Origin of the sequence: Pseudarthrobacter sp. SL88 (assembly GCF_026672455.1) — a bacterium.
Lineage (GTDB): Bacteria > Actinomycetota > Actinomycetes > Actinomycetales > Micrococcaceae > Arthrobacter.
Map to the genome: position 1 here is coordinate 1191860 of NZ_JAPPRD010000001.1, position 56273 is coordinate 1248132.

The following is a 56273-nucleotide window of genomic DNA, read 5'->3' on the forward strand; positions in this document are numbered from 1 at the left end:
ATGAGCCAGCAGCTGATGGGCGAGCCGGAGCTGTTCCGCAGTTACGTGCAGCCGGTGGTGGAAATCCTCGTCTGATCCGCAGCCGGTGCTCAGGCACCGGAGGAGGCCTGGGACACGGTTATGCGTACCTGGCCTTCGGCCGCGTCCGAGTCCTGCCACCCGGCGCGGTCGTCGCGGTCCCAGCTCCTGCCGGCGACGTCCACCCGGACAACGTCAAGGCCCTTGGCGTTGGCTACGGCCCATTGGGCGACGGACCACGCCGCGCTGCCGCTGGCCTCCACCACCAGTGCCTGCCCTTCGTCCGTGGCCGGCAGGGTTCCGTAAGCGCGGCCAAGTTCGGCCAGGACCGCGCCCGTGTCACCCGCAGTGCCAGCGGATCGGAGTGTGCACTGCACAGCCCCGGGGGTCTGGCCGGACAGTCCGGACGCGAAGGAGCGGCCCATGTCCTCGTGTTCGGCATAGGCGGTGGGGAAGGCAGAGCGCTGCACCCGCTGGGCCGCGTCCGTAATCTCGAGCGTTTCGTAGCCCGGCACCTTCACCAGGGCGTCGTAGAACGCGTTGACGGCGTAGTAGGGGTCCATGACCTGGGCTTCGGTTCCCCACCCCTGTGACGGCCTCTGTTGGAACAGGCCGCGCGAGTCGGGTCCGGCCTGGTCGCCGTGGCCGATGTTGCGCAGCTTCGATTCCTGCATGGCAGTGGCCAGCGCGATGCTGGCAGCCCGGGGAGGCAGTCCGCGCTGCACCGCGACGGCGGTGATCAACGATGCGTAGACGGCTTGGTCCGGAGCCAGTTCGGCCTTCCTGTCGCCCACCACAGCCGTGCAGCGCTCAGAAACGAGGGTCTCGGAGCGCTGCACGAAAAACACTGCGGAGTAGATGCCGCCGGCTACCAGGACCAGGACGAGCAACAGGACAGCGAGTCGGCGGAGGCCGCGTCTGCGTGCCACCGTGGAATCAGTTGGCGTGGAGCGCGTCGTTCAGTTCCACCGTCTGGCCCTGGCGGGGGAGGACCTCCACGGCGCCGGTGGTGGAATTGCGGCGGAAGAGCAGGTTGGGCACACCGGAAAGGTCGGCGGCCTTGACGATCTTTGTGGTGTCTTCGCCCACCTCGTCCTTGGGGCCGGGGACGCGAACGCGGGTACCAGCCGTCACGTACAGTCCGGCTTCAACGACGGAGTCGTCGCCGATGCTGATGCCGACGCCGGAGTTGGCTCCGAGCAGGACCCGCTCGCCGATGGTGATCTTTTCCTTGCCGCCGCCCGAGAGGGTGCCCATGATCGAAGCACCGCCGCCGACGTCGCTGCCGTCCCCGGTGACCACGCCGGCGGAGATGCGGCCCTCAACCATGGACGTGCCCAGGGTTCCGGCGTTGAAGTTCACGAAGCCTTCGTGCATGACGGTGGTGCCGGCGGCCAGGTGGGCACCGAGGCGGACGCGGTCGGCGTCGGCAATCCGGACCCCGGCGGGCACCACGTAGTCCACCATGCGCGGGAACTTGTCGACGCCATAGACGGTGACGGCGCCGCGGCGGCGGAGGCGGGCGCGCGTGAGTTCGAAGCCTTCGACGGCGGCGGGACCGAAGTTGGTCCACACCACGTTGGGGAGCTTGCCGAAGATTCCGTCCAGGTTGATGGTGTTGGGCCGGACCAGGCGGTGCGAGAGCAGGTGCAGGCGGAGGTAGGCGTCCGCCGTGTCCGCCGGTGCCTCGTCGAGGTGGATCTGGACGAAGACCACTTTTTGCTCGGTGCCACGGTCCTCGTCGGCACCGTTGGCCGCGATCTGGGCCAGCGTCGGATCGGCGTTTTCCACCGCGCGGAGGTTCTCCGCGGCAATACCCAGCGACGGTGCCGGGAACCACACGTCCAGGACAGTTGCTTCAGCCGAACCATCGCCGCTGGCGCTAGCAATGGTGGCAACGCCAAAGCCATAGGCGGAGCGGCTGTCAGTGGTGTCGTTCAGGGTTTCGGGCACGGCGGAGGAAGCGGTCTCAGTCATGTGGTCCAGTCTATCGAGGGGTGGCCCCAGGGTTCGAACTAGACTGGCTTCGTGACTGCCGAACCCACCCCCCACGCATCCGTACCCGCACTGGACCTCCGCCAGGACGTCGCGCTGCTGACCGCAGCCGTGATGGACATCAACAGTGTCTCGGGCAACGAGAAGGAACTTGCCGACGCCGTGGAAGCAGCATTGGCGGACATTTCCCAGCTGACGATTGTTCGGGACGGCGATTCCATCATCGCCCGCACAGAGTTGGGGAAGGCCGAACGCGTCATCCTCGCCGGGCACCTCGATACCGTTCCGTTGCCGCTGACGGAGGGGTCGAAGGGAACCGTGCCGTCCACCTGGGAATCCGGTGTACCGGGGGAAGGTGTGCTGTACGGACGCGGTGCCACGGACATGAAGGGCGGCGTCGCGGTCCAGCTGGCCCTCGCTGCCACCATGTTCGACGACGGCGCCCAGCCACAGCGCGATGTCACCTTCGTCTTTTACGACCATGAGGAAGTCGAGGCCGTCAAGAGCGGCTTGGGGCGCCTGGTCCGTAACCACGGCCACTTGTTGGACGGCGACTTCGCCATCCTGCTGGAACCGACGCATGGAACCGTGGAGGGCGGCTGCAACGGCACCAGCCGTTTCGAGGCCACCACCGTCGGGGAGGCTGCCCACTCGGCCCGGGCGTGGATGGGCAGCAATGCCATCCACGCGGCGGCCCCGATCCTGGCCCGGCTGGCTGCCTACGAGCCACTGACCGTTAACGTTGACGGCCTCGACTACCGCGAGAGCCTGAACGCGGTGAAGATCAACGGCGGAACGGCCGGCAACGTTATTCCGGACCGGTGCGTGGTGGAGATCAACTACCGCTTCGCGCCGGACAAGTCGCCGGATGAGGCCGAGGCCGTTGTCCGGAACCTTCTTGAAGGCTTCGAGGTGGTCCGTACCGATGCGGCCGCGGGTGCCCGGCCCGGCCTGAACCACCCGGCTGCGGCATCCTTCGTAGCCGCTGTGGGAGCCGAGCCGAAGCCGAAATACGGCTGGACCGACGTCGCGCGGTTCAGCGAACTGGGGATCCCCGCCGTGAACTTTGGCCCTGGTGATCCGCTGTTGGCCCACAAGGACAACGAACACGTGGATGCGGAAGCCATCCGTGAGTGCCTTCGGGCCTTGCGGGACTGGCTTCAGGACTGACCGCCAACTGCCGCCCCCGGCGGCCTGGCGCTTAAACAGTTGTGGCCCGGATCATCAGATCCGGGCCACAACTGTTTAGAGGCAACGCGCGGGGGCTAGGGAGCCCCGGCTTCCGCCACAGCCGGGTCGGCCTTGGCTGTGCCACCGGCCGCCTTCTTGGAACCGCGCCGTTCGATCCACACAGCGAGCCGCGAGATGGCGATGTTAATGGCGATGTACATTCCGGCGGCCACGAAGAACACCGGGAAGAGGAACGCGGGCCCCAGGACGTCAGCCATGAGCTGGACCGCCCGCAGCAGTTCTCCGTAGGCGACGATGTAGCCCAGCGAGGTGTCCTTCAGGAGCACCACGAGCTGTGCCACCAGGGACGGCATCATCCGGCGGACAGCCTGGGGAAGTTCGATCAGCATCCGCGACTTGAAGCTGGTTAGGCCAATGGCCAGGCCTGCCTCGCGTTGGCCCTTGGGGAGGGACTGGATGCCGGCGCGGATGATTTCCGCAAAGACTGCTGCGTTGTAGACCACCAGGCCCGCAACGACGGCAATAAACTGCGACGTGCCAAAGCCGAGGAGGATGAACAGCATCATCAGCACCACCGGCATGCCCCGGAGGAACTCCAGGACTACCCGGGTGGGGACCCGGATCAGCTTGACGTCCGAGATCCGGAGCAGGCACAGCAGCAGGCCCAAGGGGAAGGCGATGACGGCGGCCAGCGCCGCTGCAGACAGCGTGGCCCCCAGCCCGTTGCCGAGCAGCCGCCACACGTCCGCCCGGGTGAAGATTTGCCAACGGCGGCCTTCAAAGATTCCCTGCTGGCCCAGGGTGAAGATGATCCAGGCGAGCAGGCCGAGGATAGCCAGGCCGCCCACCACCGAACCGATCAGGGAAATCCGGCGGGCCTTGGGGCCGGGAACGTCGTAAAGTACCGAGCTCATCGGGCAATCGCCACCTTTCGCTCCACCGTGCTGGCAAGTATGCCCAGCGGAACGGTGAGAAGGAGATAGAAGAACGCGGTGCCCAGCAGGACCGTGATGACCTGGTCACCGTTGGCGTTGGCCAGCTGGCGGCCGTAGCCGAACAATTCAAGGACAAAGAAGGCGCCGGCCACCGACGAGTTCTTGACCAGGGCAATCAGGATGTTGATCAACGGCGGGATCACCGTCCGGAGGGCCTGCGGCAGGATGATGAGGTTCAGGACCTGGCCGAAGTTCATGCCGATGCTGCGGGCGGCTTCGGCCTGGCCCACGGGCACGCTGTTGACACCGGAGCGGACAGCTTCAGCGATGAACGCCGCGGTGTAGGTGCTGAGTGCAATGATGGCTGCCACTTCGAACTGGGCGAACTGGACGCCCAGGCGTGGCAGCACAATGGCTGCGAAGAAGAAGGCAATGGTCAGGGGGGTGTTGCGGAGGATTTCAACGTAGGCAGTGCTGAAACCGCGAAGCGCTGCCACCGGCGAGACCCTGGCGGCTGCCAGGAGGGTGCCCAGTACAAGCGCGATAACCCCGGAAACAACTGACAGGAAAAGGGTGCGGAGAAAACCTTCCCAGTACAGCGGGAGGTTTTCAATGATGACGTCCATGGGTTCCTTCGGCTCAAGAAGCGGAGGGTAGGGGAACAGTGCAGTGCCGGGGCTGCCTAAGCGCGCCCCGGCACTGCCGTTGAGCCTTAGTAGCGGTTGATCTCAGGCAGTTCGGGCGCGGTCTTGATGACCGAACCGGCGGTGGCCTCCCAGGCCTTCTTGTAGTCGCCGTCCTTGTCGAAGGACTCAAGCTGGTCGTTGATCCAGTTGCGGAACTCGGTGTCGTCCTTCTTCAGGCCGATGCCGTAGGGCTCCTTGGTGAAGGTCTCGTCAGAGGCGAGCTTGAAGGCATCGGGTTCCTTGTCCACAAAGCCGGCCAGGATCACGTTGTCCGTGGTGACTGCTTCAACCTGCTTGTTGCGCAGCGGCTCCAGGCAGGCGGAGTAGGTGGCAGCGGGAACCAGTTCCGCGCCGTACTTGTCCACGATGGTGGCGGCCGGGGTGGAGCCGGTCACGGAGCAGACCTTCTTGCCCTTGACGTCTTCGGGCTTCTTGATGGAGTCGTTGTCCTTGTTCACCATCAGGGCCTGGCCGGCTTCGTAGTACGGTCCGGCGAAGCTGACAACCTGCTTGCGCTTGTCGTTGATGGTGTAGGTGGCGATTACCAGGTCAACCTTGCCCTGCTCGATGAAGGGTTCGCGGTTGGCGGAGACGGTCTCGGACCATTCGATCTTGTCCGCAGCGATGCCCAGCTTGGCGGCGATCAGCTTGCCGATTTCAACGTCGAAACCGACGGGCTTGCCGTCCAGGCCCACCTGGCCGAAGAGCGGCTGGTCGAACTTGGTGCCGATCTTGATGGTGCCTGCCGAGGCGATCTTTTCCATGGTGGTGCCGGCAGCAAACGTCGGCTTTTCCACGGGAGCGGGGTTGCTTCCGCCGCCGGCGTCGCCTCCGCCGCAGGCGCTCAGGGACAGGGCAAGGGCAGCGGTCGCCGCCACAACAAATGATTTCCGCCGGGTCAAAAATGCCTTCATGACATTCCTTTCATTGATGGCCGCGGATCACGGCCTGGGTGCGAACTTGGAGTGTTTGTTCGAAGGGGAATCAGTGGGTGAGGAGTTTGGAGAGGAAGTCCTTGGCGCGGTCGCTCTTGGGGTTCGTGAAGAACTCCTCGGGGGTGGCGTCCTCGACGATCTGGCCATCGGCCATGAAGACGACCCGGTCCGCGGCTTTGCGGGCGAACCCCATCTCATGGGTGACCACGATCATGGTCATGCCTTCCTTGGCCAGCTGGACCATGACGTCCAGGACCTCGTTGATCATTTCGGGGTCAAGCGCTGAGGTGGGCTCATCGAAGAGCATGACCTTCGGTTTCATGGCGAGGGCGCGGGCGATGGCCACACGCTGCTGCTGGCCGCCGGAGAGCTGGGCGGGAAGCTTCGGAGCCTGGTGTCCGACGCCCACCCGCTCGAGCAGGGCCATGGCGTCCTTGTCAGCAGCAGCCTTGGCGACGCCCTTGACCTTGATGGGGCCAAGGGTCACGTTCTCGAGAATGGTCTTGTGCGCGAAGAGGTTGAAGGACTGGAACACCATTCCGACGTCGGCGCGCAGCTGTGCCAGCGCCTTGCCTTCTTCGGGAAGGACCTTCCCGTCAATGCTGATGGTGCCGTCCTCGATGGTCTCGAGGCGGTTGATGGCGCGGCAGAGGGTGGACTTACCGGAGCCCGACGGCCCGATGACCACGACAACCTCGCCCTTGCGGACCTGCAGGTTGATGTCCTTCAAAACGTGCAGCTGGCCGTAATGCTTATTAACGGCGTTCAGGGAGACGAGGGCATCGCCGGGCACATGAGTAGTCATAGGAAGAATCTAGCGAAGAACGGCGGGTTATGACGCGAATCACGGCATGTTCCTGCACATCGTGATTCAAGAGATACCTGCCGTGGCTGCGGCGGGAGTCGCGTTAGCCTTGGGGAATGAGCATCAGTGCAGATCCGGCCAAGAACATCCAACCCCGCCGTAAGGGCCCCCTTGAACTCCGCCGCAAACAGGCGGCGGTGGAAATGTCGGACCAACATTTGCTTGATACCAAAGGCCCGGGCCAGTTCGTCCACACCGACCCCTGGCGCGTCCTGCGGATCCAAAGCGAATTTGTTGAAGGTTTCGGGGCCCTGGCGGACGTCGGCAAGGCAGTCAGCGTCTTTGGTTCAGCACGCACGAAACCCGGCAGCAAATACTACGAAATGGGTGTCGAAGTGGGGCGCAAGCTGGCCGAGGCCGGCGTTGCGGTGATCACAGGCGGCGGACCGGGCTCCATGGAAGCGGCCAACCGGGGCACCGTGGAAGGCAACGGAGTCTCAGTGGGCCTCGGCATCGAACTGCCGTTCGAGCAGGGCCTGAACCAGTGGGTGGACCTCGGCATCAACTTTCGCTACTTCTTTGCCCGCAAGACCATGTTCGTCAAGTACGCCCAGGGATTCATCGTCCTGCCCGGCGGCCTGGGCACCCTCGACGAACTGTTCGAAGCCATGGTGCTGGTGCAGACCCGCAAAGTGACGTCATTCCCCATCGTCCTTCTCGGTGTTGAGTTCTGGGGCCCCATGATCGACTGGATCAGGGGGACCCTGGTTGCTGAGGGCATGGTCTCGGAGAAGGACCTGGACCTGATCCAGGTGGTGGACGATCCTGCGGAGGCCGTCCAGCGCGTGCTCCACGGCGGCCCCATCCCGCCAATGAACGGGGAGCAGCGGCCGGAGTAGTGCGCTTCCCGCCCGGCAGGGTTCTGGCACGATGGGACGGTGAGCTTCTTTCTCGTTTTCCTGGCCATCGTGCTGGTTGGGGCAGTCCTGTGGACCGGCGTCGGGCTGCGCTCGCGGAAGACCGGCCGGCAGCCGTTGCCCGCGCTGCTGGACGGCGGGTTTGAGCAGCCGCCGGCCAACCTTCCGCCGGTCCTGCTCCCCGCCGACGCTGCGCCCCGCGATGTGGACGGGGTGCGTTTCGCGCTCGGCCTGCGGGGTTACCGCATGGACCAGGTGGACCAGGTCCTCGACGAGTTGCGGGACCAGCTCGCGGCGGCCCGGAAGGATTCCGACGAGCTGCGGTCACGCCTCCTGGCCCTGGAGGCCAAGGCCAGTCGCGGGGACAGCGAAGGCGCGGTGTCCGCCGTCGAGCCCGGAAAGACGTCCGACGGCGGTACCGCGCCATCCGCTGCGGACGTCCAGTGAGCACCGTGGACAGCCGCCGCGCGAACCTTGGTTCTGCGCAGGCTGCGGCCGCCAAGGCGGGTGACATGCTCCGCCGCTGGCCGTGGTGGGTGCAGGTCTCCGCCATCTACGTGGTTTCCCGGCTCGTCAGCGCCTGCATCTTCATGGCTGCCGCCCTGCACCAAGGCCCCAATCCGTGGTTCCCGGCCAAGCCCGATTACTGGAATTTCATCAATATCTGGGATGCCCGGTGGTACGGCGAAGTTATCGCCAACGGTTATCCGTCCCAGCTGCCCACTGACGCCCTGGGCAACGTTCAGGAAAATGCCTGGGCTTTCTACCCGCTCTTTCCGGCGCTGGCCCGCGGCCTGAGTGGCCTGACCGGGCTGAACCCCGCGGCCTCGCTGACCATCGTCGCGATGCTGTCCGGCTGGGCGGCCGCGCTGGTGGTCTACGTCCTCTTCCGGCACAAAGCAGCCCACGCAGAGGCGTTGTGGGGGGTGGCGTTCTTCGCCACGTTCCCGGTATCGGCCGTCCTGCAGGTGCCCTATGCCGAGCCACTCACGCTCCTGCTGCTGGCGGCCGCGCTGTTGCTGGTGGTCCGCAGGCAATACCTGTGGGCGATGCCCGTCGTGGTGCTGATGTGCCTGTCCCGCCCGGTGGGTGTCCCCTTCGCAGCGATGCTCGGGATACTCTTCCTCGCCCGGCTGGTATCCCGGTTCCGGCCCGGACAAGCGAGCACACCGCATTCCGCCGGGCACTCGGCCGGAGACCTGGTCCGCCTGGGGACACTGACCGGCGTCGCGGGCCTATCCGCCCTTGCCTGGCCGGCCGCGGCGTGGGCTGCCACGGGCGACATCGAGGCGTACACCAAGACCGAGACGGTGTGGCGCGGACACGACCTGGTGCCATTCAGGCCCTGGTTCGATACCGGCGTCGAACTTTTCGGCCCCGTGCTGGGCGTCCTGGCCCCGTTCGTTTTCGTGGCGCTGTTCGGCGCCATGCTGTTTCTTCCGCCGGTGGTGCGTCTCGGCGTCGAAATGCGCATATGGTGCGCCTGCTACATGGGTTACCTGGTGGTTTTCCTGCACCCGCAGACCAGCACCTTCCGGATGCTGTTGCCCCTTTTCCCGCTGGCACTGGGCGCCGTCCTGCTGTCCCGTTCGAGGGCTTACCGGGGGACTGCCGTAACAATGTTCCTGCTGCTGCAGATGGTGTGGATCGTGTGGCTGTGGGCCTGGGCGCAGTTGCCCGGCGGCGGCGATTACCCGCCCTGATTAATTGCGCTTCCGTGCAGGTCAACCCCGGAATTAAGGCGTGCCGAAAATGTCCATCGATTAGCTACGTACGGGTAATTCCGGGATAATAGTCAGTAAGCAAGGACAAAAAGCATTCAGAATACGCGCAGCCTTGGCGGTGGAGAGCCCCTCCGTCATAGCGGCCTGATTGACATGCGGACACAGCCCGACCGGGCTGAACAGTCCTGGGACTAAATGGAGGGGAATTCCTCATGGCTGCTATGAAACCACGCACCGGCGACGGCCCAATGGAAGTCACGAAGGAGGGCCGCAGCCTGATCATGCGCGTCCCGCTCGAAGGCGGCGGGCGTCTTGTGGTTGAGCTGAACGCCGCAGAGGCGGCAAACCTCAAGGAATGCCTGGTAGGCGTTACCGAATAATCGTGCCGGACAGGGTCCGCGGCCTTTCGCTGCGGGCCCTGTTCCGTCCCTGCTGCGTTTACGCGCAGCATTTCCCCAGCGGGCACGACGCCGTGGCGGAAAACCCGGCAGCTTTACCTCTTGACGGCTACCAGCAATCCGTCCCCGGTGGGGAGCATGGCGGTGGCCAGCCTCTCGTCCTCGCGGATTGCCTTGCCTACCTGCCGAAGGATGACCGTATTCGGTTCGCGTCCCGCCGGATTGGCGACCTTGTCCTTGTCCAGGGCGTCATTGATGATCAGCAGCCCGGAACGCTTCAGGAGGCGGATGGCCTGCTCCACGTAGCCGGGCAGGCCGGGCTTGTCTGCGTCAATGAATACGATGTCGTAGGCGTTGTCCGTGAGACGGGGCAGGACGTCGCCGGCGCGCCCTGAAATGGTGCGGGTCCGGTTTGCAGGGCTGCCGGCCTCCGCGTAGGCCTCGCGGGCGGCTTTCAGGTGCTCAACATCCACGTCGATGGTGGTCAATACGGCCTGGGGGCCGAGACCGCGGAGCAGGCAGACGCCGGACACGCCCGCACCCGTGCCAATTTCGACGGCGGTCTGGGCCTTGGAGGCGGCCGCCAGGACGGTAAGGACGGCCCCTACCCCCGGGCCGACGGGGGTTACGCCGAGTTCAAAGGAACGCTCCCGGGCCCGAAGCATGACGTCATCCTCAGCGGGCAGATCTTCTGCAAAGGACCAGCTGATGGACTTGTCGGCGCTCATTCATGTTCGCTTTCTGGGCGTTGAGGGGGTTGTCTTCTACAGCCTAATGGGTCGGGGCGAAACAGTATGGCAGGCGGGCGGTTGCGCCCACGGCATAACTCTCCGGCAGTCAGGAAATTCCCAGCCAAGTTTGAAATGATTATTATCCGCTCATCCAAGAGATGACCGGCGCCGAATCAGAGATGTCAACAGTATCCGGGCGTTAGCATTCCACGAGGGGAGTGGACGATGTCATCTTCAGTAGTGGCACCTGTCCCTGCAGTTCAACATCCCGAAGCCGATTGGGTCCGGCCCACCTGGGAAGAAGTGGTCACCAACCACTCGGCCAAAGTTTACCGGCTGGCCTACCGCCTGACCGGCAACAGGTTCGACGCTGAGGACCTCACCCAGGAGGTGTTTGTCCGCGTCTTCCGCTCGCTGGAGAACTTCAAGCCCGGAACGCTGGATGGCTGGCTGCACCGCATCACCACCAACCTCTTCCTGGACCAGGCGCGCCGCAAGACCCGCATCCGGTTTGACGCCCTGGCCGAGGACGCGGAGTCCCGCCTTCCCGGACGCGAGCCGGGTCCGGAGCAGAGCTTCGAACTGAACAACCTTGACCTGGACGTCCAGGCCGCCCTGGAAGAACTGCCGCCGGACTTCCGCGCCGCCGTCGTGCTGTGCGACCTTGAAGGCCTGTCCTATGACGAGGTGGCAGCGGCCCTGGGCGTCAAGCTGGGGACGGTCCGCTCGCGGATCCACCGCGGAAGGACCATGCTGCGGGAGAAGCTCGCGCACAGGGATCCCCGGCCGCAGCACGCCCGGCGCAAACTGTCCATGCCGCGCATTGCCGGCATCCTCTGATCGGCTCATGAGGCCCCCCTTCAATTCCGGCGGCAGGCATGCGCGCACCTCGGCCCACGTGGCGTCCTGTCCGGAATGCGCCTTGGCCATGCGCCGGGAACGCCAGTATTTGGAGCGGCTCCGTGAGGCTCCCATCCCGCCGGCAAGCAATGACCTGACGGCGCGGCTCCTGGAACGGACGTCGCTGCTGGCAGCCCAGCCGGTTCCATCCACGCCTTCCGTCACTGCCCCCCGCACGGCCGCACGTGTCCTGGCCATGGCCGCGGGCGGTACCGTGGCCGCCGCAGGTGTCCTCGGCGTCGGCGCCCTCGCTGCGGCCGGCGAACCCCTCCCCGGAAATGCCGCGGCGCCGGCGACGCTTGCCCAGGTCTCGGCACACACTCCCGCTGACGGCAGGGCCCTCACCGCGGACCAGCTCAGCAGCCTGCGCCAGGAGGGCTGGGCCTGCCCGGTGCTCGAAGCCATGGGATTCCGCCTGGAGTCCGCCAAAGCCGTTGTCAGGGGCGGACAGCCGGCGGTGGAGCTGCGGCTTAGCGACGGATCGCATTACGCCACGGTGACAGAGCTGCACGCAGGCAATATGGCGGCGTCGGTGGAGGCGGTGGGCCGCCAGGGCAGTCCAGTCCAGGTCCTGGGAACCTCGCCGTGGTCAGCCACCTACACGTCCGGGGGACGGACGTTCACTTTCGAATCGAACCTGCCCGCCGACCAGGCGGATGATGCAGGGCCCATTCTGGAGCGGGTCGGCGGCGTGGCCGCGGAGGGGCTCACGGCGGGGGTCGATGGCAATGCCCAAGACGCCGCCGGGGAGCCTCTGGAAAACCGGTTACAGCGCGGGATCAACAGGATCGTGGCCGTCTTTACCCAGTAATGCAGGCTGTTTCCGTCCCCGCCGGGCGCGAATCGTCTCTGGCAGCCCGGAGAGGGTAATCTTCCTAAAGTGTTTGGTATCAACGGCCCGGAGTTCTTCCTCCTGCTGATCATCGGTGTCCTGGTGATCGGCCCACAGAGGCTGCCCGAATATACCCAGAAGCTCGCCAACCTGGTGAAGGAAGTCCGGCGCATGGCGTCCGGTGCCCGCGAGCAGATCAAGGAAGAAGTGGGCATCGACATCGACGATGTCGACTGGAAGAAGTACGATCCCCGGCAGTACGACCCGCGGCGCATCATCAAGGAAGCGCTGCTGGATGACGACACCAAGCCCGTCAGCTCCGGCGCCCCGGCCGCAGTGGCAGCCGTTGCGGGCGCAGCAGCTGCAGGGGCGGCAGATGAGTCCGCCCCGTCACGGCCGGAACGCGTAGTGCAGAGCCTGCCACCCGGCGAGGCCGCACCGTTCGACACCGAAGCCACCTGAGGCGTTCCGCCATGCGGGGGTGGCTAGCGGGGCTGCAGGCCCAGATTCATCCCGGCCAGGCCCCGCGGCTTTGAAGCCAGGTTCGCGGCAATTCCCGTCAACGCCTTAGCCGCCGCCGTGTCCGGCTGGCCAATCACGATGGGCGCCCCAGTGTCGCCGCCTTCGCGCAGTTTGATGTCCAGCGGAATCTGGCCCAGCAGGGGGACATCGGCGCCCACGGCTGCAGTCAGCCTCTCGGCGAGTACGGCTCCGCCGCCGCTTCCGAACAATTCCATCCTCCCGCCGTCGGGCATCTCAAGGTAGGACATGTTCTCGATGACGCCCGCAACCTTTTGCCCCGTCTGGGTGGCGATGGCGCCGGCGCGTTCGGCGACGTCCGCGGCCGCAGCCTGCGGAGTGGTGACCACCAGGATCTCGGCCTTGGGCAGCAGTTGGGCCACCGAAATGGCTATGTCTCCGGTGCCCGGCGGAAGGTCGAGGAAGAGGGCGTCCAGGTCCCCGAAGTAGACGTCCGTGAGGAACTGTTCCAGTGCCCGGTGCAGCATTGGCCCGCGCCAGGCCACGGGCTGGTTGCCGGTGACGAACATCCCGATGGAGATGACCTTCACGCCGTAGGCCACCGGCGGCAGGATCATGTCGTCCACGCGTGTGGGGACCTGGGTGATGCCCAAGAGCGCTGGAACAGAGAAACCGTAGACATCCGCGTCCACGATCCCCACCCGGAGCCCCTGCGCGGCCAGTGCCGTGGCGAGGTTGACGGTGACGGAGGACTTGCCCACCCCGCCCTTGCCGCTGGCAACCGCATAGACCTTCGTCAGGGAACCGGGCTGGTTGAAGGGGATGCCGCGCTGGCCGCCGGGCCCGCGGAGTTTCTCCTTCAGGGCATCCCGCTGGGCCTGGTCCATGACCTTGAGTTCGACGTCGACGCCGGTCACCCCCGGGACTGCGGCCAGAGCCGACTCGGCGTCGGACGTGATGGTGCCCTTCAGCGGGCAGCCGGCGATGGTGAGCAGGACCGTGAGGCTGATCTTGCCGTCTCCGGACACGTGGACGGCGTCCACCATGCCGAGTTCGGTGATGGGACGCCGCAGTTCAGGGTCAATGACGGTGGCGAGGGCGTCGTTGGCGTCCTGGAGCAGCTGGGAATTGCTGGGTGTTGCTGTTTCCATGAAGGGTGTTTACCGGTCCTGGGTGGAATGGCCGGGCTTGACCCGGGGGATCTGCTGCGTGCGGGGATTGCGCTGCCGGTCGCGTTGTTCGCGGAGCTTTTCCTTGACTTTGTCCTTGGGTGACTCGTGGCTGCCTTGGCCGGTGGAGTCGTGCGTGCGCAGTTCTTCCTGGGCCTCCAGCATGTCCTCGAGGAGGGAGCGCAGTTCGGCCCGGACGTAGTCGCGCGTGGCTACCTCGCGCAGGGCGATCCGCAGCGAGGCAAGTTCCCGGGTGAGGTACTCGGTGTCGGACAGGTTCCGCTCGGCACGCTGGCGGTCCTGCTGAAGGGACACGCGGTCGCGGTCATCCTGCCGGTTTTGGGCCAGCAGCAGCAGCGGTGCCGCGTAGGACGCCTGGAGGGACAGCATCAGCGTCAGCAGGGTGAAGCCAAGGTCGCGGGAGTCGAACTGCCAGTCAACCGGCGCCCAGGTGTTCCAGCACAGCCAGAAGATACAGAAAATGGTCATGTAGACCAGGAACTGCGGTGTGCCCATGAAGCGGGCAAAGCCTTCCGTGGCGTGGCCGAAAGCGTCGGGGTCAGGGGAGAACTTGGGCAGGATCCGCTGCCTGCCACTCAGCGGCGTGTCCAGGCTGCCCTTGTTGTTCTTGGCGGCGGCGTTGCCGGCATTCCGCTGGTTGGGGTTCTTCGGAGCGCTGTTGTCAGCCAATACGGCCACCGAGCCTTCTTATCGGGGCCTCGCCATCATGGGCGCGCCAATCATCCGGCAACAGATGATCCAAAACGTCATCAACAGTCACCGCCCCCACAAGCCGGCCGGCGTCGTTGACCACCGGAAGGGAGTTCAGGTTATAGGTCGCCAGGGTCCGCGCCACTTCGCTGATGTGGGCCTGGTCGGACAACGGCTCAAGGTTCTTGTCCACCAGGTTGCCCAGCGGCTCGAACGGCGGGAACCGGAGCAGCTGCTGGATGTGCACCACGCCCAGGAACCGGCCGGTGGGAGTCTCCATGGGTGGCCTCGCAATGAAGATGGACGAGGCCAGGGCGGGGGAGAGTTCCTCGCGCCGGACGTGTGCAAGCGCCTCAGCCACGGTGGCTTCGGGGGGCAGGATGACGGGTACCGGGGTCATGAGGCCGCCCGCGGTGTCCTCGTCGTATTCCAGGAGCCGGCGGACGTCCTCGGCCCCCTCGGGCTCCATCAGTTGAAGGAGTTCCTCGGCCTGCGCCGAGGGGAGCTCACCAAGGAGGTCGGCGGCGTCGTCCGGGTCCATTTCCTCGAGCACGTCGGCGGCCCGCTGGATGTCCAGGGCGGAGAGGATCTCCACCTGGTCGTCCTCGGGCAGCTCCTGGAGGACATCTGCCAGGCGCTCATCCTGCAGTTCGCTGGCCACTTCGAAACGCCGCTTATCGCTCATCTCCTGGAGCGCCTCGGCGAAGTCTGCCGGTTTGAGGTCCTCGTGGTTGGCAACGAACTGGGTTGCTGCCTGCGGCTCGGTGCGCGCGCCCTGCTGGGCGTCGGCCCAGTCGATGATGAGCGTTTCATTGCGGCGCAGGCGGCTGAGCGGGGACAGGGAATGACCGCGCCGGACGAAGAGCTTGCTGACGAACCAGTCGCGGGACCTGTGCTGGTCCATGGCGATGTCCTCGATGGTGGCGTCGCCGCTGCCGTCCCGGAGGGTCACGCGGCGGTCGAACATCTCGGCCACCACCAGTGTTTCCGCGCCGCGCTGTTCGAACCTGCGCAGGTTGACCAGGCCGGTGCAGATGACCTGCGTCTGGTCGATGGAGGTGATGCGCGTCATGGGCACGAACACGCGCTTCTTCCCGGGCACTTCGACGACGATGCCCACCACGTGCGGGGCCCCCTGGGAGCCGCGGGAGAGCACCACAACATCGCGTAACCGGCCCAGCCGGTCACCCAGGGGGTCGAAGACGTCGAGTCCCAGGAGGCGTGCCACGAAGACACGGGTAGGTGTTGTGCTCACTTGTACAGGCTACCGAGTCTGCTCACTTTTAGCTGAATTTACAGGCAGCACACAACCTCATGGGCAAGAATGGGGGTATGGCAAACATTTTTGGTGCTCCCCGGACAGGTGGCCCCAACGGCCTTGACCAAGCCAGGGCCGTCCCGACCGGCGACACCGTGGGTTCCTACACCTCCTACCTGGATGCCCAGAAGGCGGTGGACTACCTCGCCGACCAGCAGTTCCCGGTGCAGATGGTGTCCATCGTGGGCAATGAACTGAAGATGGTGGAACGGGTCACCGGACGCCTCAGCTACCCCCGTGTTGCCCTGTCCGGAGCCCTCAGCGGCATGTGGTTCGGCCTGTTCGTGGGCGTGATGCTTTCCTTCTTCGCGCCCTCGCCCGGGTACTTCTCCATCCTCACGTCCGTGTTGATGGGTGCAGCGTTCTTCATGCTGTTCGGCATTGTTACCTACGCGATGCAGCGTGGGAAGCGGGACTTCACGTCCACCAGCCAGGTGGTGGCCACCAGCTATGACGTGATCGTGGCTCCGGAGGCGGCGCAGGAGGCCCGCCGCCTGCTGCAGCAGCTCCCCATGACCCGCTCGGACGCCGCCGGTGGCAACGCCCACCAGCCGCGGCACGGCTACCAGAACCAGCCGTACGACCAGCAGAACCAGCCTTACAACCCGCCGAATCAGCCGTACAACCAGCCAAACAACCAGCAGGGCCCGGCGCGTCCCAACAGCTGGAACGATCCCTACGGCCAGCAGGGACATTCGCAGGACTCCGGCCACCCCACGCAGGGTCAGCAGGGTCAGCCCGCGCCGCAGCCGGACGCGCAGCAGCACCCGGGGCAGCAGTACGACGGCGGCCAGCACCAGCAGCCCGCGGCCGCACCGGCCCGCGCGGTCCGGTACCCCGACCTTCCCGACGGGCGGCCGCAGTACGGCGTCAGGCTGCCGCAGGGCCAGGACGGCGGAACACCGCCTCCCGCGCAGCCGGAGGCCGGCCCGCAGCACCACGGCGATGCACCTGCCGGCGAAGGCCAGGACGCCGGCAACGCAGAGCGGCCCGCCGACCCGCGCCACTAGGAACAGCACAAAAGCGGTGCCGCCGGAGAAATCCGGCGGCACCGCTTTTTTGTGCCTGTTCCGTGGCTGGTCAGCCCGGTATCAGCCCTGGGGTGCCTGCCGGGATTCGCCTGCCTCACGGTAGATGCCGGCCATCCACGTCTCCACGTCCTCCGGCGTGCGGGGCAAGGCCGCGCTGAGGTTGACCGGCCCGTCGGCGGTCATCAGGATGTCGTCTTCGATGCGGACACCGATGCCACGGTATTCCTCGGGGATTGCCAGGTCCTCGTCCTTGAAGTAGAGGCCCGGCTCGATGGTGAATACCATGCCTTCGGCCAGGATGCCGTCGAGGTACAGCTCCCGCTTGGCCTGGGCGCAGTCGTGGACGTCGAGGCCGAGGTGGTGGCTGGTGCCATGCGGCATCCACCGCCGGTGCTGCTGGCCTTCAGGGCTGATGGCCTCGTCCACGCTGACGGGGAGGAGTCCCCATTCGGCGAGGCGTTCTGCCAGCACGGTGGTGGCGGCGGTGTGGATGTCGCGGAACTTCGTGCCGGGTTGAGCTGCCGCGAACCCGGCGTCGGCCGCGTCCAGGACTGCCTGGTAGACCTTGCGCTGGACATCGCTGAACCTGCCACTCGCAGGCAGGGTGCGGGTGATGTCTGCGGTGTAGAGGGAGTCCGCCTCGACCCCGGCGTCCAGGAGCAGGAGCTCACCGGCGTGGATCTTGCCGGTATTGCGCGTCCAGTGCAGCACTGTGGCGTTGTTGCCGGACGCGGCGATGGTGTCGTAGCCCAGCTCGTTGCCCACCTCGCGGGCGCGGGCGAAGAAGGCGCCTTCCACTACCCGCTCGCCGCGGGCATGGGTCAGTGCGCGCGGCAGGACCTTGACCACTTCTTCGAAGCCTTCCACCGTGGCGGCCACGGCGAGCTCCATCTGCCCGATTTCCCACTCGTCCTTGATCAGGCGAAGCTCTGAGAGGGCTTCGCTGAGCTTCTCGTCAAGGGCGTCGAGGACGCCCATGTCGAGGTTCTCGGGATCTTTGGCGGTGTTGTAGCGGGCAGTATCCACCAGGGCGTCAATGTTTTCGTCCACCTTGCGGACCAGGCGGATGGAGATGCCGCCGATCTCCGGTGCGCCAACGTTCTTGGTGATCGCCGTTTCAAGCTGGTCGATGTGGCCGGTGGCCAGGCCAAGGCGGGCTTCGAACTCGGCCAGGGTGGGCCGGGCGCCGATCCAGAATTCGCCGGAGCGGGAGTCGGCATAGAACTGTTCCGTGTCCCGGCCGGCCAACGGACGGAAGTAGAGCGTGGCGCGGTGGTTCCCGCCGTCGTCGCCCTTTCCTTCATCAACGGGCTCCAGCACCAGGACGGCGTCCGGCTCGTGGTCGAGGCCCAGGCCTGTCAGGTGGGCAAAGCCTGAATGCGGCCGGAACCGGTAGTCGCAGTCGTTGGAGCGGACCTTGGGCGGACCCGCCGGAAGGACCAGGCGTTCACCTTTGAACTGGGCGGAGATGGCCTTGCGCCGGGTCGCGGCGTGGCCTGCGACGTCGTCGCGGCCGGGAAGTTCCTGGCTGGACGGCGCCCAGTTGCTGGCCATGAAGGCCTTGAAGGCGTCGGAACTGGGCCGCTGCGAGCGGTTGTTGACGCGCTCCTCCAGCGGCTGGTTAGCAGAGGTGGGGGTGTTTTCGGCATCGTTCACGGGACCATCGTCTCACCAGCGTCCCGCCTGCGCGAACAGCCTCCGGTGCCGGAGGCGCAGGGTCAACTAGTCTGTACAGGTGAGGATCGACCTGCATGCCCACTCCAATGTCTCCGACGGCACGGAGAAACCTGCCGACGTCATGGCCTCTGCCGCCCGCGCGGGCCTGGACGTGGTGGCGTTGACCGACCATGACACCACAGACGGGTGGGCGGAAGCATCTGCTGCCGCGATTGACGTGGGGGTGGCGCTGGTCCCCGGCATGGAGGTTTCCTGCCGGACGGCCGAGGGCATCAGCGTCCACCTGCTTAGCTACCTTCACGACCCCCAGCACCCAGGGCTGCTCGAGGAAATCAGCAAGGCCAAGCAAGCCCGCCATACCCGCGCGGAGCGGATGGTCACGCTCCTGGCCGAGGACTATCCCCTCACGTGGGACGACGTGATCCACCATGTGGCGCCGGGGGCCACGTTGGGCCGCCCGCACATCGCCGATGCCTTGGTGGCGGCAGGCGTGGTGGAGGACCGCTCTGAAGCCTTCGCCTCGATCCTGACCTCGCGCTCGCGCTACTTCATCCCGCACTACGCACCCAACCCAGCGGTCGCCGTCGAGCTGGTCTGCGCTGCCGGCGGTGTTCCCGTGTTCGCCCATCCAGTGGCGTCCTCCCGCGGCAGGATCGTGGGGGAGCGGGTCTACCGGGACATGATCGATGCCGGCCTGGCGGGATTGGAGGTCGATCACCGTGACAACCCTGAGGAAGGCCGCAGCTTCCTGCGCCGCCTGGCCGCGGAGAATAGCCTGCTCATCACCGGGTCATCGGACTACCACGGCACGGGCAAGCCGAACCTGCTCGGTGAAAACCTGACCGCACCGGACGTGCTGGCGCGGATCGAGGAACTGGGTTCGGGAACCGCCGTCGTCCGGCCCTGATCCCTGCGCGCCTTCCCAACTGGGTAGCAGCAGATGTCGTTTTGAGCCGTCAAAACGACATCTGCTGCTACCTACTTGGGTGGGAAAGACGTAAAGGTTGCGTGCGCACCCAGCCGCTTGGCCATGATGTCCACGGCCGGGTGGTTCTGGTCCACGCACACGAACTTGCGGCCCAGCTTGGCCGCCACCGCACCAAGGGTTCCGGAACCGGCGAAGAAATCCAGGCACCAGTCGCCCGGCCGGCTGGACGCTGAGACGACACGGCGGATCAGACCTTCAGGCTTCTGCGTGGGGTATCCCGTCTTCTCCTTGCCGGTGGGCGAAACGATGGTGTGCCACCAGACGTCCGTGGGCAGTTTCCCCAGCTCCCGCTTGGCCGGCGTGACAAGGCCCGGCGCCATGTACGGCTCCCGGTCCACCTCGGCGTTGTCGAAGTGGTACTTGGACGGGTTCTTGACGTACACGAGGATGTTGTCGTGCTTCGTGGGCCAGCGGTTCCTGGCGCGGGCGCCGTAGTCGTAGGCCCAGATGATCTCGTTCAGGAAGCACTCGCGGCCGAAGATGGCGTCCAGCATCACCTTGGCATAGTGCACCTCGCGGTAGTCCAGGTGCAGGTACAGGGTGCCGTCGTCGGCCAGCAGCCGCCAGGCTTCCACCAGGCGCGGTTCCAGGAAGGACCAATAGTCGCTGAAGGCGTCGTCGTAGCGGTGCAACGCGCCCTTGATGGTGTCATAGGAGCGGCCCTTGAAGCCCACGCGGTCACCGCTGCCGCCGGCGTTGGCAACCATGCGGGTTTCCTGCCGGCTCTGCGCCCGGCCCGTGTTGAAGGGCGGGTCCACGTAGATCAGCGTGAAGGCGCCGTCCGGCAGCGTGGGGAGGTACTGCGCGTTATCCGCGTGCACCACCAGGCTGCCGCCGTCCGGCGCCCAAACAGTGTTCGTCATTCCCTCAGGTCAGCCCTCGGTGCTGCCGGGCTGGGTGCCCTTGTCTGCACCGGCAACTACCTCGCCGTTGCGGCGCCGGGTACGCGTGCGGGGGCGGCGCGTACGTGAAGACTTTTCAGCGTCGGAGGCCGCTGCCGCGTCCGGTCCGGCAGCGGGGGCAGCCGGGGTTTCGGCAGCGTCCGGGGAAGTACGACGACGGCGCTCACCTGAGCGGCCTGCTTCCGGGCTGCGTCCGTCTCGTCCGCCCGAACGCGACCGGCCGCGGCCTTCACGGTCCCGGCCATCGTTTCCGCGGCTTTCCCGGCTGTTCTTCTTGCCCGTTTCACCCAGGTCCTCGAGGACCTCGGCGTCGACGCCCGCGAGGGTGCGCTTGTTGCGGGGCAGGCGGCCCTTGGTTCCCTCGGGGATGTCCAGCTCTTCATAGAGGTGCGGTGAGGAGGAGTACGTCTCCACCGGTTCGGGCACGCTCAGGCCGAGGGCCTTGTTGATCAGGCCCCAGCGTGGCATGTCGTCCCAGTCCACGAAGGTCACGGCCGTGCCCTTGTTGCCGGCGCGGCCGGTACGGCCCACCCGGTGCAGGTAGATCTTCTCGTCCTCGACGCACTGGTAGTTGATCACGTGCGTGACGTCATCAACGTCGATGCCACGGGCGGCAACGTCCGTTGCCACCAGGACGTCCACCTTGTTGTTGCGGAACGCGCGCAGGGCCTGCTCGCGGGCACCCTGGCCCAGGTCGCCGTGGATTGCTGCGGCCGCAAAGCCGCGGTCCACCAGCTCCTCTGCCACCTTGGCCGCGGTGCGCTTCGTCTTGGTGAAGATGATGGTCCGGCCGCGGCCGCGGGCCTGCAGGATGCGGGCAACCACTTCGGTCTTGTCCATGGCGTGGGCGCGGTAGATCAACTGGCGGATGTCCCGCTTGGTCAGCCCCTCGTCATCGGGATCTGCGGCGCGGATGTGGGTTGGCTGGGTCATGTAGCGTCGCGCCATGGCGATGACCGGGCCGGGCATGGTGGCCGAGAACAGCAGCGTCTGGCGGACAGCGGGCGTGCCGGCGATGAGGGTTTCGACGTCCGGCAGGAAGCCAAGGTCCAGCATTTCGTCAGCTTCGTCCAGGATCACGATGCGGACGTTCTTCAGGCTCAGGTGCTTCTGCTTGTAAAGGTCGATCAGGCGGCCGGGGGTGCCCACCACAATCTCGACACCCTTCTGCAGGGCATCCACCTGGGGCTCGTAGGCACGGCCGCCGTAGATGGTGGCGATGCGCGCGTTGCGTTTGCGGGAAGCGGTCTCGAGGTCGCTGGCCACCTGCACGGCGAGCTCGCGCGTGGGCACGATCACCAGGGCCTGCGGGGCGCCGGGGACGGGCAGCTTGTCGAAGCCTGCGTCATCGCGGCCCACCACACGCTGGAGCGCGGGAATACCGAAGCCCAGGGTTTTGCCGGTGCCGGTCTTGGCCTGGCCGATGATGTCGTGGCCGGACAGTGCCACCGGCAGGGTCATGGCCTGGATGGGGAAGGGGTGGGTGATCCCGGCGTCGGCCAGGGACTCCACGATGTCGGCGCGGACGTTGTAGTCGGCGAACGACTTTTCTTCGATTTCGTGCGGCTTTTCGTCCGAAATAATGGTTTCTTCGGGCTCGATGGTCTCGGTGCCGGACTCATCGGTCAGAAGCTGGTGCGTGTGCAATTCACTCACAGGGAGTTTCCTTATTCATTTGGGCGAGGGCGCTGCCTGCTCAACGGGCCGGCCTGGGCCGTTCCGGAGCACGCTCGAAGCGCGCAAGCAATTCCAGTGGAAGCCGATCGCGGGCTATCTAAATGCTGGCACTGGTGACCAGCGGGTCAATCTCAAGATCGCGTAGGGGCGGGCTTGTTGGTTTCAAATCAAGGAAATCAACGACCGGGCATCCGTTTCTACCCCTTCAGTCTAGCTGCATCAGCCCGGAAACCCTGTTTCCGCGCCGTGGGGAACGCCGGGACCGGATGGTCCGGGCTCACTGAACCAGTTCGAAGTGCACTTCCCGGGTAGCGATATCCGACGACACCAGGCGGACCCGGACCTTGGTGCCGGACTCCAGCTCACCGGCGCAGCGGGCCGTCACGGCAGGGTCGGCGATCTGGATGATCCCTGAGGACCCGTTTCCGTTGCCGTTCCCGTTTTTGCCGTTCCCGTTTTTGCCGTTTCCGTTTTTACCGTTCCCGTTGTTGCCGTTGCCGTTCTCTTTCTGCGGCTTCGATCCTGAAATCACAATCGCATCGAACTCCTGGCCGATGTGGTTGACCAGCAGGGCAGCCTCCACCGTATCCAGGGCCATGCGCTCCATCCGGGATGCCAGCTGGTCCGAGCCCGCCATAATCTCTGGGAGGGACGGAAGCGCATCCCGCACCCAGCCGGGGACGGTACCTCCGTTGCTCAGCGCCTCGCAGGTCACCAGCACAAAGCGGTCCACCAGGCGTCGCAGCGGCGCAGTGGTGTGGGCATAGGCATCGCCGATGGCCGCCTGGATCGGGGCAGCCGGAACGTTGCCGTCAAAGGCGGTGTATCCGGCGCCGCGGAAGAGCATGCCGGCCGAGTGCATGATGGCCAGCTGTCGGGGGTCCGTCGGGTCAAGGGTCCGCAGGTATTCGCCGTATCCCACCTCGCCGTCCCAGGCTTTGCCCAGCGCCTCCGTCTGCAGCCGGAAGTGGCGCAGGGAGCGCTCGTCCGGTGGCGGCATGGTGCGCAGGATCCCCACCTTGGCGTCGAGCATGATCTTGGCGGCGGCCATCCCCGTCATCAGGGAAATCTGGGCGTTCCAGTCCTCCACGGGCAGCTGGGGTGCAGCAGCAATGCGGTAGCCGCCATCGGGCAGTTGGACGATCTCCTGGTCCGGCATGTTCAGGCTGGCACCGTTCCGGGCGCGTTCCAGGCGGACACGCTTGAGCCCCACTTCCTTCAGCAGGACAAGCAGGGGAGAGGCAGTACCGGCGTCCAGGTCAGCTTGTGCACCCTTGTAGCTGAGTTTCGCGCGGCTTCGAACACGGGCCCGGCGGACACCGACGGACGTGACCTCGGCATTGCCGTCGAGCCGGAAATCCCAGACGAAAGCCGAGCAGTCCTGTTCCGGCAGGAGGCTGCCGGCGCCCTCGCTGATGACTTCCGGGTGCAGCGGAATGCGCCCGTCCGGGGCGTAGAAGGTCTGGCCCCGGCGCCGGGTTTCGGCATCCAGGGGTCCGCCGGGCGCCACGAACGCGGGGACATCGGCGATGGCGTACAGGACGTGGTACCCGCCGTCGCCGTCCGTTTCGATGAAGAGGGCCTGGTCCAGGTCCGTGGACGACGCGGGATCGATGGTGACGAACTCCACCGCGGTCAGGTCGTACTCCGGCAGGCGCAGCGCGGCCACCGCGGCCTCGGCGTCCTTGACCGCGTCACCCGGGTATGGGCCCGGAAGTTCCAGCTCCGTCCGCAGCGCGGCCAAGGCCTCTTCCAGGGCATTGGTGCGCTCATGGACGTTGGGAGCCAGCCGATGATGTGACACGAAAATCAGCCTAACCCCAAGTCATCCGATTACGCAGGGAATCGGTCAGCTTCAGGACGCCGCGGCGTCCAGGGCGGAACGAAGCGAGGCAGCGGCGGCAGCAGGATCGGCAGCATCGGTGATGGCGCGGACCACCACGATCCTTGTGGCCCCGGCCGCGACCACCTGGTCCACGTTGGAGTGGTCGATGCCGCCGATGGCGAACCACGGCACATCACTGGGGGCCTTCGCGGCCGCATGCTTCACCAGGTCCAGGCCGACGGCGGCCCGGCCGGGTTTGGTGGGGGTGGCCCAGAGCGGGCCCACGCAGAAGTAGTCGAGGCCGGCAGGTCCTGCGGCGTCGGCCAGGGCGGCATCCACCTGTTCCGGCGTGTGGCTGGACAGGCCGATGGCGGCGTTGCCGTTGAGCAGCGTCCTCGCGGCTGCTACCGGAAGGTCCTTCTGGCCCACGTGGAAGACCGGGGCACCGGAAAGGACCGCAATGTCCGCCCGGTCGTTGACGGCCCACAGCCGCCCGTGCCGCTGGGCCGACTCCTTGAGGACCGCCAGCAGGTCCAGCTCCTCGGCCGCCTCGATGGACTTGTCCCGCAGCTGGATAATGTCCACGCCGCCTTCGAACGCCGCGTCCACGAACCCGGCGAAGTCGCCCCGGCCGCGGCGCGCATCCGTGCAGAGGTACAGGCGTGCGGCTTTCAGTGCGCCGTTACCGGCCGCAGTGGTGAAGGCATCGGTGCCGGGCGCCGCGGCGGGGGCAGGGGAGTGGGACACATTCATGGCTGCAAGCCTAGTTCCTCTACACTTGCCTCGTACTGCGGGAGCCCGTGGCAGCTGTCACAAAGCGCCGGGCTGAGAGGGCGTCAGAGCCGACCGCTTGACCTGATCCGGTTAATACCGGCGTAGGGAAGGAGACACCATGGGCATCCCCGAAAGCCCTCCGGACACCATCGCAAGCTCCTCCGTCGTTCCAACAATTTCTGCCGACGTAGCAGTGATCGGCGGAGGCGTCATTGGCCACGGCATAGCCTGGGAGGCCAGGCGCTCAGGCCGGTCAGTGGTGCTGATAGACGATGCACCGGGCTCCGGAGCCAGCTGGGCGGCGGCAGGCATGCTGGCCCCCGTCAGCGAGCTGCATTACCAGGAGGAAGAGCTCCTGGGCCTCATGCTGGATGCATCGGAGCGCTGGCCGCAGTTCGCCGCGGACCTTTCCCGCGTGTCAGGCCGCGGTTCCGGATACCTGGCGACGCCCACGCTCGCCGTTGGCGCCGACGCCGGCGACCGGCAGGCACTGATGGACCTGCGCGGCGTGCAGCAGGCCAACGGACTCGCCGTGGAACCCTTGACGGTCCGCGAGGCCCGGCGCCGGGAACCGCTGCTCAGCCCCGCCATCGCCTGCGCACTGGACACTCCTGCGGACCACCAGGTGGATCCCCGGCGACTCGTAGGGTGCTTCCGGGCCGCCCTGGCCAGCCACCTCCCGGCAAGCAGCGGCGTTGCCGGGACTGCGGTTGCCGGCGCGCTGGATGGATTCGCGGTGGCGGACAGGGCTGTGGCGCTTGAATGGGCAGATGGCGCCGTGGCCGGTGTCCGGCTTGCCGGAGGCGGACTGGTGCTCGCCGGCGAAACGGTGGTGGCCAACGGCATGGCGGCGGCATCCCTCGAGAACCTGCCGGCGGGACTCCGGTTACCGTTGCGTCCCGTGCACGGCGACATCCTGCGGCTGGCGGTCCCCCAGCACCTTCAGCCCTTGCTGACGTCCACAGTCCGCGGACTGGTGCGCGGTGTCCCCGTCTACCTGGTTCCACGCGAGGACGGAACCGTGGTCATAGGCGCCACCCAGCGGGAGGATGCTCCGGCGGGAGCCGGCACTGCGTCCGGAGCTGTGCCGCCGAGTACCGGGTCCAGCGCGGTGTCCGCTGGCGGCGTGTACCAGCTGCTTCGCGACGCCCAGGTGCTGGTGCCCGCGGTCGCAGAGTTGGAGTTGCTCGAATGCACCGCGCGGGCCCGCCCGGCCACCCCGGACAATGCCCCGCTACTGGGCAGGGTGCCCGCGGATGGGGGAGACGCCAGCGCAGCCCATATTCCCGGACTGATCGTGGCCACAGGATTCTTCCGCCACGGCGTTCTCCTCACGCCGGCCGCGGCCGCCATCTGCCGCGACCTGATGGAGGGAAAGGCAGACCCCCGGTGGCAGCCGTTCCGTCCGGACCGCTTTTCCGGCCGGATCCCGGCCCCCAGCTTCAACATCAAGGAGACAGCATGAACATCACCCTGAACGGGGCACCACGCACCGTGGCGGACGGGGCGTCCATCACGGCATTGGTGAGCGAAGTAACCGGACGCGCGCTTGCGGCCGACGGCCAGGCAACCGACGGGCAAAGGCTGGGCGTGGCCGTGGCGCACAATTCCGAAGTGGTGCCCCGCAGCCAATGGCACGGCACCGCGCTCGCGGACGGCGACGACGTCGAACTCGTCACCGCAGTACAGGGAGGCTGACACGATGACCGAATCGACCACCCTTACCCCAGCGGCACCCAGCAGGCCTGACTCCCTCGTTATTGACGGCGTCGCCCTGGAGTCGAGGCTCATCATGGGGACGGGGGGCGCGCCAAGCCTGGACGGCCTGGGCGCAGCTCTGGTGGCCTCCGGAACGTCCCTCACCACGGTGGCCATGCGGCGCTACTCACCCGCAGAATCGGGCTCCCTGTTCCAACTGCTGGTGGACCACGGGATCCGGGTCCTGCCCAACACAGCAGGCTGTTTTACTGCGCGGGACGCCGTCCTGACCGCCGAACTGGCCCGGGAAGCGCTGGAAACCGACTGGGTGAAGCTGGAGGTCATCGCCGACGAGCACACGCTCCTGCCGGACGCCGTTGAGTTGGTGGACGCCACCGAACAGCTGGTCAACCGCGGCTTTAAAGTCTTTGCCTACACCAATGACGACCCCGTCCTGGCCCTCCGGCTGGAAAACCTGGGCGCCACCGCAGTGATGCCGCTGGGATCTCCGATCGGGACCGGACTCGGGATCCTCAACCCGCACAACATCGAACTCATCGTGTCCCGTGCCAACGTGCCCGTGGTCCTGGACGCCGGGATCGGCACGGCATCTGACGCGGCGCTGGCCATGGAACTTGGGTGCGACGCCGTCCTGCTGGCCACTGCGGTGACCCGTGCCCAGAACCCGGCCCGGATGGGTGAGGCATTCAAGCACGCCGTTATCGCCGGCCGGCTGGCGAAGGAGGCCGGGCGGATTCCCCGCCGCGAGCACGCGCTGGCGTCGTCCGCCATGGAGGGCCGGGCCGAGTTCCTTTAGCCAGTGATGCTTCAGGGACTGTGACGCTTTAGGACTGAACCGCCTGGGGGATTGCCCCGATTAAACGGCTGTGGCCGCCACCGTTGAAGGTGGCGGCCACAGCCGGTTCCGGTGACTAACGCCTCAGGATGGCGGTCAGCCGATGGGTATCGTTCCTTGCGCGGGTGCGGCCCAGGACAAGCACCGTCCCGGCGGATGCCGCCGCGCCCAGCACAATGGGCAGCACCCAGGGAATCCACGTCCGTCCGGGAAGGTAACCGAATCCGGCCGCCATCAGGATGATCCAGCTCAGTGCAGCCACCCCGACGGCCACGCCGGCCGGAAGGCCGGCGCCATACTTGGCATGACGTTTGTCATTGGCCCAGACAATGAAGCCGGCCGCGACGGTGGCCAGCACAACAATGATCAGGGAAAGCATGGGTCTCCTCAGGGAAGCAGGGCAGTTCCGGCCGGTGCTAGAACTGGCCGAAACCTACGCGCCGGACTTCTTCCGCGCCGATTTCCACGTACCCCAGGGCGTTGCCGGGAACAATGATCAGGCGCCCCTTGTCATCGGTGAGGCGCAGTTCGCCGCCGCCCTTGATGGCTTCCCCCACAACCTGGGCCACGGTCTCCGCATCCTGGTTTGATTCCAGGACGATCTCGCGGCCAACGTTCTGCACGCCGATCTTAATTTCCACAGGGGCCTCCCAGCCGGTCAGGTTCTTTGGTGATGGTCTATTTGTAGTCTAGGACTCTTTGGGGAAGCGAGAGATTCCGCGCCAAGCTAAACGGTAGATGAGGTCGCTGGCCACATCGAGATCCAGGTTGCCGTCCGTTTCCAGCCAGTACCGGGCGCTGACCTGCGCCATCCCCGCAAGGCCGCGGCCCAGCAGTTCCGCTTCGAGGTGGGGCAGCTTGGTGTCCCCGGCGATCACCCGCGCAATGGCATCGGCAAAGGTCCGGTTGAAAGTCTCGAGGCGCGAACTGACGTCGGGGTCGTTGACGAGGTCGGACTCGAAGACGAGGCGGTGGGCCTGGTCATCGCTGGCGATGAACCGGAAGTAGGCCCGCATGACAGCCTGGACGCGTTCCTTATTGTCCGTGGTGGAGTTCAGCGCCCCCAGCATCAGGTCGGTCAGGGATGCCAGGTGGCTGTCCAGGAGGGCCAGGTACAGCTCGCGTTTGGACGGGAAGTGCTGGTACAGGACCGGCTTGCTGACATGGGCGGTCTCGGCGATCTCATCCATGGCGGCCCCGTGGTAGCCGTTGGCCACGAAGACTTCCTGCGCTGCGGAAAGAAGCTGTGCCCGCCGTTCATCGCGGGGGAGCCGGGCCGACCGTTGTCCTGCGGGTCGCGAGGAAGTTTGCGGTTCGGCTGCCGGCGGGCGGTCAGCCCGTGCTTCATGGACCACAGTTGTCCTTCTTTCCATTGCAGTTACCCCTACTTTACTGCGGGGTAATATGACCCGGCGGTACCCCGGGGCATACATTGAAGTATGGCTTCGTCGTTCGCTGCAAATGTTTCAGCAGTTTCCCTTGATCCTTTGGTGGAACCCGCCGCGGAACTCACGTCCGAAGAGGTGGAACGGTATTCCCGGCACCTCATCATTCCGGAAATCGGCTCGACAGGGCAGCGGCGGCTCAAGAACGCGAAAGTACTGGTTATCGGCGCCGGCGGGCTGGGCTCGCCCGCGTTGCTCTACCTCGCAGCCGCGGGGGTAGGAACACTGGGGATCATCGACGATGACGCCGTGGACCTGAGCAACCTCCAGCGCCAGGTCATCCACGGTGTGGCAGACGTCGGACGGCCGAAGATCGAATCGGCCCGCGACGCCATCGCCGCCCTGAATCCACTCGTGGACGTCCGGTTGCACCAGGTCCGGCTGGACGCATCCAACGCGCTCGAATTGTTTGCCGATTACGACCTCATCCTGGACGGCGCAGACAATTTCGCCACCCGCTACCTGGTCAACGATGCTGCCGCGATCCTGGGAAAGCCGTATGTATGGGGCTCAATCTTCCGGTTCGACGGCCAGGTGAGCGTCTTCTGGGAAAAGCACGGACCCACCTACCGCGACCTCTACCCGGAGGCGCCGCCAGCCGGGTCTGTTCCTTCCTGCGGCGAGGGCGGCGTCTTCGGCATGCTGTGCGCGGCGGTGGGATCACTGATGGTGACAGAGGCAGTGAAGCTTATTACCGGCGTCGGGCGCTCCCTGCTGGGACGGGTGGCGCTGTACGACGCCCTGGGCGGCAGCTGGCGTGAGATCCGGGTGTCCAAGGACCCTGCCGCTGCTCCCATCACCGAACTGACCGACTACGAGGCGTTCTGCGGCATCGAGCCCCAGGCGCCGGCGGACACCGAACACACCGTCACCGCCGCCCAGCTCGCCACCATGCTGGCCTCACGGAAGGCCGGGCTGAAGGACTTCGACCTGGTGGACGTCCGCGAGCCGGGTGAGTTTGAGATCGTCCGGATCGAGGGCGCCGTGCTCATTCCGCAGGGAAGGATCCTGGCGGGGGAAGCCTGGGCGGAGATTGCCCAGGACCGGGACATCGTGTTCCTGTGCAAGGCAGGCACCCGCTCGGCGAACGTCCTGGCCGCGGCGCAGAAGGCAGGGTACCGGCGCGTGAGCCATCTCGACGGCGGCATTCTCTCCTGGGTGCGTGAGGTGGAGCCGGAAAAGCCCGTTTACTGACCCGTTGCCCAATCTAATATGGCTCCTAAACCGGCGGTTTAGGAGCCATATTAGATACTGCAAAGTTGGGAGGGTCAGGCGCTTTCGAGGCCCTTGTGGTCCACCGGGCATTCAGCCTGGCCGGCTGCGGGAGCTGCTGTCCCCGGCTGTTCCACGGTTATGCCGTAGAGCGCTTCCAGGGCCGCCACATAATCGTCCTGCTGGCCGTTCGCGGCGAGCTCGCGGGCGCGCACCGTGGGTACGTGCAGCAGCTGCTTCACCATCCGGCGCAGGGCAAACTCCACTTCCTCGGCCGCTGCAGTGCAGCCGTGCCGGGCGCGGACCTTTTCCATTTCGGCGTCCAGGACGTCCATGGTGTGCCGGCGGAGCGCAACGATGGCCGAGTCCACGGACCGGGCTTCGCGTTCCTGCTCGAACGCCTTGGCAGCGCCCTTGACGATGCCGCTGGCCTGCGCCAGCGATTCGGCCTGCTCCTGCGGCGCCGCGAGGCGCACGGATTCGAGCGTCAGCAGTTCCACGCCATCGAGTTCGCCCACCGCGGGATCGAAGTCGTGGGTGAGGGCAAGGTCGATGGCGATCAGCGGCTGGGCGGAGCCGGCACGGACCTGCGCCAGTTCGTCGGCTTCAACGCGGGTATCGGAACCGCTGCAGCCGATCATGACATCCGCAGCGGCCACGGCCGGTCGGAGCGAGTCAGCGTCCAGGGCTGTGCCTCCCCGGGTTGCGACGAACCCTTCGGCACGGCCGGACGAGGAGAAGACCGACACGTCGGTGCAGCCGCGTTCACGCAGCAGTGCCATGGTGGCGCCGGCGTACGCACCGGTGCCAAAAACGACAACCTTCTTGGCGGACCAGTCAGGATTTTCGGAGAGATCGGTTGCGAGGTCCAGGGCTACGGACACGATGGACAGGCCCCGCGAGCCGAGTGCGGTCTGGGCGCCTACGTCCTTGGCGGTCTTGGAGGCGGCCTGGAAAAGCCGGACCAGCCCGGAGCTGGCGGTGCCTTCATGCTGGGCCGTGATCAGGGCGCGCCGCACCTGGCCGGCGATTTCGCGTTCGCCCACGACGGCGGAGTCGAGTCCCGCACTCACGGCGAAGAGGTGCCGGGTCACTTCGGGGCCGGTCCTGGTGCTGAAGGAGCGGGATACGAGTGGTTCGGCGAGCCCGCTCTTGGCGCTGATCTGGGCCACGAGGGCAGCACGGGCGGCCTCGACGTCGTCCGTATTCGGAGCCTCGCCGTAGATTTCGTACCTGTTGCAGGTAGCCAGGACCACGGCCCCGGACACTGCCGGCGAGCCGGAGAGCACGGTAGCGGCAATCCCAGAGGAACCGTTGCTCAACTGAGCAACGGTCTCAAGATCGATGTCGGCGTGTGTAGCCACCAATGAAAAAAGAACCACAGCAGACCTATCATAGCTTTTTCGCAGCTCCGTAGAACAACGGGTACGCCGAAGATGGCCCATGAGGGGCTGTGATTCCTGCCACCGGGCGGCGGCAGGGCCCATCCGTGACAGCCTGTCGTTATCTTTTGCGGCTGATTTTGGGCACAATCGAAGGCATGACTCCTAGCCCCGCCGTCTCCGCTGCCGGCACACTCGCCGCAGACCATCCGCTCATGGATGGCCGCACCGCAGACTCCCCGCTGATCACGGCCTACCGGGGCGGCAAGCCGTCCCGCCGTCCCGTCTGGTTCATGCGGCAGGCCGGGCGTTCGCTGCCGGAATACCTGAAGGTCCGCGAAGGCATCGCCATGCTGGATTCCTGCCTCCGGCCCGAACTGGCCTCGGAAATCACCCTCCAGCCCGTCCGCCGGCACGACGTGGACGCAGGCATCTTCTTCTCGGACATCGTGATCCCGCTCAAGCTGGCCGGCGTGGGCGTAGACATTGTCCCCGGGGTCGGCCCCGTGCTGGACAAGCCTGTCCGGACGGCAGCAGATGTGGCCGCCCTCCCGAAGCTGACCTGGGAAGCCCTGGAACCCATCCGCGAAGCCGTCCGGCTCACCGTCGCCGAACTGGGCAAGACGCCCCTGATCGGTTTTGCCGGCGCACCCTTCACGCTGGCCGCCTACATGGTGGAAGGCAAGCCCTCCCGCGACCACCTGGGCCCGCGCACCATGATGCACGCCGATCCGGAAACCTGGAACGCCCTGGCTAACTGGGCTGCCGACGCGTCCGGCCTCTTCCTGCGCGCCCAGCTCGAAGCCGGGGCATCCGCGGCCCAGCTCTTCGATTCATGGGCAGGCTCGCTGGGCCTTGCTGACTATCAGCGGTTCGTGGCGGCGGCATCCTCGCGTGCCCTTGACCACGTCCGCCACCTTGGCGCACCGCTGATCCACTTCGGAACCGGCACCTCAGAACTCCTCGTTGCCATGCGTGACGTCGGGGTGGATGTGGTGGGCGTGGACTACCGCCTGCCGCTCGACGAAGCCAACCGCCGGCTGGGCGGCTCCGTACCTCTCCAGGGCAACATTGATCCCGCCCTGCTGTCTGCTCCGTGGGACGTCCTCGAAGCTCACGTCCGCGAAGTCATTGCCGCCGGAGCCGGGGCACCCGGCCACGTCCTCAACCTCGGCCACGGCGTCCCGCCGGAAACCGACCCGGACGTCCTGACCCGCGTGGTCAAACTCATCCATTCCATCTCCCCGGAGTAGCCGCGTGCACAGCTCGCCGGCAGAAGCCAGCCAGGCGCTGGTGGTGGGCGGGGGAATATCCGGCCTGCTCGCCGCCAGGGAACTCGCCGCAGCGGGCTACCGGGTGACGGTGCTCGAGGAAAGCGGCGCCTGGGGCGGCTGCGTCGGCAGCCATACTGTGGCCGGAATCAACCTGGACAGCGGGGCAGAATCGTTCGCCACCAGGTCCGACGCCGTCGCCTCCCTCGCCGCCGAACTCGCGCTGGACATCAACATCGTGCAGCCCCGGCCGGGCGGCGCGTGGGTGCAGCTGCCCGAAGGCCCCCGCGAACTGCCGAAGACCGGTGTCCTGGGTATCCCGGCCAATCCGTGGGACCCGGAAGTCCGGCGGTCCCTGGGCCTGCTCGGTGCGCTCCGGGCCTCAGCGGACCGCTTCCTTCCGGCGTCGGTGGGTGCCGGAACTGACGTAACAAGCGTGGCTGCGCTGGTCCGCGCGCGGATGGGCAAGCGCGTCCTGGAACGGCTGGTGGCGCCGGTGGTGGGGGGCGTCCATTCAGCGGATCCGGGGATGCTCGACGTCGACATGGTGGCGCCCGGTCTCCGTGCCGGACTGCGCCGGGAGGGTTCCCTCGCTGCCGCGGTTTCCGCGCAGCGCAGGGGCAAGGCCGGCGGCCCCGCAAAAGCCGGCTCCGCCGTCGCCGGACTCAAGGGCGGCATGCACACGCTGACCGACGCGCTGGTGGCAGACCTCGCCGACAGGGGAGTGACCCTCCTGAGGGGTACCCGCGCCGAATCCGCGGACCGCACGTCCGGGGGATGGCGGGTAACCGCCGGGGAAACAACCTACGACGCCGCCGTCCTGGTGGTGGCCACCGACGGTCCCGCCGCCGTCGACCTCCTGGCGCCGTCCGTTCCGGGAATCGCAGGAAAGAAGCCGGGCGCCGGTCCTGACGTGAAGCTGGTGACCCTGGTCATTGGCAATGCAGCGCTGGACAACCGCCCGCGCGGCACCGGCGTCCTGGTGGCGCCCCAAACGCCCGGCATCGGCGCGAAGGCGTTGACGCACGCCACAGGAAAATGGGAATGGCTGCGCGAAGCCGCCGGGCCGGGCCGGCACGTGGTGCGGTTGTCCTACGGGAGGGCCGACGGCGACGGCGGGCCAGAGAAGCAGCGCGGTCCGGAGACCGATGAGGAACTGCTCGCAGCTGCCCTGCACGACGCCTCGGCACTGCTGGAAGTTCCCATCCGGCGCAGTGACGTTGTGGACTGGGACGTGGTCCGCTGGCGTGGCTCGCTGCCGTTTGCCGCGGTAGGGCACCGTGCCCGGGCAGCGTCCATCCGGGACGCCTGCTCGGCCACCGGCGCCCTGGCCGTCGTGGGCGGCTGGGTGGCCGGCAACGGCCTGGCAGCCGTGGTGTCCGACACCCGGACGCAGCTGCGAAACCTGCTGTCCTGACCATCGCCGCTGGTCAGGAGGGCGGCCACAGCTTTGGGTCCCACCCGCGCATGCAGCGGCGGCGGTTGCAAACTTTCCTTTGCCTGCAGGCTTTGGTTAGGGTCGATGACCATGGTTCAACACAGGTCCGAGCTTTCAACATCCCGGACCGGTATCCATGGGGGAATCCGACGCAGCGCAGCAGCAGCCGCAGTCGGAGCGGTACTGGTTCTCACCACAGGCGCGCAGGCGTCCCAAGCGTCCCACGCGACGCCTGACCCCGGCGACAGCACCGCGTCAGCCACGCTGGGCGCGGGTTCCCTGCCTGTGGATGTGTCCCTCACGATCGGCTCCGGGGATGCCAAGGAATCCGGCCAATCCCGTGAAACCGCGGCGGCCAAGGACACCCGCCGGCGGACGGCAGCCTCCGCCGTTACTCCGGTGCCGGCGTCGCTGGTCCCGGCGGTGCAGGCATCCCTGACGGCGACTGCGACTGCGACGGCCAGTGTTTCTCCCACGGCCAGTGCCACCGTTGCTCCCACGTCCACTGCCAGGGCACTGACGGCGCCGGCCGTGACCCTCCCGCCGGTTCCGCTTCCGGACTTGCCCCTGCCGCTGCCGTCCGGCACCCCGAACGGTCCATCGGAAACCGCCGTGGCACCTGCCGGTGACGCCACCACGCAGGCCGCACCGGAATCCCGCCAATCGCAGGCCGTCCCCGAGCTCCAGGCGGCCCGGCAGGCTCCGGCCGTTCCCCGGCCGCAGGCGCCGCAGGTTCCCGCAACGACGGTTGCCCCGGCGGCCGCCCGGCCCTCGTCCACGGACGGCGCCGCCCGGTCCGCCGAAGCCGTTCCCGGCAGCAGCGCTTCCGCTGACGGTGCTTCGGGCACTGCCGGGTCGCCGGGTGCGGACCGGCTGGCATCTGCGGCGAGGGGGCTTGGACAGGTTGCGGACACGCGCGTGCCCCGGGCCGCAACATTGCCCGGCAGTGCCGCTGCCAGCAGCACCGTGCGCAGTACCGGCACGCTGACGCCGGCGCAGTCGGGAATGCAGACGGCTGTGGTGTGGCTGGGCATAGGGCTGGTTGCCGTGGGCGGCGCCGCGGGCCTCGTTTACCTGCGTCTTCGCAAGCCCTGACGGGCGCTCCGCCGGCACCGGAGGCTGCGGCGTCTGTGACATTAAGCACTTCTACACGCCGTAGAAGTCTCCGGTTTCGACTTGGCGGTACCGAAGGGGCAAACTTGTAACCATGAGCCACACTTCTGCCGAATCTGTCACTAAAACCGAAGAATCAGCCGAGCAGTTCTTCACCCTCTGGACGGTCTTTAAGCGGTCAGGGCAGGTTGCCCGCAGCGCCGATGCTGCAGTTGAGTTCGAAACGCTGCTGGAACGGCTCGCCGCCGCCGGTGTCACGCACCGCGGAAGCTACGACGTCTCAGCCATGCGCGCCGACGCCGACGTGATGGTGTGGCTCCACGGCTCCAAGCCGGAGGCCCTGCAGCAGGCCATCCGCGACATCCGCCGCAGCAACCTTTTCGCGGGCACGGAGATTGTCTGGTCCGCCATGGGCGTCCACCGCGAAGCAGAGTTCGCCAAGAACCACACCCCGGCCTACTCACGCGGCGTCGCCCCGGCCGAATGGCTGTGTGTCTACCCGTTTGTCCGCTCCTACGAGTGGTACATCCTGCCCGAGGAGGAACGCGGCGGAATGCTGCGCGAACACGGACTCCTTGGCCGCGAGTTCCCGCAGGTCATTTCCAACACGGTTTCCTCCTTCGCCCTGGGCGACTGGGAATGGATCCTTGGCCTTGAGGCCCCCGAACTGGTTGACCTCGTGGACCTTATGCGCCACCTCCGTGCCACCGAAGCGCGGAACCATGTCCGTGAAGAGGTCCCGTTCTACACCGGACGCCGGGTCTCCGCCGAGGAAGTAGCCGAGGTACTCGCATGAGCCCGCTCGACCCCCAGACCGCCGCCGCCAATCCCGTCACCGAGGCCGGCCGCATGGCTCCCAAGAATTACGACGCCGTCCTCCTCGCCTCCTTCGGCGGGCCCGAGGGCCAGGACGACGTCATCCCGTTCCTCCGCAACGTCACCCGCGGCCGCGGGATCCCCGACGAACGGCTCGAGGAAGTTTCGCACCACTACCGTGCCAACGGCGGCATCAGCCCCATTAACCAGCAGAACCGCGAGCTGAAGGCCGCACTCGAGGCTGAACTCGCTGCCCGCGGCATCGAACTGCCAGTGTTGTGGGGCAACCGCAACTGGGCGCCGTACATCCCGGAGACGCTGCAGGACGCGTACGACGCCGGGCACCGCCGCCTGCTGATGGTCACCACCAGTGCCTACTCCTGTTATTCCAGCTGCCGCCAGTACCGCGAGGACATCGGCATGGCCCTGACGGACACCGGCCTGGACGGCCGCCTCGAAGTGGATAAGGTCCGCCAGTACTTCGACCACCCCGGTTTTGTTGAGCCTTTCATTGAAGGCACCGCCGCGGGCCTCGCGGAGGTCCGCGCCAAGCTGGCCGATGCAGGTACCCCCGACGCTCCGGTCCAGATCCTGTTCGCCACCCACTCCATCCCCACCCGGGACGCCGAGGCTGCCGGCCGGTCCGAGGGCGAACCGCGCGAATTCGAGGAAGGCTCCGCCTACGTGGCGCAGCACCTTGCCACCGCCGCTGCTGTCATTGAGCGCGTGAAGGAAGAATCCGGACTCACCGCGGACTGGTCGCTGGTGTACCAGTCGCGGTCCGGTGCCCCGCACGTGCCGTGGCTCGAACCCGACATCAACGACGCCATTGAGGAACTCGCAGGCAAGGGCACCAAGGGAATCGTCATCGTTCCGCTCGGCTTCGTCAGCGACCACATGGAGGTTGTCTGGGACCTGGACACCGAGGCCCTGGAAACCTGTGCCAACCTTGGGCTGGCGGCTACCCGCGTCCCCACTCCGGGCACGCACCGGAAGTTCGTCAACGGGCTGGTGGACCTGATCTCCGAACGCACGCTGGCCAACAACATCAGCGACCGCCCGGCGCAGACCGGCCTAGGGCCCTGGTACGACGTGTGCCGCCCCGGCTGCTGCGCAAACTTCCGTGGCGAGAAACCCACCATCGCAGGAGCGGACACGACCGTCGGTACCGGGCACGACCCGTATCCGGCCGCCGGATCCGACACCGCGTCGGGCCAAACCGGGGAAGCAGTGCAGCAGTGACGGTCCGCATCGGTACCCGGGCCAGCAAGCTTGCCCTGACCCAGACGCAGCAGACCGCGGACCAGCTCGCCGCCGTCGGAGGCTTCCCCGTGGAGCTCGTCCACATCCGCACCGACGGCGACGTCCTCACCGGACCGCTCTCGCAGATGGGCGGCACGGGCGTATTCGTGGCCGCTTTGCGCGACGCCTTGCTGCGCGACGAATGCGACGTCGCCGTGCACTCCCTGAAGGACCTGCCCACGGGAGCCGCAGTGGGCCTGAGCCTTGCGGCGACGCCCAAACGCGTGGATGTCCGCGACGTGCTGTGCGCCAGGGACGGACTCAAGCTTGCCGACCTTCCCGCGGGCGCCAAGGTGGGGACGGGTTCGCCGCGGCGCGCAGCCCAGTTGCGGGCCGCGCGCGCCGACCTGGAGATCGTGGATATCCGCGGCAACGTGGACACCCGACTGGGCCGGGTCCCCGGACTGCCCGGCAACACCACCGCCGAGGTGGTTGCCGGGAAGTCCTGCGATCTCGATGCCGTGGTGTTGGCCGCAGCGGGACTGGAGCGCATCGGCCGGCTGGACGCCGTCAGCGAATACCTTGAACCCGATGTGATGCTCCCGGCCGCTGGCCAGGGGTCGCTCGCCATCGAGTGCCGGACCGCCGACGCGCCGCACAAACCCGGATCAACAGAGGGATCCCAGGAAGTGCTGGCGCAGGCCCTTGCCGCCCTCGACGACCCCGACACCCGGCTGGCCGTCACCGCGGAACGTGCCCTGCTGGCCAGGCTCGAAGCCGGCTGCGCCGCTCCCGTCGGTGCCTACGCGTACCGCAAAGGCAGCATGCTCCACCTGGAAGCCGTGGTGTGTGCCGTGGACGGGAAAGCTTCCGTCCGGGACAAACGCGCCACGGACGGGCTTACCGACGTGGGCGCGACGCTGTTGGGCATTGAACTGGCCGAAGTCCTCCTTGCCGGCGGAGCCGCCGACATTGCCGACCTCCAGGCCTCCTGACCCGGCGATGACGATGCCTTCCAGCGCACCCTGCCAGCACGGACCGCTCAGCGGAGCCCGCGTCCTGGTAACCCGCAGCCCGGAACGGTCGGCGGCGCTTGTCCAGGCGCTGGCCCGGGCAGGAGCCACGCCCGTCCTGCTGCCGCTGATCGACTTTGAACGCGCGCCTGACCAGCATGCCCTGGACGTAGCCTGCGACGCACTGGCCGCCGGTGCCTTCGACTGGCTGGTGGTCAGCAGCGCCACCACCGTCCACGTCCTGATGGAAAAGGCAGCGGAACGCGGACTGGAACTGGGCCGCCTGGTCCCTCAGGCCACCAGGATCGGGGCGATCGGACCCGCCACCCGCAGGATCCTGGAATCCCAGGGCCTGGCAGTGGAACTGACGCCGGCCGGGGAACAGTCGGCCGCGGGCTTCCTGGAAGCCTGGACCGGGCGCGGCAGGGTCCTGCTGCCCCAGGCCGACATTGCCGCCGCCACATTGGCTGACGGACTGGCCCACCGCGGCAGTGACGTCACAGCGGTAACGGCCTACCGCACGGTCGACTTCCCGGCGGCAGCGGAACGCAGGCTCGCCGTGCAGCCGGAAGACGCCGGCGCCGGCCAAGCGACGGCGTCGTACACGCTGCTCACACCCAAAGTCGCAGCGGCTGAAATCGACGGCGGACAAATCTCCGCGGTGGTGGCCGCATCCCCGAGCGCCGTGCGCCGCCTTGCCGCCCTGTCACCGTTGGCCGGCTGCCGGATCGTGGCCATCGGACGTTCGACGGCGGAACAGGCGGCCGCGCTGGACCTGCCTGTGGCCGCGGTGGCGGAGGAGCCCACGCCGGAGGGGCTGGTGGCCGCCGTCGTGAAAGCCCTCACCCCACCCTGACCGGGCAGACCACCCGCCGCAGCAGCATTCACGCAACAACCTGAAGGACAGCATCCATGACTTTCCCCAGCCAACGCCCCCGCCGCCTGCGCACCACCCCCGCCATGCGCCGGCTCACCGCCGAAACCCGGCTGGCCCCCGCCGAACTCATCCTTCCTGCCTTCATCCGCGAAGGGCTCACCGAGCCGAACCCCATTACGTCCATGCCAGGCGTGGTGCAGCACACCACCGACTCCCTTAAGCGGGCTGCGGCCGAGGCGGTCGAACTTGGCCTGGGCGGCATCATGCTCTTCGGCATCCCGGAAACCCGCGACGCCGAAGGGACCGCTTCCCTCGACCCGGAGGGTGTCCTGAACAAGGCCATCAGCGATGTCCGTGCCGAAGTCGGCGATGACCTGGTCATCATGAGCGACGTCTGCCTGGATGAATTCACCGACCACGGCCACTGCGGAGTGCTCGACGCCGACGGGTACGTCGACAACGACCGCACCGTGGAAATCTACGCCAGGATGGCCGTTGCCCAGGCCGAGGCCGGCGCCCACATGCTGGGGCCATCCGGCATGATGGACGGCCAGATCGCCGCCATCCGGGCAGCCCTCGACGACGCCGGCCACGCAAACACCTCGGTGATCGCCTACTCGGCGAAATACGCTTCGGCGTTCTACGGGCCGTTCCGGGAAGCTGTGGATTCGCAGCTCAAGGGCGACCGGCGGACCTACCAGATGGACGCCGGCAACCGCACCGAGGCACTGCGTGAGGTGGAACTGGACCTTGCGGAAGGCGCGGACATCATCATGGTCAAGCCTGCCATGAGCTACCTGGACATTGTGGCTGACGTCGCCGCCATGAGCCCCGTGCCGGTGGCGGCCTACCAGATCTCAGGCGAGTACGCGATGATCGAAGCCGCTGCCGCCAACGGCTGGATCGACCGCAAGGCAGCCATTGCCGAGTCCGTCCTCGGCATCCGCCGGGCGGGCGCCCACATGGTGCTGACCTACTGGGCCGCCGAGCTCGCCGGCTGGCTGAAGGAAGCCCGATGACCGGGACTTCCGGCGAAGGATCTGTCCCGGAATCGCCGGCCGCTTCCCCAACAGCCCCAGTGGGCGGGAACCGCATCCTCCTGGGCCTGAACACTTTCGGCGATGTCGGCACGAATCCGGACGGCAGCCCCCAACCGCACGCCCAGGTCCTCCGCCATCTGCTGGAGCAGGCGGAACTTGCCGACGCCGTCGGACTCCATGCCTTTGGTGTGGGGGAGCACCACCGCAAGGACTACGCCGTGTCCGCGCCGGAGGTTTTCCTGGCCGCAGCCGCGGCGCGCACGTCCCGGATCCGGCTCGGCTCCGCCGTGACCGTGCTGAGCTCGGACGATCCCATCCGGGTGTTCCAGCGATTCTCCACGGTGGATGCGATCTCGGACGGCCGCGCCGAAGTCATGCTGGGGCGCGGATCCTTCGTGGAATCGTTCCCGCTCTTCGGCCTTGACCTGGCCGACTACGAGGTCCTCTTCGAGGAAAAGCTGGAGCTTTTTGCCAAGGTGCGGGCGCAGAAACCCGTGCATTGGGAAGGGCGGACCCGTCCCTCACTGCACGGGCTGAGCGTCTACCCGCCGCTCGAACACCACCTGCTGCCCACGTGGATTGGCGTGGGCGGCACACCCGAATCAGTCCTGCGGTGCGCCCAGTACGGGTACCCGATCATCTTCGCCATCATCGGTGGCCAGCCGCGTGCCTTCAGCCCGCTGGCGGACCTCTACCGAGAGGCCATGGGCAAGTACGGACGTCCCATGCAGCAGGTGGCCACGCACTCGCCGGGGCATGTCGCTGCCACGGACGAGCAGGCGCGGGAGGAGTTCTTCCCGCACTGGCTGGCCCTGCGCAACCGGCTCGGTGCCGAACGCGGCTGGGGTCCGGCAGGTCGCGGCGAGTTTGACGCCCTGTGCGCCCCGGAAGGCGCCCTGTACGTCGGCTCCCCGGACACGGTGGCGCGCAAGATCGTCCAGCTGAAACGGAACCTGGGCGTGGACCGCTTCGACTTCAAGTACAGCAACGGACCGCTGCCACATGCGGCCATGATGCGCTCCATCGAACTGCTCGGCACGGCGGTTGCGCCCCGGGTGGCAGAAGCCGTCGCCGGCTGACCTTCCGCGCCGCCTGCTGACGCCCCGCGACGCCGGCCCCGGCACTGCAGGCAGCTGACCAGGGCGGCACCCGGAGCGCCGGCAAACTGAGAGAATAGGAACCATGACTTCCAGCACCCCTCGCAACGAGGAACTTTTCGACCGCGCCCGCAAGCTGATGCCGGGCGGGGTCAACTCGCCGGTCCGGGCCTTCGGGTCGGTCGGCGGAACGCCCCGGTTCATGGTCTCGGCCAAGGGCCCGTACCTGATGGACGCCGACGGCAACGAGTATGTGGACCTGGTGTGCTCATGGGGTCCGGCCCTGTTGGGCCACGCCCATCCAGCCGTGCTTGACGCGGTCCACGCTGCAGTGGACCGCGGCCTGTCCTTCGGCGCCTCCACTCCGGACGAGGCCAACCTGGCCGAAATCGTCATGGAACGCGTCCCCGCCGTCGAGCGGCTCCGCATGGTCTCCACCGGAACCGAGGCCACCATGACCGCCGTCCGGCTTGCCCGCGGGTTCACCGGCCGCAACCTCATCATCAAGTTCGCCGGCTGCTACCACGGACACCTTGACGGGCTGCTGGCCGCCGCAGGCTCCGGCGTGGCAACCCTCGCCCTGCCCGGTTCGGCCGGTGTCACCGAGGCAACCGCGGCCGAAACCCTGGTCCTGCCCTACAACGACCTCGCGGCCGTTAAAGAGGCGTTCGCCACCCACGGGCCCAACATCGCGGCCGTCATCACCGAGGCAGCCCCCGCCAACATGGGCGTGGTCACGCCCGGCGCGGGCTTCAACCTGGGCCTCTCCCAGATCACCCGGGAGCACGGCGCGCTGCTCATCGTGGACGAAGTCCTGACCGGCTTCCGCACCGGCTACTCCGGATACTGGGGGCTCACCGGCGGCGCTCCGGACGCAGCAGACCCGTGGACGCCGGACCTGCTCACCTTCGGGAAGGTCATCGGCGGCGGAATGCCGACGGCGGCCCTTGGCGGACGTGCCGACGTCATGGATTACCTCGCGCCCACCGGCCCGGTCTACCAGGCCGGGACACTCTCCGGAAACCCCGTGGCGATGGCAGCCGGCGTGGCCACCCTGACCCACGCGACCCGTGATGTGTACTCCTACATCGACGTGCGGTCACTGGAACTGTCGTCCGCCCTGTCCACGGCGCTGGACGCAGCCGGCGTGGACCACTCCATCCAGTTCGCCGGGAACCTCTTCTCGGTGGCGTTCGGAACCTCGGCCCACGGGGTCCACAACTACGCAGATGCGCAGGGCCAGGAGGCGTTCCGCTACGCCCCGTTCTTCCACTCGATGCTGGAGTCCGGCGTGTACCTGCCCCCGTCCGTCTTCGAGGCCTGGTTCTTGTCCGCCGCGCACGACGACGCTGCCATGAACCGGATCTTCGATGCCCTGCCCGCCGCGGCCAGGGCTGCCGCAGCCGCGCAGGGCTAGTTTCCGCCCGGGCCAGTCCCGTGGGTGGACAGTCCCGCCCTGGCCGGTCCCGCGCAGGCTGGTCCCGCGTCAGGCGAGGTGTCCCCCATTGGCGAGGGCCGGCGTCGTGCGCTTCCCTGAGCCTTGTTCCCGGGACCCTGCCTTGACGGCGGGGTCCTGCGAACAAGCGTCGGACGCACGGCCCAAACCATAAGGAAAGATCCCCGGCTGCGGCGCAACCGGGGATCTTTCTTGTGTAGCTGAGGCTAGAGGACGTCCGAGAGGAAGCCCCTCAGCCGGTCCGTGGCGGGAGACGTGAAGATCTGCTCCGGCGGGCCGGACTCCACCACCACGCCGGCGTCCATGAATGTCACGGTGTCCGACACGTTCCGGGAGAAGCCCATCTCGTGCGTTACCACCACCATGGTCATGCCACCCTTGGCCAGGTCTGTCATCAGCGCCAGGACACCCTTTACCAGCTCGGGGTCCAAAGCTGATGTGGCCTCGTCGAAGAACATGACTTCGGGCTTCATGGCCAGCGCCCGGGCGATCGCGACGCGCTGCTGCTGGCCGCCGGAAAGGTTGGCCGGCCGGACATCCGCCTTGTGCTTCAATCCCACCAGGTCCAGCTGCTCCAGGGCCTCGGCACGCGCCTGGTCCTTGGGCAGCTTCCGCAGCTTGCGCAGGGCCAGCGTCACGTTCTCCGCCACCGTCTTGTGCGGGAAGAGGTTGAACTGCTGGAAAACCATGCCGATCCGCTGGCGCAGCTCGTCCGGGTTGTCCTTCAGGACCGAGCGGCCATCCAGCAGGATGTCGCCCTGGTCCGGTTCGATCAACCGGTTCATGACCCGCAGCAGGGTGGACTTGCCCGAACCCGATGGGCCGATCACCGAAGCGGTGGTGCCCTTCTCGACGTGCAGGTCGATGCCGCGCAGGACGTGGTTGTGTCCGAACGAAAGGTGAAGGTTCTTGCCGGTCAGGGTTCCGGAAGCGAATTCCGTCATGCTTGTGCCCCCTTGCCGATAGGTGCTGCCGCGTCGTCGGGTTCCTTCTTCTCCGGCCGGCCCGTGCGGAGCCGGTTATCGATGAAGTTGACGAAGTGGGTGAGCGGGACGGTCAGGATCAGGTACAGGACACCCGCAGCCACCAGCGGCGAGAGGTTGCCCGTGTTCGCCATGGCATCGTTACCGATCCGGAAGATCTCCCGGTCCGAGGCAGCAAGGCCCAGCATGAACACCAGGGAGGAGTCCTTCAGCAGCGAGATGAACTGGTTCACCAGGGCGGGAAGGACGCGGCGGATACCCTGAGGCACCACCACCAGGCGCATGGAACTGCCGTAGCTGAACCCGAGCGCCCTCGACGCCTCAAGCTGGCCTTTTTCAACACTTTGGATGCCTGATCGGAAGATCTCGCCAATGTACGCGGCGGCAACCAGGGTCAGGGCCAGGATGCCCAACGGGTACGGGTTCCGCGAGCCCGTGATTTCCCGGGCAATCGGGCTCAGGCCGATGCCGATCACCAGGATCACGAGGATGGCCGGGAGGCCACGGAAAATGTCGGTGTAGATGCGGGCAACCCAACGCGCACCGGCGTTCCGTGAGATTCCCATCATGGCCAGCAGCAGTCCCAGCAGGGAACCAAGGATGCCGGAGGCCACGGCGAGGATCAGGGTGTTGGGCAGGCCCACCGACAACAGGGAGGGAATGACCTTGGCCATTTCCTCCCAGTTGAAGAAGGTGTCAGCCAGTTGATCGAGGAGATCCATAAACGTCCCGGCTCAATCAGCTCTGGGGAACCGTGGCGGCCTTGCTGCCCGGCTTCCAGTCAGTCGGCGTTTCGCGGTCCGGGTACCACTCCTTGGTGAGCTTGGACCAGGTGCCATCGGCAATCACGGCGTCCAGGCCGGAGTTCAGTGCGTCGATCAGGGGCTGGTTGTCCTTGGCGACGGCGTAGGCCGTGAAGTTCTGCGTGTTGACCACGGACTCGGCGATGACAGTGCCGTCACCCTCCTTGACCTGGCCGGTTGCCTGCTGCGACGGCGCCACCCAGGCGTCGACCTGGCCGTTGCGCACGTTGGCGTAGACCGTGGCGTAGTCCGGGAAGCGGATGGGCTCGAGCTTGAGCGTGTTGGTGACGTAATCGTCCTGGACCGTGCCCTGGACGACGCCGATGCGGAGGTCGCCCTTGAGGTCGTCAAAGCCCTTGACGTCGCTGTCCTTCTTCGCGACAACAGCCATGAAGCCGAAGTCATAGCCGTTGGTGAAGCCAACGTTCTGGCGGCGGGCGTCCGTGGTTGAGATCGAGGAGGATCCGACGTCGAACTGCTTGGTGGAAACCTGGGACAGCAGTGCGGAGAAGTCCGTAGCCACGAATTCGACCTCAAGGCCCAGCTTGCCGGCGATGGCCCGCAGGAGCTCGTTGTCGTAGCCGGTGAACTTGCCGGACGGGTCGATGAAGATGTTCGGCGGGGCGTCGGAGAGCGTGCCCACTTCGAGCTTGCCTTCGGTGTTCAGGCCAAGCTTGGTCTTGTCGATCTTGTCGACAGGGGTGACATCGGCGGTGGTGTACTTGTCCAGCGTCTGCTGGTCGCTGCCCTGCAGGGCGTCTGTGGGCGTTCCGCTTGGCTGGGAAGAGCCGGAGCCGCATGCGGCCAGGGAGACCGCCAGTGCAATGGCAACGGGAGCGGTAGTCAGCCACTTCATCGCTTTGATTTTCATCAGGTTGTCACTTTCATTGAGTCTTAAGTCAACCGGGCCGCAAGGCTGCGCTGGTGGCGCCTGGCACCTGCCCGGTGCTGGTCCAGCGTGGCCAGGGCAGGGGTGACCGCAAAAATAAATTCTCTCACCTTGGGCAAATGCCGCCGTGAGACGAAGATCAGAGTGAGTTGCTGGCAAAAAGCCGCATGAAATTCGAGTCTGGGCGGCCGTTGAGCGCCGGGTGGCCGGTTATATCTTGCACAGCCGAACAGATGGGTGATACTGAAAGCGCCAAATGTTACGCGGCGCTACTGTGACGTGCCTCGCACTCGGCTTCCGGGAGCTAGAACCCGCCGCCCGTAGCGTCCTGCGGGGGCAGCACGGGCCAATCACCTTCGATGACGGCCGTGGGCTTCGTCTTGCGAAGATACCCCTGGAAATCCGCGGCCTGCGTCACCGCCCAGTCCACCTGCAGCTGGTGGAGCTGGCTCGCGGGCATCATCAGTTTAGGGAATTTTCCTGCCATGGCGTCCAGGACCTTCAAGGTGGCCAGGGCGTCGGCTGCGGAGGTGTGGGCATTGTCGAGGACCACGCCGTACTCCTCGCAGAGGGCCGTCAGCGTGCGTTTGCCTTTGCGGTAGCGGTCCACCTGTTTGTTCATGATGTAGGGATCCAGCACGGGGAACCGGGTCAGCTGGGGAACACCGTACCGGGCGGACTCCGCCGCCAGGACCGTGAAGTCGTAGCTGGCGTTGAACGCGATAACGGGGACGCCGGTGTCGAAAAGCTCCTGCAGCACTGCGGCAAGCTCCCTGGTGACCTCATGCGCGGGCCGGCCGTCCTTGCGTGCCTGCTCAGTGGTGACGCCGTGCACATCGCTTGCTTCGGTGGGGATTTCAACCCCGGGATCGGCCAGCCACTCGTGCTCCCGGATGACCTCGCCCCTGTGGTCCACAACGGTGACCGATGCGGTAACTATCCGGGCCGGCCCGCGAGTTGCGGCCGGTGGTTTCCAGGTCAAAAGCGGCGCGGGGGAGGGTGTTCCAGGTGCTCATACCTCCACGCTAAAGGGACCCCCGGACAATTCCGTGGAACGCCACTGCGGCTACATTGGATCAATGCGGATTGAGTATGTGCAGGCGGTCCTTGCCATCGTGAGGATGGTGCCGGCGGGATCCGCGGTATCGTATGGCGACGTCGCGGAACTGCTGGGTTCCGGGGGACCCCGGCAGGTCGGTTCGGTCATGAGCCACTACGGCAGTGGCGTCCCGTGGTGGCGGATCCTGAAAGCCAGTGGACACGCCCCCGAAGGACACGAGGCAGACGCGCTGCGCCGCTACCTTGATGAAGGGACGCCGTTGGCCGGCGCCTACCGGGAGTGGCAGCGCACCGGAGAAGGCCGGTGGCGGGTGGACCTCGAGGCGGCGCGCTGGGCACCCGATGGAGAGGATTTCGACCGGATGGATGCGGTGGCGGAGCAACTGGAGCGCGAGCTTCACAAATTGTCAGTGGCTGATGATGGGATGTCGGTGTGACGGTAACACTTCCACTGACAGGCCCGGCTGGCAGATACCCAGAGGACTATCCGGACGCGGCCGGCCAAGGTTTTGGCGATCGGGATGGCGCGGGCGGGGAGTCTCCCGACGGCCGCGCTGCACAGGGTCGGCTCTCCGGAGCGGGTCCCCTCAGGCTGCTTCCTCCGAGCCAGTCCCATGCCGAACGGCCCGCACTGACCCCGGACCAGCAAGCCGCCGTCGACGTTGCGGCCGGTTCCGGGCCGGTGCTGGTCCCGGGAGCGCCCGGAACCGGTAAGACCACCGTCCTTGTTGAGGCCGCCGTGGAGCGCGTCCACCGCGACGGCCTTGATCCCGCAGGGATCCTGATCCTCGCCCCCACCCGCCTGGCCGCGGACCACCTCCGCGACCGCTTCACCGCCCGCCTGGACAGAAGCCTCAGCACCACCCCGGCACGGACCTGGGCCTCCTACGCATTCGACCTCATCAGGAGGGCCAAGGCTGAGGGCATCATCCCCCTCGCCAGGCCGCCGCGGCTCCTCTCGGGGCCGGAACAGGACCTGATTATCAAGGAACTGCTGGAAGGGCACCGGCTGCCCGGGCTGGAACTGCCCTGGCCCGCCGACCTTGGGGGCGCCCTGGAGACCCGCGGGTTCCGGCAGGAAGTCCGCCAGCTCTTCGACCGCATCATCGAGTCCGGCCGGACACCCGCCGACCTGGTGGAGCTGGGCAAGGTGTGCGGCAGGCAGGACTGGATCGCGGCAGCGGCCCTCTACAGCGAATACAGGGATGTCCTGGACCTGCGCATGCCGGAGGCTTTCGACCCGGCCGGCATCATCACCGCTGCCCGGCAGATCTTCCAGGACGCCCCGGAATTCCTCGCCGCGGAGCGGCAACGGCTGCAGCTGATCCTGGTGGATGACATCCAGGAAGCCAACCCGGCGGTCTTCGAACTGTTGGCAGACATTGCCGCCGGCAAGGACTGCCTGGTCACCTCGTCTCCGGATACCGTGGTCCAGGGGTTCCGCGGCGCCCGGCCCGATCTTGTGGCCGAGTTGCCCCGCCTGCTGTCGCCGGACGCCCTGGTGCTCGAAAGGCCCCTATGGCACGCCCACCGGCTCGCTCCCGCGGTCGCGGAAGCGTGGCTCGGTGTAGCAGGCCGCATTTCCCAGCGGGCCGGCGGCCGGCTTTCGCGCCGCCTGGAGCAAGGCTCCGGCGGCGACGGTCCGGGCCGGGTTGAAGCCCATCTGGTGCCCTCGGCCGTCCACGAGTTGCGGTACGTGGCCCAGCGGATTCTCGACCAGCACATCGGCCAGGGCCGGCCCCTGACAGACATCGCCGTCATCGTGCGCAACGGCGGCCAGGTCAGCGAACTGCAGCGTTACCTGTCCGGGCAGGGCATCCCGGTGCGGGTCCCGGTGGCTGAGTCGGCGGTGCGCGACGAAGTGGCCGTCCGTCCCCTCCTGGACGCCTATGCCATCGCGCTGGACCACTCGCTCCTGACACCCGAAGCGGCAGTGTCACTCCTGACGTCCAGGATCGGTGGGGCCACCCCCCTTGAACTCCGGCGGCTCCGGCAATCGCTTCGGCGCGAGGAGCTGACGGCTGGCGGCGGCCGCGGCAGCGACTCCCTGCTGGTCGAGGCGCTCCTGGAGCCGGGGGCGCTGGGTAGCCTGGGGATTGAAGGCCGTGCCGCCCGCCGGACTGCCCGGATGATCCAATCCGGCAAAGAAGCAGCCAGCCAACCGGGGGCCAACGCCGAGTCTGTGCTGTGGGCCCTGTGGAGCGCCACCGGCCTTTCCGCGGCCTGGACGGAAACCGCCCTGGCCGGGGGGCCGCACGGCGCCCGGGCGGACAGGGACCTGGACGCGATGATGGCCCTGTTCCACACGGCAGAGCGCTACGTGGACCAGATGCCAGGCGCCGGTCCGGAACAGTTCCTGGAATACCTCCTGAACCAGGAGCTGCCCATGGACACTCTCGCCGCCCGCGCCCAGGTGGACGACGCCGTCGAACTCATGACCCCCGCCAGCGCCGCCGGCCGGCAATGGCCAGTTGTCCTCATTGCAGGCCTGCAGGAAGGGGTGTGGCCCAATACCAGGCTTCGGGGGGAGCTCCTGGGCAGCACACTGTATGCAGACGCTGTCGAGCACGGGACGTCGTACGCCCTGCAGCGCGACCCGCTCAGCCGGCTGCGCGACATCCGGTATGACGAACTCCGCAGCTTTTCCACCGCTGTCTCCCGTGCGGAGGAACTGCTCATCTGCACTGCAGTGGCCTCCGAAGACGACCAGCCGTCGTCGTTCCTGGACTACGCCGCACCGCTGGACCCGGGTGAGGATGCAAGGGGCTTCACGGCAGTGGAACGGCCCATGACGCTGCGTGCCCTCGTCGCGGAGCTGCGCCAGCATGCACAGCTGGACGGCGCCCCGGCGCAGGAGGCGGCGAAGGTCCTGGCTGGCCTCGCCGCCGCCGAGCCTCCGGTCCCAGGCGCCCATCCGGACAGCTGGTGGGGGATTCAGCCGCTCACATCCACCGACGCCGTGGTGCCGCCGGGCGGCACGGTGTTTGTCTCCCCCTCAAAGGTCGAATCCGTGCAGAAATCGCCGTTGGACTGGTTCGTCCAGGCAGCCGGCGGCGAAGCCGCGACAGACTTTGCCCGCAGCCTCGGCACGCTGGTCCACGCCATCGCCCAGGACATGCCTGATGCCTCCGGCCAGGAATACGTTGCAGAGCTTGCCCGCCGCTGGCCGCAGCTGGGAATGAAAGACAACTGGGAGGGCAGGCTCGACCACCAGAGGGCCGAGGCCATGGTGCGGAAGCTCGCCCAATACGTGCTGGTGATGCGCGGCAGCGGCCGCCGCCTGCTGGGCGTGGAACAGGACTTTGACGTTGCCCTGGGAGAAGTGTTGCTCGATGACGCATCTTCGCGGGAAGCGGTGCTTCGCGGTCAGGTGGACCGGCTGGAAATCGACAGCGAGGGAAGACTGGTCATCGTCGATCTGAAAACAGGGAAGCGACAGCCAGGGAAGACTGAATTGGCCGGCCACCCGCAGTTGGGCGCCTACCAGGCCGCCGTTCTCGCGGGCGGTTTCGGCGACGGCAGCGACACCGGGCAGGTGCTTCCCGGCGGGGCGGTCCTTGCCCAGCTGGGGACAACGGCGAAATCGCCGGCTGTCCAGGAACAGGAGCCGCTGGACCCGAAGGACAACTGGGCGCTCGACATGGTCAAGGAGGCCGCAGCCGTCATGGGAGGAAATACGTTCGAGGCCCGGCACGACCCCGGCAAGGGAAGCTTCGGCGGACACGGCTGCCGGCTCCCTGAGGTCTGCCCGCTCTGTGCCCGCGGGCGGCAGGTGACTGAATGAGCCAGGATGTGCAGGTGCCCCTCGACGGCAGGCCAACCGCCGAACCTGCCGGCGGTGAATCGCCGCCGCCTGTTCGGTTCAGCCCTGAGGAACTTTCGGTCCTGCTGGGTGAGAAGAACGTCCCCACCGCGGAGCAGTCGGCAATTATCTCCTCACCGCTGACGCCGCGGTTGGTCATTGCCGGGGCAGGTTCGGGCAAGACCGCCACCATGGCGGACCGTGTGGTGTGGCTCGTGGCCAACGGCTGGGTCCGGCCCGAGGAAGTCCTTGGTGTGACGTTTACCCGGAAAGCCGCCGGGGAACTCGCGTCGCGGATCAGGGCCAAACTGGTGGCTTTGCAGCGGGTGGCTTCCCGGGGTACCGGCGCACCGCTGTTTCCGGCCGGGATGATCAGCAGTGACGCCCTTGAGCCCAAGGTTTCCACCTACCATTCCTTCGCCAGTGGCATCGTGTCGGACTACGGGCTTCGGCTCGGTGTCGAGCGGGACGTCGTGCTCCTCGGCGGGGCGCAGGCGTGGCAGCTCGCCACCGAAGTCGTCGAGGCGTACGACGGCGAGTACGGCCACTTCCGCGCGGCCAAGTCCACAATCGTGAAGGCCGTCATCCAGTTGGCCGGCGAATGTGCCGAACACCTGCAGGAGCCCGAGGAGGTTGAGGCCTGGCTGATGGCCCGGCTTGCCGACTATGAGGCACTGCCGTACCTTGCCCAGAAGCAGAAAAATCCGCCGCAGGCAGCCGCGGACATCGCACGCATGCTGAGGACACGGGCCAGCGTGGCGGACATGGTGGGCCGCTACACGGATGCCAAACGGGGAAGGGGAGCGCTGGACTTTGGGGACCTGGTTTCCCTGGCTGCCCGGGTCGCCCGCGATGTTCCCCTCGCGGCACACATGGAGCGGCAGCGGTACAAGGTGGTGCTGCTTGATGAGTTCCAGGACACCTCCTATGCCCAGTTGGTCCTGTTCTCGCGCCTCTTCGGCGGCGGTCACGCTGTCACGGCGGTGGGCGATCCCAACCAATCCATCTACGGCTTCCGGGGCGCCTCGGCAGGGCAGCTGTTCCACTTCGTCCGCGAGTTCCCGGTACGCACCGGCCCGGCGGAAGGCCCCGCCCAGTGGAAGCCGGCCCCCACGTCGTACCTGACAACCGCCTGGCGGAACGGCAAGTCGATCCTGGCCGCCGCCAATGTCATGTCTGAATCCTTGGCCAAGGCAGAAGGGCAGCGCGGACCGGCCGGCGGGGGAGCCACAGCCGCAGCCAGCGTGCCGCCGCTGCAGCCCAGTCCATTCGCAGTGGAGGGCAGGGTGGTCCTGGGGCGTTTCGCCAGCGACGCTGAAGAGGCTGCCGCGCTCGCGGACGATGTCCTGAAATACCGGGTCACTGATTTTGAAACCAAGCCGGACGGATCTTCCGTGGCCCCGGCGCTCGCCGTCCTGTGCCGCCGTCGTGCCCAGATGGAAACGATCCGCCGGCAGTTTGAGGCACGCGGCATCGCCTATCAGATTGTCGGGCTCGGCGGGCTCCTGGACACCCCGGAGGTGGTGGACCTGGTGGCCACCCTCAGGGTCCTGGCAGACCCCGGCAGGTCCGATGCTTTGATGCGCCTGCTGGCCGGTGCCCGCTGGCGGATTGGACCGGCAGACCTGATGGCACTGCGCGACTGGTCCAGCCATCTGGCCCGCCGGCGCGGGCAGCTTTCAGCAAGTCCGGAGGTTGATGGGCCTGGGGACGACGACGGAACGGTCCCGGAGTCGGACCTGACCGACGGCGCCAGCCTGGTCGAAGCCCTTGACTGGCTGCCCCGCGAGGGCTGGACCTCATCCGCCGGGCGGTGCCTGACGGAGGTTGCCCGCGAAAGGCTCCACCGTCTGTCCGTCGAGCTGCGCCAGCTTCGTGGCTACCTTGGCGATGACCTCACCACCCTGCTGGGCGAAGTTGAACGGGCCATGCTCCTCGACATCGAAGTTGCGGCCCTGCCCGGTGTCAGCATCCACCAGGCCCGGCGGAACCTCGATGCCTTCCAGGACGCCGCTGCCGGGTTCCTGCGCACCTCCCACAGGGTTGACATCCTCGCGTTCCTTTCGTGGCTCGAGGCAGCGGCGGCTGAGGAAAACGGCCTCGAAGCCCCGCCCGGGGACGTGAACAGGGAAGCCGTCCAGCTCCTGACGGTTCACGCCTCCAAGGGGCTGGAATGGGATGCGGTCTTCGTTCCGGGGCTGAACGCCGGTGCTTTCCCCACCGACAGGGATTCGCGCTGGAGCAGCGGAACGGCTGCGCTTCCGTGGCCGCTTCGCGGGGACCGGTCCGACCTCCCGCAATGGGACCTGGACCAGCCTGACCAGAAGGGCTGGATCGATGCCGAAAAGGATTTCAAGGCAGCCGTGCAGGCGCATGGGGAATCCGAGGAACGCCGGCTTGCCTACGTGGCCTATACCCGGGCGAAACATGTCTTGTGGGTGTCCAGCGCTGCCTGGGTAGGATCGCGGTCGGGGCGGAGCACCATGTCCCCCTTCCTTGCCGAGCTGGAAACCTTGGCGTTGCCGGCGGCCGGATCACCTGCCCGTGCCCGCGTGCACCCCCTGTCACTCGATGAAGCAGGCTTGCCGGAAAACAGCCCGCTGACGCTGGAAACGGAAGTGGCGGGCTGGCCCTACGATCCGCTGGAGGGACCAATTGATCCCCGTTCGGGCGAACGGCTCCGTCTCTCCGGAGGGCGCAGGGCACCCATGGAAGCCGCGACAGCGCGGGTGCGGGCCGAACTGGAAAAACGGCCAGCCGATCTCCGGACCCAGCAGGAACCGGCCAAGAACCCCGGGTTGACCGGCCCGGCCGCCGGATGGGCCAGGGAAGCTGCGCTGCTGCTGCAGCGCCGTTCGCGCCGGTCCCAAGGACAGGACGTCCACCTGCCAACCCACATCTCTGCTTCGACCCTGGTCGATCTCGAAGAGGATCCGGCGGCCGTGCTGGCCAGGCTCCGCCGGCCCGTGCCCCGGGAACCGGGGATGTCCGCGCGCAAGGGGACAGCCTTCCACGCATGGGTGGAAGACTACTTCGGCTCCGCGGGCATGCTCGACCTCGGCGAGGCCCCTGGGTCTGATGACCACATCGATGCTGCCTACGACCTCGACGCCATGGTGGAGACTTTCAGGGCTTCGGAATGGGCCGGCCGGGCGCCCGCCTTCGTGGAAGTGCCAGTGGAAACCCGGGTGGGCGACGTGGTGGTGCGCGGTCGGATCGACGCTGTGTTCCGCGACGCCGACGGGCGCTGGGACCTGGTTGACTGGAAGACCGGGCGGCGGCCGTCCGGTGCGCGGCTCAAGACGCGGGCAGTACAGCTGGCCGTCTACCGGCTTGCCTGGGCGCGGCTCAAGGATGTTCCGCTGGAAGCGGTACGGGCAGCATTCTTCTACGTGGGAGACAACGAGGTTGTCCGGCCCCACGATCTTGGGACAGCAGCAGAACTCGAAGCGATCGTTGCCGCCGCTGTTGCCAACCGGTAACCGTTCGCTGCCGCGTTCGGCAGCGAACGGTTACTGACCGTGGTTGGTCTTGATGACGGAAAGGGCCGCAGTTGAGGTATCGTCCCCTGTTCTGCCGGCGCCCTGGTCCGCGCCGGCCGGGGAAGCCGTGTCGCCGCCGTGTTCCGGGGCCGGCATGCCCTCGCCCGTTGCTGCTTCGGCAGGCGTCACCGGAATCCTGCTCACGTGAACTGCTGCCTGCACCGGCAAGGGAACGGCGGATACTGAGGGCTGGACCGGCACCGGAACCACCGTCACGGCGGGCATCCCCGCCGCCGGGCCGTCGTCGAGCGCGTCCTGCGTGGAAGAACCCGTGCGGGACTGGCCCTCCGGGGACGGGGTGTCCGATGCGGTGCCGGCGCCCGAATCTGCCGGCGCCACGCCGGCAGTCTGCCCTGGCTGGATTGGCGGCTGGGGTTCGACGCTGATGGGTTGGCCGCCGTGTTCGGCGATATCGGCGGCCAGCGTCTCGAGCATGCCCTCTGCTTCGGCCACCATTTCGGCGTCCCCCGCGGCAATGCCCTTGACCAGGTACTGGGCGAGTGCAAACTCCGCAGACAGGGCTGCCCGGCGCAGCAGGTGCGCGTCCGGGGTGTCGCGGCGGCTGGCGGTGTAGCCGGCCAGGACGGCGTCCACAAAGTCCTGTTCGTTGGAGGCCACCAGCCACGCGAAATCGTCGGCGGGGTCGCCGATCCGCAGATCGGTCCATCCCGTGACTGCCGTGACGCGTTGGCCCTCCACCAGCAGGTTGTCCTCGTGCAGGTCGCCGTGCACCACGCAGGGATTGAAGCGCCAGAGCGACACGTCTTCCATCGCGTGTTCCCAGCGCAGCAGCAGCGCCGAAGGAATCTTGCCGGTGGTGGCCGCCTGGTCAAGCTCATTAAGGCGCCGCTGGCGGAACTCATTGGGGGTGTAGCTGGGCAGGTCGGCGTTGCTGACCAGCGACCGCGGGAGGTCATGGATGGCTGACAGGGCAACGCCGATCTCCCGTGCCAGCGGAGCCGGGCCGGCGGTGAGGTCCTCAACGCTGCGGGTGCTGCCGGCCAGGTGCGAGTAGACGAAGGTGCTCAGGGTCCCCAGCCGGACGCTGCCGGCCACCGTGGGCATGAGGAACGGCAGCTCAGCCCGGATGGCAGGAGCGAACGCACGAAGGACGAGGAATTCCGTTTCCAGCCGGGCGCTGGCTTCTGCATGGCGGGGTGACCTGACTCGCCAGCGTTTGCCTTCCGAGTCAAGGAGCAGCGCCGAGTCGAAGTCCGCGGGATCATCCGGAGCGGAGCTAACTGCCGTCGGGGTCAGTCCGGGGACTGCTGCGGTTGCAACGGCTGCCAGTTCAATCGGTTTTCTTCTCACCGTTCCACGGTAGATTGCCGGCCGTCCAAGACGCCGGTCCGGTAGCGGCGAGTCTCCAGATACGTGCAAAACAGGGGGATACCCAACGGGGCCAAAATGTTCAAATGTCAGTCCCAGTCAGTACGGTGGAGTCATGAGCCACGCGGAGTCTGCCACGCCCGTCCATCTGGAAACGCCCGCCCAGGGGCAACCAGCAATTACACCGGACGGACCGGGACTCCTTGCTGCCAACCATCTTCGCGACACCCTGCTTCCGGTGCGGCCCGCCCTCGTGGACAGGGGCTCCACGGAACGGATGCGGGCAGGAATGGTTGAAGAGCTCCTGGCCGCTCCGGAGACCCTGGCGGTTGTATTGGCGGGCCGGCAAGGGCTGGTGAGCGGGGGCAGCCTGGTCCTTGCAAACGCCCGCGCACTGCACACGGAGCTGGCTGCGGCGGGCACCGTTCCGGAGCTGATGGTTTATCTTGGATCGGCATTGCCGGCGGCCGATCTTCCCGCCGGGACGGAACTGTTGCTGTTCGTGCTGCCCGCCCCTGTCGAGCCGGGAACGGCAGGCCTTCCCCGGGAGGCTTCATGGGCCGGGTTCCGTGACGTGGCGGCCGGTCTGGGTCCCACGGCAACAGCCCTCTTCGTGGAGGCAAGTGCCATTGCCAACTGGCACGCCGGCCATACACACTGTCCGCGGTGCGGCACGCCCACTGAAGTGCAGGCCGGAGGCTGGGTGCGGCGCTGCCCCGCGGATTCGTCCGAGCACTATCCGCGGACAGATCCTGCCATCATCGTGACGGTGGTGGGCCCGGACGGCCGCCTGCTCCTGGGCGGCGGGGGGCCGGCTGACGCCAAAAACTACTCCACCTTGGCTGGCTTCGTGGAACCGGGGGAGTCGCTGGAACAGGCCGTGGTCAGGGAGCTGTTCGAGGAGGTGGGTGTCCGCGTGAAAGCCTGCCAGTACCTGGGCTCGCAGTCGTGGCCTTTCCCCGCCTCCCTTATGCTTGGATTTACCGCCATCACCGATGACGCCGTGGCAACGCCCGACGGCGTGGAGGTCACCAGGGCGCGCTGGTTCAGCCGGGAGGAACTCCAGGACGCCGTCCTCAGCGGTGAGATCACCATTTCCAGCAGGCTCTCCATCGCCCGGGCACTCATCGAACACTGGTACGGCGGCCGGATCCGGGACCTCGCCGACGCCTGAGATCCATATTCACAAGACTGGGCGCGGCAGTCGAACAAAGCAGCAACGGGACACAGAGCAATAGACGTGACTACAGACAACTTCACCGGAGCCCTTTCTCAAGACGGTACTTCCTCC

General features: G+C 67.0%; 53 protein-coding genes, 1 pseudogene and 1 riboswitch (2 of these 55 running past the window's edge). Of the genes and pseudogenes, 30 read left to right on the forward strand and 24 right to left on the reverse strand.

Annotated elements, in window-relative coordinates; genetic code table 11:
- Positions 1-75, forward strand: partial view of a hypothetical protein gene (locus OVA06_RS05505; protein WP_056075023.1) — the final stretch only. The gene continues 537 nt to the left of window position 1, outside the view; only the last 75 of its 612 coding nucleotides appear in the window; its start codon lies off the left edge, out of view; it ends in the stop codon at positions 73-75.
- Between the two features lie 14 nt (positions 76-89).
- Here OVA06_RS05505 and OVA06_RS05510 read toward each other — a convergent pair whose 3' ends face one another.
- Both OVA06_RS05510 and dapD read right to left on the reverse strand, forming a co-directional pair.
- Entirely contained in the window at positions 90-947 is an 858-nt protein-coding gene (locus OVA06_RS05510) for a hypothetical protein (protein WP_268156874.1), read from the reverse strand.
- A 7-nt stretch (positions 948-954) separates the two neighbouring features.
- Positions 955-1995, reverse strand: a complete 1041-nt coding sequence (gene dapD, locus OVA06_RS05515) for a 2,3,4,5-tetrahydropyridine-2,6-dicarboxylate N-succinyltransferase (protein WP_056075015.1) — start codon at positions 1993-1995, stop codon at positions 955-957.
- Between the two features lie 51 nt (positions 1996-2046).
- On the opposite strand from dapD, the gene dapE reads away from it, so the two are divergent.
- On the forward strand, positions 2047-3183 hold the full coding sequence (gene dapE, locus OVA06_RS05520; protein ID WP_268156877.1) for a succinyl-diaminopimelate desuccinylase: 1137 nt from the start codon (positions 2047-2049) through the stop codon (positions 3181-3183).
- Between the two features lie 95 nt (positions 3184-3278).
- On the opposite strand, the gene OVA06_RS05525 is transcribed toward dapE, so the two are convergent.
- The 4 genes from OVA06_RS05525 to OVA06_RS05540 all read right to left on the reverse strand — a co-directional run bounded on the left by OVA06_RS05525 (position 3279) and on the right by OVA06_RS05540 (position 6565).
- Positions 3279-4118: an amino acid ABC transporter permease gene (locus OVA06_RS05525; protein WP_056075009.1), complete on the reverse strand. Its 840-nt coding sequence runs from the start codon at positions 4116-4118 to the stop codon at positions 3279-3281.
- The gene (locus tag OVA06_RS05530) at positions 4115-4765 is read right to left on the reverse strand and encodes an amino acid ABC transporter permease (protein ID WP_056075004.1); all 651 of its coding nucleotides are present in this window, start codon (positions 4763-4765) and stop codon (positions 4115-4117) included. The genes OVA06_RS05525 and OVA06_RS05530 overlap by 4 nt, the downstream gene beginning before the upstream one ends.
- Positions 4766-4851: 86 nt before the next feature.
- Entirely contained in the window at positions 4852-5739 is an 888-nt protein-coding gene (locus OVA06_RS05535; RefSeq protein ID WP_056075001.1) for a glutamate ABC transporter substrate-binding protein, read from the reverse strand.
- Positions 5740-5809: 70 nt separating this feature from the next.
- On the reverse strand, positions 5810-6565 hold the full coding sequence (locus OVA06_RS05540; protein WP_056074999.1) for an amino acid ABC transporter ATP-binding protein: 756 nt from the start codon (positions 6563-6565) through the stop codon (positions 5810-5812).
- Positions 6566-6681: 116 nt separating this feature from the next.
- Between OVA06_RS05540 and OVA06_RS05545 the strand changes: the two genes are divergently transcribed.
- From OVA06_RS05545 to OVA06_RS05560, 4 genes are all read left to right on the forward strand, one after another.
- The gene (locus OVA06_RS05545; protein WP_056074997.1) at positions 6682-7464 is read left to right on the forward strand and encodes a TIGR00730 family Rossman fold protein; all 783 of its coding nucleotides are present in this window, start codon (positions 6682-6684) and stop codon (positions 7462-7464) included.
- A gap of 39 nt (positions 7465-7503) precedes the next feature.
- Positions 7504-7929 (forward strand): DivIVA domain-containing protein, encoded by a 426-nt coding sequence (locus OVA06_RS05550; protein ID WP_268156879.1) that lies wholly within the window; start codon positions 7504-7506, stop codon positions 7927-7929.
- Complete coding sequence (locus OVA06_RS05555; RefSeq protein WP_268156881.1) at positions 7926-9185, forward strand: hypothetical protein; 1260 nt, start codon at positions 7926-7928, stop codon at positions 9183-9185. Before OVA06_RS05550 ends, OVA06_RS05555 begins: the two co-directional genes overlap by 4 nt.
- Before the next feature lie 233 nt (positions 9186-9418).
- The gene (locus tag OVA06_RS05560; RefSeq protein WP_009357720.1) at positions 9419-9586 is read left to right on the forward strand and encodes a DUF3117 domain-containing protein; all 168 of its coding nucleotides are present in this window, start codon (positions 9419-9421) and stop codon (positions 9584-9586) included.
- Positions 9587-9699: 113 nt separating this feature from the next.
- On the opposite strand, the gene OVA06_RS05565 is transcribed toward OVA06_RS05560, so the two are convergent.
- Positions 9700-10332, reverse strand: coding sequence for an O-methyltransferase (locus tag OVA06_RS05565; protein WP_268156883.1), 633 nt, complete (start codon positions 10330-10332; stop codon positions 9700-9702).
- A 228-nt stretch (positions 10333-10560) separates the two neighbouring features.
- Here OVA06_RS05565 and sigE point away from each other — a divergent pair, with 228 nt between their 5' ends.
- From sigE to OVA06_RS05580, 3 genes are all read left to right on the forward strand, one after another.
- Complete coding sequence (sigE, locus tag OVA06_RS05570; protein WP_045729696.1) at positions 10561-11175, forward strand: RNA polymerase sigma factor SigE; 615 nt, start codon at positions 10561-10563, stop codon at positions 11173-11175.
- A gap of 7 nt (positions 11176-11182) precedes the next feature.
- Positions 11183-12046, forward strand: a complete 864-nt coding sequence (locus OVA06_RS05575; RefSeq protein ID WP_268156887.1) for an anti-sigma factor — start codon at positions 11183-11185, stop codon at positions 12044-12046.
- A gap of 69 nt (positions 12047-12115) precedes the next feature.
- Positions 12116-12529, forward strand: coding sequence for a hypothetical protein (locus OVA06_RS05580; RefSeq protein WP_056074974.1), 414 nt, complete (start codon positions 12116-12118; stop codon positions 12527-12529).
- A gap of 23 nt (positions 12530-12552) precedes the next feature.
- On the opposite strand, the gene OVA06_RS05585 is transcribed toward OVA06_RS05580, so the two are convergent.
- From OVA06_RS05585 to OVA06_RS05595, 3 genes are read right to left on the reverse strand one after another with little or no spacing between them, the layout of a single operon-like run.
- Positions 12553-13698, reverse strand: a complete 1146-nt coding sequence (locus tag OVA06_RS05585; protein WP_268156889.1) for an Mrp/NBP35 family ATP-binding protein — start codon at positions 13696-13698, stop codon at positions 12553-12555.
- Positions 13699-13707: 9 nt separating this feature from the next.
- Complete coding sequence (locus tag OVA06_RS05590) at positions 13708-14415, reverse strand: DUF1003 domain-containing protein (protein WP_268156891.1); 708 nt, start codon at positions 14413-14415, stop codon at positions 13708-13710.
- Complete coding sequence (locus OVA06_RS05595; RefSeq protein WP_015937687.1) at positions 14399-15682, reverse strand: magnesium transporter MgtE N-terminal domain-containing protein; 1284 nt, start codon at positions 15680-15682, stop codon at positions 14399-14401. The genes OVA06_RS05590 and OVA06_RS05595 overlap by 17 nt, the downstream gene beginning before the upstream one ends.
- A gap of 77 nt (positions 15683-15759) precedes the next feature.
- Here OVA06_RS05595 and OVA06_RS05600 point away from each other — a divergent pair, with 77 nt between their 5' ends.
- Positions 15760-16755 (forward strand): general stress protein, encoded by a 996-nt coding sequence (locus tag OVA06_RS05600; protein ID WP_268156894.1) that lies wholly within the window; start codon positions 15760-15762, stop codon positions 16753-16755.
- An 81-nt stretch (positions 16756-16836) separates the two neighbouring features.
- Here OVA06_RS05600 and OVA06_RS05605 read toward each other — a convergent pair whose 3' ends face one another.
- Positions 16837-18432, reverse strand: a complete 1596-nt coding sequence (locus tag OVA06_RS05605; protein ID WP_268156896.1) for an aminopeptidase P family protein — start codon at positions 18430-18432, stop codon at positions 16837-16839.
- A gap of 79 nt (positions 18433-18511) precedes the next feature.
- Here OVA06_RS05605 and OVA06_RS05610 point away from each other — a divergent pair, with 79 nt between their 5' ends.
- Positions 18512-19360, forward strand: a complete 849-nt coding sequence (locus tag OVA06_RS05610) for a PHP domain-containing protein (protein ID WP_268156898.1) — start codon at positions 18512-18514, stop codon at positions 19358-19360.
- Between the two features lie 71 nt (positions 19361-19431).
- Here OVA06_RS05610 and OVA06_RS05615 read toward each other — a convergent pair whose 3' ends face one another.
- The 4 genes from OVA06_RS05615 to thiE all read right to left on the reverse strand — a co-directional run bounded on the left by OVA06_RS05615 (position 19432) and on the right by thiE (position 24598).
- The gene (locus OVA06_RS05615; protein WP_261618766.1) at positions 19432-20304 is read right to left on the reverse strand and encodes a DNA-methyltransferase; all 873 of its coding nucleotides are present in this window, start codon (positions 20302-20304) and stop codon (positions 19432-19434) included.
- A 9-nt stretch (positions 20305-20313) separates the two neighbouring features.
- Positions 20314-21999, reverse strand: a complete 1686-nt coding sequence (locus OVA06_RS05620; RefSeq protein ID WP_268156901.1) for a DEAD/DEAH box helicase — start codon at positions 21997-21999, stop codon at positions 20314-20316.
- 298 nt (positions 22000-22297) lie between these two features.
- Entirely contained in the window at positions 22298-23824 is a 1527-nt protein-coding gene (locus tag OVA06_RS05625; protein ID WP_268156903.1) for an RNB domain-containing ribonuclease, read from the reverse strand.
- Between the two features lie 51 nt (positions 23825-23875).
- Complete coding sequence (gene thiE / locus OVA06_RS05630; protein ID WP_268156905.1) at positions 23876-24598, reverse strand: thiamine phosphate synthase; 723 nt, start codon at positions 24596-24598, stop codon at positions 23876-23878.
- A gap of 27 nt (positions 24599-24625) precedes the next feature.
- Positions 24626-24744: riboswitch (TPP riboswitch) on the forward strand.
- On the opposite strand from thiE, the gene thiO reads away from it, so the two are divergent.
- The 3 genes from thiO to OVA06_RS05645 all read left to right on the forward strand — a co-directional run bounded on the left by thiO (position 24738) and on the right by OVA06_RS05645 (position 27134).
- Complete coding sequence (gene thiO, locus OVA06_RS05635; RefSeq protein ID WP_268156907.1) at positions 24738-26084, forward strand: glycine oxidase ThiO; 1347 nt, start codon at positions 24738-24740, stop codon at positions 26082-26084. (Overlaps the previous riboswitch by 7 nt.)
- Entirely contained in the window at positions 26081-26317 is a 237-nt protein-coding gene (gene thiS, locus OVA06_RS05640) for a sulfur carrier protein ThiS (protein ID WP_056074948.1), read from the forward strand. The genes thiO and thiS overlap by 4 nt, the downstream gene beginning before the upstream one ends.
- Before the next feature lie 4 nt (positions 26318-26321).
- Positions 26322-27134 (forward strand): thiazole synthase, encoded by an 813-nt coding sequence (locus OVA06_RS05645; protein WP_268156909.1) that lies wholly within the window; start codon positions 26322-26324, stop codon positions 27132-27134.
- Positions 27135-27249: 115 nt separating this feature from the next.
- On the opposite strand, the gene OVA06_RS05650 is transcribed toward OVA06_RS05645, so the two are convergent.
- The 3 genes from OVA06_RS05650 to OVA06_RS05660 are packed head-to-tail and all read right to left on the reverse strand — an operon-like array spanning position 27250 to position 28528.
- On the reverse strand, positions 27250-27552 hold the full coding sequence (locus OVA06_RS05650) for a hypothetical protein (RefSeq protein ID WP_056084847.1): 303 nt from the start codon (positions 27550-27552) through the stop codon (positions 27250-27252).
- A 37-nt stretch (positions 27553-27589) separates the two neighbouring features.
- A complete protein-coding gene (locus tag OVA06_RS05655) occupies positions 27590-27814 on the reverse strand; it encodes a DUF3107 domain-containing protein (RefSeq protein WP_268156912.1) in 225 nt (74 codons plus the stop codon).
- A 48-nt stretch (positions 27815-27862) separates the two neighbouring features.
- Positions 27863-28528: a TetR/AcrR family transcriptional regulator gene (locus OVA06_RS05660; RefSeq protein ID WP_056084851.1), complete on the reverse strand. Its 666-nt coding sequence runs from the start codon at positions 28526-28528 to the stop codon at positions 27863-27865.
- Between the two features lie 84 nt (positions 28529-28612).
- Here OVA06_RS05660 and moeB point away from each other — a divergent pair, with 84 nt between their 5' ends.
- A complete protein-coding gene (gene moeB / locus OVA06_RS05665) occupies positions 28613-29812 on the forward strand; it encodes a molybdopterin-synthase adenylyltransferase MoeB (protein WP_268156915.1) in 1200 nt (399 codons plus the stop codon).
- A gap of 74 nt (positions 29813-29886) precedes the next feature.
- On the opposite strand, the gene OVA06_RS05670 is transcribed toward moeB, so the two are convergent.
- The gene (locus OVA06_RS05670; RefSeq protein ID WP_268156917.1) at positions 29887-31212 is read right to left on the reverse strand and encodes a glutamyl-tRNA reductase; all 1326 of its coding nucleotides are present in this window, start codon (positions 31210-31212) and stop codon (positions 29887-29889) included.
- Positions 31213-31370: 158 nt separating this feature from the next.
- Between OVA06_RS05670 and hemE the strand changes: the two genes are divergently transcribed.
- The 10 genes from hemE (at position 31371) to hemL (ending at position 42536) form a co-directional block, all read left to right on the forward strand.
- The gene (gene hemE, locus OVA06_RS05675; RefSeq protein ID WP_268156919.1) at positions 31371-32465 is read left to right on the forward strand and encodes a uroporphyrinogen decarboxylase; all 1095 of its coding nucleotides are present in this window, start codon (positions 31371-31373) and stop codon (positions 32463-32465) included.
- Between the two features lie 4 nt (positions 32466-32469).
- A complete protein-coding gene (gene hemG / locus OVA06_RS05680; protein WP_268156921.1) occupies positions 32470-33900 on the forward strand; it encodes a protoporphyrinogen oxidase in 1431 nt (476 codons plus the stop codon).
- Between the two features lie 111 nt (positions 33901-34011).
- Positions 34012-35016 (forward strand): hypothetical protein, encoded by a 1005-nt coding sequence (locus OVA06_RS05685; RefSeq protein WP_268156923.1) that lies wholly within the window; start codon positions 34012-34014, stop codon positions 35014-35016.
- 112 nt (positions 35017-35128) lie between these two features.
- Positions 35129-35830 carry a hydrogen peroxide-dependent heme synthase gene (gene hemQ / locus OVA06_RS05690; protein WP_056084871.1) on the forward strand — a complete coding sequence of 234 codons (702 nt, stop codon included), beginning with the start codon at positions 35129-35131 and terminating at the stop codon, positions 35828-35830.
- Positions 35827-37092: a ferrochelatase gene (locus OVA06_RS05695; RefSeq protein WP_268156925.1), complete on the forward strand. Its 1266-nt coding sequence runs from the start codon at positions 35827-35829 to the stop codon at positions 37090-37092. The genes hemQ and OVA06_RS05695 overlap by 4 nt, the downstream gene beginning before the upstream one ends.
- Positions 37089-38087, forward strand: a complete 999-nt coding sequence (gene hemC, locus OVA06_RS05700) for a hydroxymethylbilane synthase (protein WP_268156927.1) — start codon at positions 37089-37091, stop codon at positions 38085-38087. Before OVA06_RS05695 ends, hemC begins: the two co-directional genes overlap by 4 nt.
- 13 nt (positions 38088-38100) lie before the next feature.
- Complete coding sequence (locus OVA06_RS05705) at positions 38101-38961, forward strand: uroporphyrinogen-III synthase (RefSeq protein WP_268156929.1); 861 nt, start codon at positions 38101-38103, stop codon at positions 38959-38961.
- A gap of 56 nt (positions 38962-39017) precedes the next feature.
- On the forward strand, positions 39018-40001 hold the full coding sequence (hemB, locus tag OVA06_RS05710) for a porphobilinogen synthase (RefSeq protein ID WP_268156931.1): 984 nt from the start codon (positions 39018-39020) through the stop codon (positions 39999-40001).
- On the forward strand, positions 39998-41101 hold the full coding sequence (locus OVA06_RS05715) for an LLM class flavin-dependent oxidoreductase (RefSeq protein ID WP_268156933.1): 1104 nt from the start codon (positions 39998-40000) through the stop codon (positions 41099-41101). Before hemB ends, OVA06_RS05715 begins: the two co-directional genes overlap by 4 nt.
- Before the next feature lie 103 nt (positions 41102-41204).
- Positions 41205-42536, forward strand: a complete 1332-nt coding sequence (hemL, locus tag OVA06_RS05720; protein ID WP_268156935.1) for a glutamate-1-semialdehyde 2,1-aminomutase — start codon at positions 41205-41207, stop codon at positions 42534-42536.
- Between the two features lie 245 nt (positions 42537-42781).
- Here hemL and OVA06_RS05725 read toward each other — a convergent pair whose 3' ends face one another.
- From OVA06_RS05725 to OVA06_RS05740, 4 genes and pseudogenes are all read right to left on the reverse strand, one after another.
- The gene (locus tag OVA06_RS05725) at positions 42782-43519 is read right to left on the reverse strand and encodes an amino acid ABC transporter ATP-binding protein (protein ID WP_056084884.1); all 738 of its coding nucleotides are present in this window, start codon (positions 43517-43519) and stop codon (positions 42782-42784) included.
- On the reverse strand, positions 43516-44280 hold the full coding sequence (locus OVA06_RS05730; protein ID WP_056084887.1) for an amino acid ABC transporter permease: 765 nt from the start codon (positions 44278-44280) through the stop codon (positions 43516-43518). The genes OVA06_RS05725 and OVA06_RS05730 overlap by 4 nt, the downstream gene beginning before the upstream one ends.
- A gap of 16 nt (positions 44281-44296) precedes the next feature.
- Positions 44297-45232 carry a substrate-binding periplasmic protein gene (locus tag OVA06_RS05735; protein ID WP_056084890.1) on the reverse strand — a complete coding sequence of 312 codons (936 nt, stop codon included), beginning with the start codon at positions 45230-45232 and terminating at the stop codon, positions 44297-44299.
- A 322-nt stretch (positions 45233-45554) separates the two neighbouring features.
- Positions 45555-46266 (reverse strand): annotated as a pseudogene (locus OVA06_RS05740) (3'-5' exonuclease).
- Between the two features lie 63 nt (positions 46267-46329).
- On the opposite strand from OVA06_RS05740, the gene OVA06_RS05745 reads away from it, so the two are divergent.
- From OVA06_RS05745 to OVA06_RS05755, 3 genes are all read left to right on the forward strand, one after another.
- On the forward strand, positions 46330-46746 hold the full coding sequence (locus tag OVA06_RS05745) for an MGMT family protein (protein ID WP_268156939.1): 417 nt from the start codon (positions 46330-46332) through the stop codon (positions 46744-46746).
- Between the two features lie 155 nt (positions 46747-46901).
- On the forward strand, positions 46902-50093 hold the full coding sequence (locus tag OVA06_RS05750) for an ATP-dependent helicase (RefSeq protein ID WP_268160647.1): 3192 nt from the start codon (positions 46902-46904) through the stop codon (positions 50091-50093).
- Entirely contained in the window at positions 50090-53593 is a 3504-nt protein-coding gene (locus OVA06_RS05755; RefSeq protein WP_268156941.1) for an ATP-dependent helicase, read from the forward strand. Before OVA06_RS05750 ends, OVA06_RS05755 begins: the two co-directional genes overlap by 4 nt.
- A 30-nt stretch (positions 53594-53623) precedes the next feature.
- Here OVA06_RS05755 and OVA06_RS05760 read toward each other — a convergent pair whose 3' ends face one another.
- Positions 53624-54964, reverse strand: a complete 1341-nt coding sequence (locus OVA06_RS05760; protein ID WP_261619165.1) for a macrolide 2'-phosphotransferase — start codon at positions 54962-54964, stop codon at positions 53624-53626.
- 133 nt (positions 54965-55097) lie between these two features.
- On the opposite strand from OVA06_RS05760, the gene nudC reads away from it, so the two are divergent.
- Together nudC and OVA06_RS05770 are read left to right on the forward strand one after the other, a co-directional pair.
- Positions 55098-56156, forward strand: a complete 1059-nt coding sequence (gene nudC / locus OVA06_RS05765) for an NAD(+) diphosphatase (RefSeq protein WP_056084903.1) — start codon at positions 55098-55100, stop codon at positions 56154-56156.
- Positions 56157-56222: 66 nt separating this feature from the next.
- Positions 56223-56273, forward strand: partial view of an ATP-dependent DNA helicase UvrD2 gene (locus OVA06_RS05770; RefSeq protein WP_268156944.1) — the beginning only. The gene runs 2103 nt beyond the window's last position; only the first 51 of its 2154 coding nucleotides appear in the window; it begins with the start codon at positions 56223-56225; its stop codon lies beyond the right edge, outside the window.

Excerpts from the sequence above, each read along its gene's own strand:
- dapD (WP_056075015.1), bottom strand. The coding sequence starts at position 1,995 with ATGACTGAGACCGCTTCCTCCGCCGTGCCCGAAACCCTGAACGACACC.
- hemL (WP_268156935.1), top strand. The coding sequence starts at position 41,205 with ATGACTTCCAGCACCCCTCGCAACGAGGAACTTTTCGACCGCGCCCGC.
- OVA06_RS05735 (WP_056084890.1), bottom strand. The coding sequence starts at position 45,232 with ATGAAAATCAAAGCGATGAAGTGGCTGACTACCGCTCCCGTTGCCATT.
- hemE (WP_268156919.1), top strand. The coding sequence starts at position 31,371 with ATGACTCCTAGCCCCGCCGTCTCCGCTGCCGGCACACTCGCCGCAGAC.
- thiE (WP_268156905.1), bottom strand. The coding sequence starts at position 24,598 with ATGAATGTGTCCCACTCCCCTGCCCCCGCCGCGGCGCCCGGCACCGAT.
- OVA06_RS05730 (WP_056084887.1), bottom strand. The coding sequence starts at position 44,280 with ATGGATCTCCTCGATCAACTGGCTGACACCTTCTTCAACTGGGAGGAA.
- thiS (WP_056074948.1), top strand. The coding sequence starts at position 26,081 with ATGAACATCACCCTGAACGGGGCACCACGCACCGTGGCGGACGGGGCG.
- OVA06_RS05530 (WP_056075004.1), bottom strand. The coding sequence starts at position 4,765 with ATGGACGTCATCATTGAAAACCTCCCGCTGTACTGGGAAGGTTTTCTC.
- OVA06_RS05755 (WP_268156941.1), top strand. The coding sequence starts at position 50,090 with ATGAGCCAGGATGTGCAGGTGCCCCTCGACGGCAGGCCAACCGCCGAA.
- OVA06_RS05745 (WP_268156939.1), top strand. The coding sequence starts at position 46,330 with ATGCGGATTGAGTATGTGCAGGCGGTCCTTGCCATCGTGAGGATGGTG.
- OVA06_RS05650 (WP_056084847.1), bottom strand. The coding sequence starts at position 27,552 with ATGCTTTCCCTGATCATTGTTGTGCTGGCCACCGTCGCGGCCGGCTTC.
- OVA06_RS05725 (WP_056084884.1), bottom strand. The coding sequence starts at position 43,519 with ATGACGGAATTCGCTTCCGGAACCCTGACCGGCAAGAACCTTCACCTT.
- hemQ (WP_056084871.1), top strand. The coding sequence starts at position 35,129 with ATGAGCCACACTTCTGCCGAATCTGTCACTAAAACCGAAGAATCAGCC.
- OVA06_RS05525 (WP_056075009.1), bottom strand. The coding sequence starts at position 4,118 with ATGAGCTCGGTACTTTACGACGTTCCCGGCCCCAAGGCCCGCCGGATT.
- OVA06_RS05540 (WP_056074999.1), bottom strand. The coding sequence starts at position 6,565 with ATGACTACTCATGTGCCCGGCGATGCCCTCGTCTCCCTGAACGCCGTT.
- OVA06_RS05715 (WP_268156933.1), top strand. The coding sequence starts at position 39,998 with ATGACCGGGACTTCCGGCGAAGGATCTGTCCCGGAATCGCCGGCCGCT.
- OVA06_RS05645 (WP_268156909.1), top strand. The coding sequence starts at position 26,322 with ATGACCGAATCGACCACCCTTACCCCAGCGGCACCCAGCAGGCCTGAC.
- OVA06_RS05705 (WP_268156929.1), top strand. The coding sequence starts at position 38,101 with ATGCCTTCCAGCGCACCCTGCCAGCACGGACCGCTCAGCGGAGCCCGC.
- OVA06_RS05535 (WP_056075001.1), bottom strand. The coding sequence starts at position 5,739 with ATGAAGGCATTTTTGACCCGGCGGAAATCATTTGTTGTGGCGGCGACC.
- moeB (WP_268156915.1), top strand. The coding sequence starts at position 28,613 with ATGGCTTCGTCGTTCGCTGCAAATGTTTCAGCAGTTTCCCTTGATCCT.
- OVA06_RS05585 (WP_268156889.1), bottom strand. The coding sequence starts at position 13,698 with ATGGAAACAGCAACACCCAGCAATTCCCAGCTGCTCCAGGACGCCAAC.
- sigE (WP_045729696.1), top strand. The coding sequence starts at position 10,561 with ATGTCATCTTCAGTAGTGGCACCTGTCCCTGCAGTTCAACATCCCGAA.
- hemB (WP_268156931.1), top strand. The coding sequence starts at position 39,018 with ATGACTTTCCCCAGCCAACGCCCCCGCCGCCTGCGCACCACCCCCGCC.
- OVA06_RS05615 (WP_261618766.1), bottom strand. The coding sequence starts at position 20,304 with ATGACGAACACTGTTTGGGCGCCGGACGGCGGCAGCCTGGTGGTGCAC.
- OVA06_RS05545 (WP_056074997.1), top strand. The coding sequence starts at position 6,682 with ATGAGCATCAGTGCAGATCCGGCCAAGAACATCCAACCCCGCCGTAAG.
- OVA06_RS05575 (WP_268156887.1), top strand. The coding sequence starts at position 11,183 with ATGAGGCCCCCCTTCAATTCCGGCGGCAGGCATGCGCGCACCTCGGCC.
- OVA06_RS05600 (WP_268156894.1), top strand. The coding sequence starts at position 15,760 with ATGGCAAACATTTTTGGTGCTCCCCGGACAGGTGGCCCCAACGGCCTT.
- OVA06_RS05695 (WP_268156925.1), top strand. The coding sequence starts at position 35,827 with ATGAGCCCGCTCGACCCCCAGACCGCCGCCGCCAATCCCGTCACCGAG.
- OVA06_RS05565 (WP_268156883.1), bottom strand. The coding sequence starts at position 10,332 with ATGAGCGCCGACAAGTCCATCAGCTGGTCCTTTGCAGAAGATCTGCCC.
- nudC (WP_056084903.1), top strand. The coding sequence starts at position 55,098 with ATGAGCCACGCGGAGTCTGCCACGCCCGTCCATCTGGAAACGCCCGCC.
- OVA06_RS05560 (WP_009357720.1), top strand. The coding sequence starts at position 9,419 with ATGGCTGCTATGAAACCACGCACCGGCGACGGCCCAATGGAAGTCACG.
- thiO (WP_268156907.1), top strand. The coding sequence starts at position 24,738 with ATGGGCATCCCCGAAAGCCCTCCGGACACCATCGCAAGCTCCTCCGTC.
- OVA06_RS05685 (WP_268156923.1), top strand. The coding sequence starts at position 34,012 with ATGGTTCAACACAGGTCCGAGCTTTCAACATCCCGGACCGGTATCCAT.